Annotated in this window: 62 protein-coding genes and 2 pseudogenes (2 of these 64 running past the window's edge); 28 read left to right on the plus strand and 36 right to left on the minus strand. The window is 61.6% G+C overall.

The genetic code is table 11. The features are described from left to right. The 7 genes from CXB49_RS09585 to CXB49_RS09605 all read right to left on the minus strand — a co-directional run. A protein-coding gene (locus CXB49_RS09585; RefSeq protein ID WP_101708187.1) for a DUF2523 family protein crosses the window boundary here: on the minus strand, window positions 1–22 show its start. The gene continues 281 nt to the left of window position 1, outside the view; only the first 22 of its 303 coding nucleotides appear in the window; its start codon is at window positions 20–22; its stop codon lies beyond the left edge, outside the window. A 10-nt stretch (window positions 23–32) separates the two neighbouring features. Then, window positions 33–1,655, minus strand: a complete 1,623-nt coding sequence (locus CXB49_RS23395) for a hypothetical protein (RefSeq protein WP_158300714.1) — start codon at window positions 1,653–1,655, stop codon at window positions 33–35. 160 nt (window positions 1,656–1,815) lie between these two features. Next, on the minus strand, window positions 1,816–2,043 hold the full coding sequence (locus CXB49_RS09590) for a hypothetical protein (RefSeq protein WP_101708188.1): 228 nt from the start codon (window positions 2,041–2,043) through the stop codon (window positions 1,816–1,818). A 44-nt stretch (window positions 2,044–2,087) separates the two neighbouring features. After that, complete coding sequence (locus tag CXB49_RS23400) at window positions 2,088–2,339, minus strand: hypothetical protein (RefSeq protein WP_158300715.1); 252 nt, start codon at window positions 2,337–2,339, stop codon at window positions 2,088–2,090. Further along, window positions 2,317–3,732, minus strand: coding sequence for a phage/plasmid replication protein, II/X family (locus CXB49_RS09595; protein ID WP_101708189.1), 1,416 nt, complete (start codon window positions 3,730–3,732; stop codon window positions 2,317–2,319). The genes CXB49_RS23400 and CXB49_RS09595 overlap by 23 nt, the downstream gene beginning before the upstream one ends. An 8-nt stretch (window positions 3,733–3,740) precedes the next feature. Then, on the minus strand, window positions 3,741–4,058 hold the full coding sequence (locus CXB49_RS09600; RefSeq protein WP_101708190.1) for a hypothetical protein: 318 nt from the start codon (window positions 4,056–4,058) through the stop codon (window positions 3,741–3,743). A 35-nt stretch (window positions 4,059–4,093) separates the two neighbouring features. Further along, window positions 4,094–4,348 carry a hypothetical protein gene (locus CXB49_RS09605; RefSeq protein ID WP_158300716.1) on the minus strand — a complete coding sequence of 85 codons (255 nt, stop codon included), beginning with the start codon at window positions 4,346–4,348 and terminating at the stop codon, window positions 4,094–4,096. 155 nt (window positions 4,349–4,503) lie between these two features. Between CXB49_RS09605 and CXB49_RS09610 the strand changes: the two genes are divergently transcribed. After that, complete coding sequence (locus CXB49_RS09610) at window positions 4,504–4,905, plus strand: helix-turn-helix transcriptional regulator (protein ID WP_101708192.1); 402 nt, start codon at window positions 4,504–4,506, stop codon at window positions 4,903–4,905. A 123-nt stretch (window positions 4,906–5,028) separates the two neighbouring features. Next, on the plus strand, window positions 5,029–5,589 hold the full coding sequence (locus CXB49_RS09615) for a DUF2726 domain-containing protein (RefSeq protein ID WP_101708193.1): 561 nt from the start codon (window positions 5,029–5,031) through the stop codon (window positions 5,587–5,589). Window positions 5,590–5,662: 73 nt separating this feature from the next. Here CXB49_RS09615 and CXB49_RS09620 read toward each other — a convergent pair whose 3' ends face one another. Further along, window positions 5,663–6,565 (minus strand): serine protease, encoded by a 903-nt coding sequence (locus tag CXB49_RS09620; protein ID WP_233493022.1) that lies wholly within the window; start codon window positions 6,563–6,565, stop codon window positions 5,663–5,665. A 462-nt stretch (window positions 6,566–7,027) separates the two neighbouring features. Here CXB49_RS09620 and CXB49_RS09625 point away from each other — a divergent pair, with 462 nt between their 5' ends. Further along, entirely contained in the window at window positions 7,028–7,540 is a 513-nt protein-coding gene (locus tag CXB49_RS09625; protein ID WP_101708195.1) for a hypothetical protein, read from the plus strand. Between the two features lie 25 nt (window positions 7,541–7,565). Here CXB49_RS09625 and CXB49_RS09630 read toward each other — a convergent pair whose 3' ends face one another. The 3 genes from CXB49_RS09630 to acnB form a co-directional block, all read right to left on the minus strand. Continuing rightward, on the minus strand, window positions 7,566–8,405 hold the full coding sequence (locus tag CXB49_RS09630) for a CHAD domain-containing protein (protein WP_158300718.1): 840 nt from the start codon (window positions 8,403–8,405) through the stop codon (window positions 7,566–7,568). A gap of 74 nt (window positions 8,406–8,479) precedes the next feature. After that, window positions 8,480–8,926 carry an SRPBCC family protein gene (locus CXB49_RS09635; protein WP_101708197.1) on the minus strand — a complete coding sequence of 149 codons (447 nt, stop codon included), beginning with the start codon at window positions 8,924–8,926 and terminating at the stop codon, window positions 8,480–8,482. Between the two features lie 175 nt (window positions 8,927–9,101). Beyond that, on the minus strand, window positions 9,102–11,690 hold the full coding sequence (acnB, locus tag CXB49_RS09640; protein WP_101708198.1) for a bifunctional aconitate hydratase 2/2-methylisocitrate dehydratase: 2,589 nt from the start codon (window positions 11,688–11,690) through the stop codon (window positions 9,102–9,104). A 198-nt stretch (window positions 11,691–11,888) separates the two neighbouring features. Here acnB and gcvA point away from each other — a divergent pair, with 198 nt between their 5' ends. Further along, window positions 11,889–12,788 (plus strand): transcriptional regulator GcvA, encoded by a 900-nt coding sequence (gene gcvA / locus CXB49_RS09645; protein WP_101708199.1) that lies wholly within the window; start codon window positions 11,889–11,891, stop codon window positions 12,786–12,788. Between the two features lie 6 nt (window positions 12,789–12,794). Here gcvA and CXB49_RS09650 read toward each other — a convergent pair whose 3' ends face one another. Then, on the minus strand, window positions 12,795–13,571 hold the full coding sequence (locus CXB49_RS09650) for an ABC transporter substrate-binding protein (RefSeq protein ID WP_158300719.1): 777 nt from the start codon (window positions 13,569–13,571) through the stop codon (window positions 12,795–12,797). A gap of 145 nt (window positions 13,572–13,716) precedes the next feature. Between CXB49_RS09650 and CXB49_RS09655 the strand changes: the two genes are divergently transcribed. Then, window positions 13,717–14,724 carry a class 1 fructose-bisphosphatase gene (locus CXB49_RS09655; protein WP_101708201.1) on the plus strand — a complete coding sequence of 336 codons (1,008 nt, stop codon included), beginning with the start codon at window positions 13,717–13,719 and terminating at the stop codon, window positions 14,722–14,724. Window positions 14,725–14,761: 37 nt separating this feature from the next. Here the strand turns inward: CXB49_RS09655 and CXB49_RS09660 are convergent, their stop codons facing one another. After that, entirely contained in the window at window positions 14,762–15,862 is a 1,101-nt protein-coding gene (locus tag CXB49_RS09660; RefSeq protein ID WP_101708202.1) for a two-component system response regulator, read from the minus strand. 677 nt (window positions 15,863–16,539) lie between these two features. Here CXB49_RS09660 and CXB49_RS09665 point away from each other — a divergent pair. From CXB49_RS09665 to CXB49_RS09675, 4 genes and pseudogenes are all read left to right on the plus strand, one after another. After that, the gene (locus tag CXB49_RS09665; RefSeq protein ID WP_101708203.1) at window positions 16,540–17,709 is read left to right on the plus strand and encodes an integrase arm-type DNA-binding domain-containing protein; all 1,170 of its coding nucleotides are present in this window, start codon (window positions 16,540–16,542) and stop codon (window positions 17,707–17,709) included. Window positions 17,710–17,765: 56 nt separating this feature from the next. Beyond that, entirely contained in the window at window positions 17,766–18,383 is a 618-nt protein-coding gene (locus CXB49_RS09670; RefSeq protein WP_101708204.1) for a ParA family protein, read from the plus strand. Then, on the plus strand, window positions 18,380–18,625 hold the full coding sequence (locus CXB49_RS23925) for a hypothetical protein (protein ID WP_199406923.1): 246 nt from the start codon (window positions 18,380–18,382) through the stop codon (window positions 18,623–18,625). Before CXB49_RS09670 ends, CXB49_RS23925 begins: the two co-directional genes overlap by 4 nt. Window positions 18,626–18,627: 2 nt before the next feature. Continuing rightward, window positions 18,628–18,792: pseudogene (locus CXB49_RS09675) on the plus strand (IS5/IS1182 family transposase); the annotation flags it as partial. Window positions 18,793–18,973: 181 nt separating this feature from the next. On the opposite strand, the gene CXB49_RS09680 reads toward CXB49_RS09675, so the two are convergent. Both CXB49_RS09680 and CXB49_RS09685 read right to left on the minus strand, forming a co-directional pair. After that, complete coding sequence (locus CXB49_RS09680; RefSeq protein WP_101708205.1) at window positions 18,974–20,365, minus strand: hypothetical protein; 1,392 nt, start codon at window positions 20,363–20,365, stop codon at window positions 18,974–18,976. Window positions 20,366–20,466: 101 nt separating this feature from the next. Further along, window positions 20,467–20,640 (minus strand): annotated as a pseudogene (locus CXB49_RS09685) (IS481 family transposase); the annotation flags it as partial. Between the two features lie 59 nt (window positions 20,641–20,699). Between CXB49_RS09685 and CXB49_RS09690 the strand changes: the two are divergent. Together CXB49_RS09690 and CXB49_RS09695 are read left to right on the plus strand one after the other, a co-directional pair. Continuing rightward, complete coding sequence (locus CXB49_RS09690; RefSeq protein WP_046158739.1) at window positions 20,700–20,993, plus strand: transposase; 294 nt, start codon at window positions 20,700–20,702, stop codon at window positions 20,991–20,993. Further along, window positions 20,990–21,625 carry an IS3 family transposase gene (locus CXB49_RS09695; RefSeq protein WP_101708206.1) on the plus strand — a complete coding sequence of 212 codons (636 nt, stop codon included), beginning with the start codon at window positions 20,990–20,992 and terminating at the stop codon, window positions 21,623–21,625. Before CXB49_RS09690 ends, CXB49_RS09695 begins: the two co-directional genes overlap by 4 nt. Before the next feature lie 85 nt (window positions 21,626–21,710). Here CXB49_RS09695 and CXB49_RS09700 read toward each other — a convergent pair whose 3' ends face one another. After that, window positions 21,711–22,748, minus strand: coding sequence for an IS5 family transposase (locus CXB49_RS09700; protein WP_101706533.1), 1,038 nt, complete (start codon window positions 22,746–22,748; stop codon window positions 21,711–21,713). A gap of 228 nt (window positions 22,749–22,976) precedes the next feature. Between CXB49_RS09700 and CXB49_RS09705 the strand changes: the two genes are divergently transcribed. From CXB49_RS09705 to rnk, 13 genes are all read left to right on the plus strand, one after another. Continuing rightward, window positions 22,977–23,363, plus strand: a complete 387-nt coding sequence (locus CXB49_RS09705) for a hypothetical protein (protein ID WP_158300720.1) — start codon at window positions 22,977–22,979, stop codon at window positions 23,361–23,363. Between the two features lie 321 nt (window positions 23,364–23,684). Next, on the plus strand, window positions 23,685–25,073 hold the full coding sequence (locus CXB49_RS23405) for a hypothetical protein (protein WP_158300721.1): 1,389 nt from the start codon (window positions 23,685–23,687) through the stop codon (window positions 25,071–25,073). Window positions 25,074–25,272: 199 nt separating this feature from the next. Then, the gene (locus tag CXB49_RS09710; protein WP_101706528.1) at window positions 25,273–26,319 is read left to right on the plus strand and encodes an IS630 family transposase; all 1,047 of its coding nucleotides are present in this window, start codon (window positions 25,273–25,275) and stop codon (window positions 26,317–26,319) included. Window positions 26,320–26,774: 455 nt separating this feature from the next. Further along, a complete protein-coding gene (locus CXB49_RS23930) occupies window positions 26,775–27,113 on the plus strand; it encodes a hypothetical protein (protein WP_199406817.1) in 339 nt (112 codons plus the stop codon). A 26-nt stretch (window positions 27,114–27,139) separates the two neighbouring features. Continuing rightward, entirely contained in the window at window positions 27,140–27,319 is a 180-nt protein-coding gene (locus tag CXB49_RS23935) for a hypothetical protein (RefSeq protein WP_199406818.1), read from the plus strand. Further along, entirely contained in the window at window positions 27,319–27,495 is a 177-nt protein-coding gene (locus tag CXB49_RS23410; RefSeq protein ID WP_158300722.1) for a hypothetical protein, read from the plus strand. Before CXB49_RS23935 ends, CXB49_RS23410 begins: the two co-directional genes overlap by 1 nt. After that, window positions 27,495–27,830, plus strand: a complete 336-nt coding sequence (locus CXB49_RS09725) for a DUF4031 domain-containing protein (protein WP_101708209.1) — start codon at window positions 27,495–27,497, stop codon at window positions 27,828–27,830. Before CXB49_RS23410 ends, CXB49_RS09725 begins: the two co-directional genes overlap by 1 nt. Then, the gene (locus CXB49_RS09730; protein WP_158300723.1) at window positions 27,811–28,374 is read left to right on the plus strand and encodes a hypothetical protein; all 564 of its coding nucleotides are present in this window, start codon (window positions 27,811–27,813) and stop codon (window positions 28,372–28,374) included. The genes CXB49_RS09725 and CXB49_RS09730 overlap by 20 nt, the downstream gene beginning before the upstream one ends. 64 nt (window positions 28,375–28,438) lie before the next feature. Next, window positions 28,439–29,071, plus strand: a complete 633-nt coding sequence (locus CXB49_RS09735; protein WP_158300724.1) for a hypothetical protein — start codon at window positions 28,439–28,441, stop codon at window positions 29,069–29,071. Window positions 29,072–29,260: 189 nt separating this feature from the next. Continuing rightward, on the plus strand, window positions 29,261–29,455 hold the full coding sequence (locus CXB49_RS24430; protein WP_101708212.1) for an AlpA family transcriptional regulator: 195 nt from the start codon (window positions 29,261–29,263) through the stop codon (window positions 29,453–29,455). A 90-nt stretch (window positions 29,456–29,545) separates the two neighbouring features. Next, window positions 29,546–30,361: a type I methionyl aminopeptidase gene (gene map, locus CXB49_RS09745; RefSeq protein WP_255409611.1), complete on the plus strand. Its 816-nt coding sequence runs from the start codon at window positions 29,546–29,548 to the stop codon at window positions 30,359–30,361. A 185-nt stretch (window positions 30,362–30,546) separates the two neighbouring features. Next, on the plus strand, window positions 30,547–31,404 hold the full coding sequence (locus tag CXB49_RS09750; protein WP_101708214.1) for a flagellin: 858 nt from the start codon (window positions 30,547–30,549) through the stop codon (window positions 31,402–31,404). A 154-nt stretch (window positions 31,405–31,558) separates the two neighbouring features. Then, window positions 31,559–31,960, plus strand: coding sequence for a nucleoside diphosphate kinase regulator (gene rnk / locus CXB49_RS09755; RefSeq protein WP_101708215.1), 402 nt, complete (start codon window positions 31,559–31,561; stop codon window positions 31,958–31,960). Window positions 31,961–31,972: 12 nt separating this feature from the next. Here the strand turns inward: rnk and CXB49_RS24350 are convergent, their stop codons facing one another. The 7 genes from CXB49_RS24350 to CXB49_RS09790 form a co-directional block, all read right to left on the minus strand. After that, on the minus strand, window positions 31,973–33,073 hold the full coding sequence (locus CXB49_RS24350) for an HD-GYP domain-containing protein (RefSeq protein ID WP_101708216.1): 1,101 nt from the start codon (window positions 33,071–33,073) through the stop codon (window positions 31,973–31,975). Further along, entirely contained in the window at window positions 33,070–36,141 is a 3,072-nt protein-coding gene (locus tag CXB49_RS09765) for a response regulator (RefSeq protein ID WP_101708217.1), read from the minus strand. The genes CXB49_RS24350 and CXB49_RS09765 overlap by 4 nt, the downstream gene beginning before the upstream one ends. A gap of 177 nt (window positions 36,142–36,318) precedes the next feature. Further along, entirely contained in the window at window positions 36,319–36,894 is a 576-nt protein-coding gene (locus tag CXB49_RS09770) for an HD family hydrolase (protein WP_101708218.1), read from the minus strand. 58 nt (window positions 36,895–36,952) lie between these two features. Next, a complete protein-coding gene (locus tag CXB49_RS09775; RefSeq protein WP_101708219.1) occupies window positions 36,953–37,561 on the minus strand; it encodes an alpha/beta hydrolase in 609 nt (202 codons plus the stop codon). Next, window positions 37,561–37,869: a ferredoxin gene (locus tag CXB49_RS09780; protein ID WP_101708220.1), complete on the minus strand. Its 309-nt coding sequence runs from the start codon at window positions 37,867–37,869 to the stop codon at window positions 37,561–37,563. Before CXB49_RS09780 ends, CXB49_RS09775 begins: the two co-directional genes overlap by 1 nt. Window positions 37,870–37,889: 20 nt before the next feature. Continuing rightward, window positions 37,890–39,296, minus strand: a complete 1,407-nt coding sequence (gene dnaB, locus CXB49_RS09785) for a replicative DNA helicase (RefSeq protein ID WP_101710668.1) — start codon at window positions 39,294–39,296, stop codon at window positions 37,890–37,892. A gap of 75 nt (window positions 39,297–39,371) precedes the next feature. Continuing rightward, window positions 39,372–40,547, minus strand: coding sequence for an NAD(P)/FAD-dependent oxidoreductase (locus tag CXB49_RS09790; RefSeq protein WP_101708221.1), 1,176 nt, complete (start codon window positions 40,545–40,547; stop codon window positions 39,372–39,374). A 111-nt stretch (window positions 40,548–40,658) separates the two neighbouring features. On the opposite strand from CXB49_RS09790, the gene sodB reads away from it, so the two are divergent. Beyond that, entirely contained in the window at window positions 40,659–41,237 is a 579-nt protein-coding gene (sodB, locus tag CXB49_RS09795; RefSeq protein WP_101708222.1) for a superoxide dismutase [Fe], read from the plus strand. A gap of 164 nt (window positions 41,238–41,401) precedes the next feature. Here the strand turns inward: sodB and CXB49_RS09800 are convergent, their stop codons facing one another. The 9 genes from CXB49_RS09800 to CXB49_RS09840 all read right to left on the minus strand — a co-directional run bounded on the left by CXB49_RS09800 (window position 41,402) and on the right by CXB49_RS09840 (window position 49,027). Beyond that, window positions 41,402–42,505 (minus strand): chemotaxis response regulator protein-glutamate methylesterase, encoded by a 1,104-nt coding sequence (locus tag CXB49_RS09800; RefSeq protein WP_101708223.1) that lies wholly within the window; start codon window positions 42,503–42,505, stop codon window positions 41,402–41,404. A 28-nt stretch (window positions 42,506–42,533) separates the two neighbouring features. Beyond that, window positions 42,534–42,953 carry a protein-glutamate O-methyltransferase CheR gene (locus CXB49_RS09805; RefSeq protein ID WP_233493025.1) on the minus strand — a complete coding sequence of 140 codons (420 nt, stop codon included), beginning with the start codon at window positions 42,951–42,953 and terminating at the stop codon, window positions 42,534–42,536. A gap of 228 nt (window positions 42,954–43,181) precedes the next feature. Continuing rightward, complete coding sequence (locus tag CXB49_RS09810) at window positions 43,182–43,925, minus strand: ABC transporter substrate-binding protein (protein WP_233493026.1); 744 nt, start codon at window positions 43,923–43,925, stop codon at window positions 43,182–43,184. 105 nt (window positions 43,926–44,030) lie between these two features. Next, the gene (gene purF / locus CXB49_RS09815) at window positions 44,031–45,563 is read right to left on the minus strand and encodes an amidophosphoribosyltransferase (protein ID WP_101708225.1); all 1,533 of its coding nucleotides are present in this window, start codon (window positions 45,561–45,563) and stop codon (window positions 44,031–44,033) included. A 96-nt stretch (window positions 45,564–45,659) separates the two neighbouring features. Further along, the gene (locus CXB49_RS09820) at window positions 45,660–46,175 is read right to left on the minus strand and encodes a CvpA family protein (RefSeq protein ID WP_101708226.1); all 516 of its coding nucleotides are present in this window, start codon (window positions 46,173–46,175) and stop codon (window positions 45,660–45,662) included. Window positions 46,176–46,180: 5 nt separating this feature from the next. After that, window positions 46,181–46,930, minus strand: a complete 750-nt coding sequence (locus tag CXB49_RS09825; protein WP_101708227.1) for an SPOR domain-containing protein — start codon at window positions 46,928–46,930, stop codon at window positions 46,181–46,183. 7 nt (window positions 46,931–46,937) lie between these two features. After that, on the minus strand, window positions 46,938–48,206 hold the full coding sequence (folC, locus tag CXB49_RS09830; protein WP_101708228.1) for a bifunctional tetrahydrofolate synthase/dihydrofolate synthase: 1,269 nt from the start codon (window positions 48,204–48,206) through the stop codon (window positions 46,938–46,940). Further along, entirely contained in the window at window positions 48,203–48,664 is a 462-nt protein-coding gene (locus tag CXB49_RS09835; protein ID WP_101708229.1) for a hypothetical protein, read from the minus strand. The genes folC and CXB49_RS09835 overlap by 4 nt, the downstream gene beginning before the upstream one ends. 6 nt (window positions 48,665–48,670) lie before the next feature. Further along, window positions 48,671–49,027 carry a hypothetical protein gene (locus CXB49_RS09840; protein WP_101708230.1) on the minus strand — a complete coding sequence of 119 codons (357 nt, stop codon included), beginning with the start codon at window positions 49,025–49,027 and terminating at the stop codon, window positions 48,671–48,673. A gap of 132 nt (window positions 49,028–49,159) precedes the next feature. On the opposite strand from CXB49_RS09840, the gene CXB49_RS09845 reads away from it, so the two are divergent. Further along, window positions 49,160–51,079, plus strand: a complete 1,920-nt coding sequence (locus CXB49_RS09845; RefSeq protein ID WP_101708231.1) for an ATP-binding cassette domain-containing protein — start codon at window positions 49,160–49,162, stop codon at window positions 51,077–51,079. Window positions 51,080–51,125: 46 nt separating this feature from the next. Then, the gene (locus CXB49_RS09850) at window positions 51,126–51,938 is read left to right on the plus strand and encodes an ABC transporter substrate-binding protein (RefSeq protein WP_158300725.1); all 813 of its coding nucleotides are present in this window, start codon (window positions 51,126–51,128) and stop codon (window positions 51,936–51,938) included. 6 nt (window positions 51,939–51,944) lie between these two features. On the opposite strand, the gene CXB49_RS23940 is transcribed toward CXB49_RS09850, so the two are convergent. Continuing rightward, window positions 51,945–52,586, minus strand: coding sequence for a substrate-binding domain-containing protein (locus CXB49_RS23940; protein WP_199406819.1), 642 nt, complete (start codon window positions 52,584–52,586; stop codon window positions 51,945–51,947). Next, window positions 52,583–52,951: a substrate-binding domain-containing protein gene (locus tag CXB49_RS24275; RefSeq protein ID WP_199406820.1), complete on the minus strand. Its 369-nt coding sequence runs from the start codon at window positions 52,949–52,951 to the stop codon at window positions 52,583–52,585. Before CXB49_RS24275 ends, CXB49_RS23940 begins: the two co-directional genes overlap by 4 nt. A gap of 225 nt (window positions 52,952–53,176) precedes the next feature. Between CXB49_RS24275 and CXB49_RS09860 the strand changes: the two genes are divergently transcribed. Beyond that, window positions 53,177–53,734, plus strand: coding sequence for a C40 family peptidase (locus CXB49_RS09860; RefSeq protein ID WP_101708233.1), 558 nt, complete (start codon window positions 53,177–53,179; stop codon window positions 53,732–53,734). Between the two features lie 129 nt (window positions 53,735–53,863). On the opposite strand, the gene CXB49_RS09865 is transcribed toward CXB49_RS09860, so the two are convergent. Both CXB49_RS09865 and CXB49_RS09870 read right to left on the minus strand, forming a co-directional pair. Then, a complete protein-coding gene (locus CXB49_RS09865; RefSeq protein ID WP_158300726.1) occupies window positions 53,864–54,265 on the minus strand; it encodes a phage tail assembly chaperone in 402 nt (133 codons plus the stop codon). A gap of 11 nt (window positions 54,266–54,276) precedes the next feature. Continuing rightward, on the minus strand, window positions 54,277–54,721 hold the final stretch of the coding sequence (locus CXB49_RS09870) for a hypothetical protein (RefSeq protein ID WP_101708235.1). It continues 656 nt past the right edge of the window; only the last 445 of its 1,101 coding nucleotides appear in the window; its start codon lies beyond the right edge, outside the window — the gene reads right to left on this strand; its stop codon occupies window positions 54,277–54,279.

Consider the following 54,721-nt stretch of genomic DNA (forward strand, 5'->3'; position numbering starts at 1 on the left):
TGGCAAAAAGCGCTGCCGGCATAAACACCTCCTTAGGCTGACAGAATTACCATTAAAGCAGCCAACATCCAAAAGACTGTCATTATCGACTGTAGCGCGGCCCTATTCTGCTCGACAAAATCACAATGTGCAGTAAACGTAAGCGTGGCGCCAAACACCTCAGCAGATGGCCGTGGGCATTCAGAAGAATGTGCCGGCATTTGAAAATGCTGCAGATCAGGAAATATATTTAATATCGGATTTAAAATATCCATAGCAGATGGAGTCTTTTCCAATCCTGGCAAACCGATACCAGGATCAAGGCCTAAGTCCACTTGACCAGAAGGCATAGGGTTTGGCGCAGGGATAGGATTCGGATTAGGGTTGGGATTGGGGTTCGGATTGGGCATTGGATTAACACCCGGATAGACACCAATTCCGACACTCACCGCCTGACCAGGGTAGCTTGCCGGCGATAATGCATCATTCAAACTAGGCTGTGCCGCACCCGGTGTCTGTTGGTATGTCTGCACATCCTGGGCCGTAATAGGATTTGCCACAGAGTACGGCAGCCCCTGGTAATCCGGATCGGCAGCAGCTTGCCGCCATGCTTCATTTGCAATCGTTGCTAATGCCTGCTGAGGAATGGGGAGACGCTTCACATCTAAGTCAAAATCCTGATATGCATCTTCCAGCGTCTTGTATTCCTTCGGCAACAACCTCGGATTGACAACAATACCCGTATCCGCCTCACTTGGATTGCTCCAAGTATACGACCAACCAGACGAACCATTCACCCAGACAGGATATTGTGACGTCTGAAAAACACGCCACTTCAACGAGCTAGAGTCAGGCGCAACCAAACGATAATCGGATGAGACCTTTTTAGGATAGCTGCTGTAATTACCCTTCGTGCCATCAATATAGGCCTGTCGATTATTCTTTTCATCATTTGCCCAATAATCGCTCGTGTACTTGAAGTAGCCCTTCAAAGACTCAACACTCTCCATGACAATGACCGTATCACCCCACGGCATATAAAAAGGATAGCTAGATAAATCCTTCACCAGTGCGGGATATGCCATGCAAAAAGAAGAGCTGCAAGAACTCGCGCGATAAACTGTCACGCCATTGACGGCAACATAGGAGGAGACTGTTCCGTCAGAGCTTGGCGCAACATAGCCTTTATCTTTTTTAACGTCCGGCTCTTTCGTAATCTTGCCCGGCGAAACTGTGACTTTAACCTGGGCAGGAGCAGGCATAGATGGATTCTGCGGAGCAGTCGGAATATCGGGGTTACTAAACACCATCGCCCCACCTGCCGTAATACCCAGACCAACCAAGAGAGTCGCCCACACCGGCGCCCCCATGATTGCCATCGTGGCCCCGACCCCACCCGCAACAACATTAACCGCTGTCAGCTTTCGACTAATTCCGGCCATGGTGGCCTTATAAACTGGACTATTGGCAGCCTTCATCAACCATGCAGAATCATTGGCAGCAACCGTTATCCCCTCTGCCGCCGCCACCCTGGAGGCGACAATGCCACCGATTGCACGATTGATAACGAACGTTTCTACAGGTGCCAAAACAGGATTGGCCATGGCGAAGCGCGAAAATATCGCTATGCTAAGCGCGCCCAGCATAATAAAAACAGCCACTTTCCAATTATTCATCTCACCCCCTAATTTTTCAGACCAAATCCCGTAATAACAGCCCAAGCCGAAACCAGGCCCCACGCAAAACACATTAAATCCCAGCAGTGCTGAAGCATATTTCACCCGAAAAAAAAGGAGGCCGGGGCCTCCTTGAAACAAAAGCAGGGCTATCCGCAAACTACGCCCGGCGCTTCATCAGCCCCAGGACAGTGCCGGTGCCGAACAGCACTTGATAAATCCCGGCCAGCACGATAGAGATTGCCATAATGGCCGCAATTATCTCGCCACTAGAAAAACCATTAGTCAGGGCGGTAAGGTTCATACCAGTCTGGCCAGTCCCGGTATCAGCAAATGCCGAAGCGGAGGAGGCCATGCCGGCAACCAGCAGTGCATAATATTTCGTCATTACAGTTACTCACGGAAAAATGCGGGGAAAGCGCCCCGCGCGCGTTAATAACGGCCCCCGCGCTTAATAAACGCCAAGACCGTACCAATTCCATGTGCTTTAAAATGCAGAAGCAAGACCGAGACAAAAGCCATACTCCAAACTGCAGACAGTTCGGAATAATCCAGCGGTGCCATTGCCGCCTGATACTGCTGATATTCGTTAGCCTGCAAAACCACCAATGCCGTGCACTGATCGATAGGCGTTGCCGAACTATGCAACTGCCCGGCCGCATCAACATTCACGCAGATGGCCATAGCCGCCCTCCTCTACCGCGCTACCACCGCGCAATGCCGCATAGTGATTTCGTGACGGTGACGAAAATTGAGTGGGCTCCTGCGGCGAAGACGACATCCGCGCCGGCACCTGATACGAGTCCAGGGCCTGGGCAAACGCGGCGAGACGATCCGGATCGCCGACGATATCGCCGTTCCCGATCTGGAGAACCGGCTCCAACTCGTTGGCTGCAACCGCAGACCTACGCTCCTCGCGCTCGATCTTGCGCAGGGACTCGACGGTCTCCTTGCGCACCCGGTCGACGTACAACCGCTGCTGATGCGCCCAGTACCAATCTGGGCACTCCAGAGGCTTGGCCTCGATGACCTTGATGACGTGGCTGACTTTCTCAAACTTTGCCAGCGGTTCGGAAATGTCGATGCCGTATTCGCGCAGCTGCTTGGCATGGCGATAAAACGCCGACTTACTCAGTAGCGGACGGACATCCTCACCGCGCAAATAGCAAGCCGCAGTCATGCGAACCTTGGACGGCAGGCCTTCCAGATCGAGACGGGTAATGTCCTCACGAACACGGTTAAGCAGAGGCGTTACCCTGCCCTCGTACAGCTGAACCACCTTCTCCATGGTGACGTCTCCGAGATAGCGCAAACCGGCATCACGAAGGAGGAGTCGCTTGGCTTTCAGCTCAACGCGGACCACGCCGTTTTCGCGCGCAAATTGATAAACAGGGTCAGTTTTGATTTCAGTTTTAGAGCGCCCATGCATATGACCAGGGGCGAGCATTTCGATGTGCTTGATATACGCGGTCAACTTGTAGCGGCCGCCCTCTGAACCCCAGGTGCAGGCCTCGGGACTATGGCGGGAGCGCTTGATATTGCTCATCGACTGCGTGGACAGCCAGCGCACAAACGCTGCAGCGTTGTCCTCAGAGCCGGTGGCCAAGTTCTGCGTGACGTGCAATTCGCTGATCGTGGCACCAGTCCACTGAATCAGATTCACGCCATGCTGCAAATCATAGGTTGAGGGGTTCGAGTTGATGGCCCGTTCCCCAGCCGTAAACGGCGGCAGGCGATAGCGCCCTAGAATTTCGTTGCACTTCTCGATTGTTGCTTCGAGGTCAAGGTTGTAGAGGTTGTCAGCACGATCTAATCGACCCACATTGCCCTCTATCCGGACGGTGAAACCATCGCTTTTCACCATGACCAAACTGTCAAAGCTGCCACGAATGGCCAACTTAGAGGTATTGCCCCACTCCACATCTTCAAGTAGTTCGCCGGTTTCCATATCCCGGCCCCACTTCCCGACTACACCGCTATCGACAATCGGCAGCACCGGCTCAACCTCCCCAGTCTCGGGGTTAAGCCGGCCGGGGTGCCGCTGCGATATGTTGATGTAGTCGATGAAGTAGCGCATGCCGCAGGTCAGTTCTTCATCGGCTGCTCAATCAGAGGAATCGTATGCTCGACGCCAGAAACCACCGCCTGCAGACGACCGGCGAACACCTCATGGGCAATCACCAGCTGAGCATTGCAGGGATAAGTCAGCGTCAGCAGTGCCGACTTAGCCGACTCGGCCACCGGTAGTTCAACCGCTTCATAGCCAACCCCCAGCTTGCTGAAGTTCTCCTTGTTGACATTGCCGGCCGGCGTCAGCGCAACAACCGCCATCATGTCGAAGGGCTTGCCGGACTGCTTGGCAATGCCCTTGGAATGGGTAAAACCTGCGATAAGTGCTTTCATAAAGTCCTCGGGGGTAAAGGGCCGGACAGGCCTGGTTAAAACGCGTATACGCCGTAGCGGGTCTCCAAAACGAACAGGCGGCGCATCCACTCCTCGCGGATTGCACGAGCCTGTTGGTAACGGAAAAGGAAGATGGTTTTACGGGCGCGAGCACCGCTCAAGAGCTGGTCAGCCACGTGATACGCCCAAAGGCTCATTTGGCGCTCCTCGTCGTGGAACGCCACATCCAAGGCGGCGATCAGATCAATGCCGGAAGGGCCAAAGGACCAAGCATCTGTATCTGCAGACATTTCACACCTCGCGGACATTTGGGGATATTTGAAGCGATTCAGAACAGTGGAAGGCACTCCCTGTCCTGCTAGAATTATCGAGTCGGAACTGATAACCCCAGTTAGCAGCCTCACCATGGTAGGCTGGTAACTTGAGTTAACGCAATGGAGAAGAAATGAAACTAAGCGTGGACTACCTGAATGAGGCACTGGCGAAGCTAGGTGATATCAGCCAAAACCAGAAGGCAAAAAAGCTTGGCGTGTCAGGCCCCGGCCTTAGTCAATATCTGACTGGGAAAAAAATCATGGATAATTTCGCCTGCATCATGGTGGCCAAGGTGCTTGACATCGATGGCATGGAGGTGATTGCAGCCGCGCAGATGGAACGCGAGAAAAATCAAACACGTAGAGAGTTTTGGGAGGATTTCAGAAGGCAGCTCGCCGCTAAATTGGGGCTGGTTGGGCTGGCCGTGCTGATGATGTGGGGAGGCCTCACCCCTCGTGCAGAAGCGGGACGCGTCCAAGCTGAAAGGCTTCAGATAGATAGCGAGTGCAGTCTATATATTATGTCAAATTAAGGATGAGCTGGCGATCGGTGAGCCACAGTGACTGTGGCTGCCGTGACTCGCCCCTGGCTGGAGATCGATATGAAAAAATGTCAAATTGATCAATAATGATTCAATTTTTGCACTTAACATATCATGACCTATATTCTTGCGCTTCTTGTACTGGGATTGCTGTCGGCCCTTGTCTTTGTCTCGAAAAACACAGCGCGTCGACCCGCCGTGGCCAAAAACGGCGTCAACAACAGCAAGTTTTCTCTGAAAAGAAAGACACTGCTGACGCCTCGCGAGATCGACTGCTACAAGCTGCTAGTCAAAGAGCTGGGGCCCGATTTTGTCGTGTTTTCCCAAGTCGCGTTTAGCCAGATCCTCAATGTGACGGGAGGAAATCACTCGGAAAACAGGCGGCTCTGGATGACCATGAGCCAGAAAGTGGCGGACTTCGTCATCTGCGACCCCGACCTTGCCATGCTGGCGGTGTTGGAGCTGGATGATCGCTCCCACCAGGACAAGCAAGACAAGGATCGTCAGCGCGACCTGGTCATCCAGGGCATTGGCTTGAAAGTATTTCGAATCACGGGCCCCGCGAGACAGGAAGATGTGGCAAGCGTCGCAATCCGACTGCGGGGCAAGCCTTTGACGCCGGTCGCGCCTCCAAGGCAAGCGCAGCGGCAAACCGCCTCGCAGACATCGGACTAGCCAAGACGCAACGGCACCTGATTGCACAGGCGCCCTGCCCTGCGTCACTCCTACATCTCGCGTCAAATACGAGTCAACGATGGTGCAGCGCCTGCGCCAACAGGTCCCATTGCTCGATCGATACCGGCACGCCTCCGGCGTTCAGCACCTTGTTGCTCTTCGAGCCATCGGTGACGATGCCCAAAACCTTGGCCTGCCAATCGCCGTTTTCCTGCAATAGAATCGGCCCGCCGCTGTTGCCGCCCTTCGGGCCGCAGTTCGACGACACGAACTGGCCATTCACGATGGGCTGCACCGTCCACCTCCCCAGGCATCGCAGCATGCTCTTGCCGTCGTACCCGGAGTTGGGATAGCCGACCAGATACCCGGTGAACGTGTTCTCCAGCGGCCGCTCCTTGAACACCAGGCTCAAGCCACCCGTTTTTTCCTCGATTCCGCCTTGCACTTTGATAGCCGCGACATCCAGGCCCGGCTGCGAGCCGTCGTCCAGCGCGGCGACCTGAATCCCCGGCCAGACCCCAAGCGGGCTTGGCGCAACGGCGCTGCCGTCATAGGCCGGCACAAAGGCGAAGTCCTTATTCCACTGCGACGGCAGGCCGGAGCGCACGCAATGCCCGGCCGTCAACAACAGGTCATGCTGCGGCGCATGGACCACGCTGGCGCTGCAAGAGCCGCGCTCGCCGTTCTGTCGACGGAAAAACAGCCTGCCGATGGATTTGGATGCCGGCACTTGCGAATAAGGCCGCGACACTTCGGCATAGCCGTTTATATCGGCGGCGGGCGTCAGGATGTTGGAATTCCCTGTCGCCATCGCATGCGTCTGAGAATCCCGACTCAGTTTGGCCATTTCCGAGGCCGGCCATACCGTAGACAGCTGCGTCGCGTCCAAGACGCCGGAAACCTGTACCGCGGCCATCGCGGAACATGATGCGCTGAGACATAAAATACCGAATAAAGCTGGAAAGTCAGACCTCATCTCGCCCTCCTCAATCAACATCACGACCAATGGACTGGCAGCTTGTCTGACAATTATGATGAAAATCCATATTGAATTTAATTTAGGAAAGATCCGATACATTCCGGCGAGACGACCTACTTCCGTTTCGCATGCCACCCCGCGACCTACACTCCTGTCACACGAGTGACGCTCCATTGAAGTTACAGCAAAAGCACTAAAAACTGCATATAGCGATTGAAAAAGTAGTTTACCGTCATTTATTTTATAAAATCAGACGCATTTACAACACATTATGCTTCACGTTAAATGTTTACTTGAGCTGCGTACCTTCGGCAACTACACTGCACGCCTTTTACATGGCTGGTTATTAAAATAAGAGAGCCATATAAATTCAATAATTTAATATTAATAGCATTTTATTCCAAAAATTGGAAAATGGTTTTAGGTGACGATGTGAAGCACTTTGCAGTATTTATTTTCATGGCATTTCTTGCCGCCGGCAACGCTTTCTCCCAGGAAACCGGCAACAACATCAACCCGTTCGGCAGCACCACGATGGACGGCAGAATCAAGGATTTTCCAAAGCTGAAAGTCTCCGCCGGCGTCGCCTCCGTCAGCGAGATCCACGAAGCCTGCGGCATGACCAAATGGATATGGGCGATCGGCGCCTTCATGCAGGGCTGCACCAGCTTCGGCCAGGACATGCAGTGGGCCCATATCCGCATCGCCAAGCATGCCGCCACCCGCGACCTGCGACATGAAGTGTCCCATACCTGCGGCGAATACCATGGCGACACCATGCCCCGCTATATCGACAACTGGAAGCAACGCACCGGCTGGCAACCGTCCGCCGACAATGTCTGCACCCCCGAATACGAGACGGAAACCTATCAGCGACTGTATCTGGAGCTGAAGCAGGCCGGCTGGCAGCCCGGCGACGAGGAACAGGCCAGGATCGCCGAGGATCGCGCCCACCGCGGCGTCGGCAAGTAAGGCAGATGGCCGGACGCGATGATGATCACCAGAACGGCCGAGCGCTCGCCGCTCGCGCGATCGCCCCGGCCAATCCGCGCTCGGCTTTCGAGCCGGCTCGCTCAAGGCGGGCGCTGACCCGCCGCGCCGCTTCCGCCGTCCGAGGATCGTCGCTGGCGCACCGCGCCAGCAGCGCGCGGGCCGTTTCCCGGTCGTTGAACACGCCCAGCCTCCACTGCAGATCCTGCAGACCTCTCAGGTAATCGAGGACCGCCTTGTTCCGGTACAGGCCGGAGAAGCACTCCGCCGCGTAACGCAGTTGTTTGGCGCGCCGGCGCAATCGGTGCAAGCGCTCGGCGTCGGCAAACTCGCCATGCGGCCACGCCGCGGCGCGGCCGAGACGGTCAAGCGCCGTCGCGGCCAAGACCGGCAATGGCCGTCTGGCGCCTTTCCAGGCGGATGACGGGCGGTTCAGGCAGGCCAGCAATTGGCACAGCCAGCGATGGAAACGGTCGGAAAGCAGCGCGGCCTCCACCGCGTCTTGCGCCGCGTCCCGGCGCGTCCGCAGGCTTCGCTTCAGCATGCGGATATCGGCGGCCGGCGATCCGGTCGCCAGTCCCGGCAGTGTCTCGGTCAGCAGCACATCCAGATCGCGCGCCTCGCCCAGCAGGCCGGCCAGCCACCGCGCCTCTTCCATCAAGCACGCCCAGCGCCCGCCTCCGGTCAGCGGCGCGAACGCCTTGCAGACCGCGCGCAGGCGGCGCAAGGCGACGCGCGCCTGGTGCAGATATTCGGGGTTGCCGCCCTGCAGCACGCCCGGCACATTGGCAAGCAGGTGGCGCAGGCACGCCAGCACGGCGCGGCGACAGGCCCGCAACGGCGCCATGTCCTTTCGCAGGGTCGGGACGCGCGCCCTGCCCGGCTGCCGGGCGGGCCACTGAACGCGGTTCGCCGCCAACATCATTGCGCCTGGGGAAAAATGGGCTCGCCGGTCTCTAGCAGCGATTTCAGATTCGACAGAATCCGCGGCCAGCCCCAGGCGACGGCCTCGATGAAAGCCGAAGCCTCCCTGTCCATTTCGTGGGAGACCAGCAGCTTGACCACGCCCTCCTCTTCCTCCAGCACGAGATGGCAGACGCTGTCGCCCTCCTCCCGCATCTCCGGCTTCCATTCATTGTGCCAGCGCAGGGTCAGCCGGTATGGCGCGTCGACCGTCAGCACCTGGCCGCTGTCGGCCAGCCGGCCATCGGGAAAAACCAGCCGCCACGGCGCGCCGACCTGCCAGGTGGTTTCAATATGCATGCCGAACCAGTAGCGCCGCGTCAATTCCGGTTCGGTAAGCGCCCGCCACAGGCGTTCAGGCGTAACCTGGATATAGATGCAGTAGGCGAATGTCGACTTGGCCATCGTCCCCTCCTATCCGGCAAGCGGCTATGCTGGCTCGGGCCACTTTCATCGTAGGCGGCCCAGGCGACGCATGACAAGCGCGAGAGGATGGGTCGGGCCACCCGCCGACAACGCAAAAACGCCGCCCAGCTTTCGCTGGACGGCGTCGCGCAGAAACAACCGGCTTTTCAGGCCATCAGCCCTTGCTGGCCGCCAACTCCTGATACTCGGCGATCTGGTCGAAATTCAGGTATTGGTAAACTTCGGCGCTCTTCTCGTTGATGATGCCGATATTGGCCTGATACTCCTCCACGGTCGGGATCTTGCCCAGCTTGGAGCAGATCGCGGCCAGTTCCGCCGAGCCCAGGAACACGTTGGAGTTCTTGCCCAGACGGTTCGGGAAGTTGCGGGTGGAGGTGGACATCACCGTCGCGCCTTCGCGCACCTGCGCCTGGTTGCCCATGCACAGCGAGCAGCCCGGCATTTCCATCCGGGCGCCGGCGCGGCCCAGCACGCCGTAATGGCCTTCCTCGGTCAGCTGCTTGGCGTCCATCTTGGTCGGCGGGGCCACCCACAGCTTGACCGGAATGTCGGCCTTGCCTTCCAGCAGTTTGGACGCGGCGCGGAAGTGGCCGATATTGGTCATGCACGAACCGATGAACACTTCGTCGATCTTGGTGCCGGCCACTTCGGACATGAATTTCACATCGTCCGGGTCGTTCGGGCAGGCGACGATGGGCTCCTTGACGTCGGCCAGATCGATGTCGATCACGGCGGCGTACTCGGCGTCGGCGTCGCCCTTCAGCAGCTGGCCATTGGCGATCCAGTCTTCCATCGACTTGATGCGGCGCTCCAGCGTGCGGGCATCCTGATAGCCGTCGGCGATCATGGCCTTCATCAGCGTGATGTTGGAGCGCATGTACTCGACGATGGGCTCCTTGTTCAGGTGCACGGTGCAGCCGGCGGCGGAGCGCTCGGCCGAGGCATCGGTCAGCTCAAACGCCTGCTCGACCTTCAGATCCGGCAGACCTTCGATTTCCAGGATGCGGCCGGAGAAGACGTTCTTCTTGCCGGCCTTGGCCACGGTCAGCAGGCCTTGCTTGATCGCGTACAGCGGAATGGCGTTGACCAGATCGCGCAGCGTCACGCCCGGCTGCAGCTTGCCCTTGAAGCGCACCAGCACCGATTCGGGCATGTCCAGCGGCATCACGCCGGTGGCGGCGGCGAAGGCCACCAGGCCGGAGCCCGCCGGGAAGGAGATGCCGATCGGGAAGCGGGTGTGGCTGTCGCCGCCGGTGCCGACGGTGTCCGGCAGCAACAGGCGGTTCAGCCAGCTGTGGATCACGCCGTCGCCCGGGCGCAGGCTGACGCCGCCGCGGGTGGAGATGAAGGCCGGCAGCTCCTTGTGCATCTTGACGTCCACCGGCTTCGGATAGGCGGCGGTGTGGCAGAACGATTGCATCACCAGGTCGGCGGAGAAGCCCAGGCAAGCCAGATCCTTCAGCTCGTCGCGGGTCATCGGGCCGGTGGTGTCCTGCGAGCCGACGGTGGTCATCTTCGGTTCGCAGTAGGTGCCCGGACGCACGCCCTTGCCTTCCGGCAGGCCACAGGCGCGGCCGACCATCTTCTGGCCCAGCGAGAAGCCCTTGCCGGAATCGACCGGCGACTTCGGCAGGCGGAATTCGGTGGAAGCCTGCAGGCCCAGCGCTTCGCGCGCCTTCGAGGTCAGGCCGCGGCCGATGATCAGGTTGATGCGGCCGCCGGCGCGCACTTCATCCAGGATCACTTCGGACTTCAGCTTGAACTCGGCGATGACGGCACCGTTCTTCTCGATCTTGCCGGCGTACGGGTAGACGTCGATCACGTCGCCCATTTCCAGCGTGGACACGTCCACTTCGATCGGCAGCGAGCCGGAGTCTTCCTGGGTGTTGAAGAAGATAGGCGCGATCTTGCCGCCCAGCGTGACGCCGCCGAAGCGCTTGTTCGGCACGTAGGGGATGTCCTGGCCGGTGGCCCACACCACCGAGTTGGTGGCGGACTTGCGCGAAGAGCCGGTGCCGACCACGTCGCCGACGTAGGCGACCAGGTGGCCCTTCTTCTTCAGGTCGTCGATGAACTGCATCGGACCGCGCTTGCCGTCTTCTTCCGGCTTGAAGGCCGCGTCGGCGCGGGTGTTCTTCAGCATCGCCAGGTAGTGCAGCGGGATGTCCGGGCGGCTCCAGGCGTCCGGAGCCGGCGACAGGTCGTCGGTATTGGTCTCGCCCGGCACCTTGAACACGGTGACGGTGATCTTCTCGGCCACTTCCGGGCGGCTGGTGAACCACTCGGCCTTGGCCCAGGACTCGACCACTTCCTTGGCGACGGCGTTGCCCTTGTCCATCTTTTCCTTCACGTCGTGGAAGGAATCGAACATCAGCAGCGTCTTCTTCAGGCCGGCGGCGGCGATCTTGGCGACGGCGGCGTCGTCCAACAGGTCGACCAGCGGCTTGATGTTGTAGCCGCCCAGCATGGTGCCGAGCAGTTCGGTGGCCAGTTCGCGCGAAACCAGCGGCGACTTCACGCTGCCCTCGGCGACGGCCGCCAGGAAGGAGGCCTTGACCTTGGCGGCGTCGTCCACGCCCGGCGGCACGCGGTGGGTGATCAGCTCGACCAGCGTGGTCTCCTCGCCCTTGGGCGGGTTCTTCAACAGTTCGACCAGTTCTTCGACCTGCTTCGCCGACAGCGGCAGGGGCGGAATGCCCAGCGCGGCGCGCTCGGCAACGTGCTGACGATAAGCTTCTAGCATGACTCGGGACCTTCTTGGCTTTGGTTGTCGGCAAGCCTGGCGGCGCGGTTGGCGCCGGCAGTCTCCACTCGTTAAGTGTGCATCATTACCGCGTGTTTGGCGCTGGAATATGCTCTTTGTAGTGATTGAAGGTTACGCTGTTAGGCGCTTGCATACAAACGAGTAATAGCAACATCGATTGTGAGTTAAAATCACAGCATGAGCACTTACCCCCCGCTGAACTCGCTGCGAATTTTCGAGGCCGCAGCCCGACTGGAAAGCTTTTCCGCCGCCGCAGGCGAATTATTCGTCACGCATGGCGCTGTGAGCAAACAGATTAAGCAGTTGGAAGACTGGCTGGGCCTGCCGCTGTTCGAGCGCAGCGGCGGCCGGGTGCGGCTGACCGACGCCGGCTGGCGCTATCTGGTGCAGGTGCAGGACGGCCTGGACCTGATCGCCAACGCCACCGCCCAACTGCTGCAACCGAACACCCAGCGCCGCCTCAGCATCAATTCCACCCCCACCTTCGCCAGCTATTGGCTGCTGCCTCGGCTGGCGGGCTTTCGCGCCCGCTTTCCGGAGCTGGAGCTGCACCTGGTCACCTCGGACCGCGACCTGTCGCGGCTGGACGCGCCGTTCGACATCGCCATCCGCCGCGGCCCCGGCGACTGGCCCGGCCATATCGCCAAACCCTTTCTGAAGGAATGGGAGCTGCCGCTGGCCAGCCCGGCGCTGCTGGCCAGACTGCCGCTGGCCAGCCCCGCCGACCTGGTCTCGCACACGCTGCTGCATGCCGATACCCGCCCCACCGCCTGGCCGCGCTGGCTGACGCTGGCCGGCGTGCCCGAGTTGAAACCGGCCAGCAGCATGCATTTCGACAAGTTCTCCCTGGCATTGCAGGCCGCCGTCGACGGCCTCGGCGTGGTGCTGGGGCCGATGCCGATGGCGCAGGCGCTGATAGGCGCCGGCGAACTGGTATCGCCGCTGCCGGCGCCGGTGGTCACCGTGCGCGACTACTGCTGGGTGGTGCCGCGGATCGCCGCCGACGACGCGACGGTGACCGCCTTCTGCCGCTGGCTGGAAAGCCAGGCCGACGAGACCGGCGCGCTCAAGCCGTGAACGGACTCAATGTCCGGGCGTCACGCCGATCAGCCGCAACTCCAGCGGCGGCACGTCGCGCGGCAGCCATTTGTTGTAGATGCGCTTGAAGCTGCCGTCTTTCTTGACGGCGGCGAACGCGTCCTGCCAGCGGCGGATCTCGTCGCCCGACGTGCCGCGCGAGAATGCCAGGTACAGTTCCAGCGACTCCAGCACCCGCACCACCTCCACCGCGTCCGCCGGCTGATGGATGTCCTTCAGCACCGAGCCGACGACGAAACCGCCCTCCACCCACATATCGTAGCGGCCCAGCAGCAGTTTCTGGGCCGTCACCTGCGGCGTCGGCGCCAGGTCCACCTCGATGAAGCCGGCGGCCGAGGCCGCGTCGGCGAAGATGCTGCCGCGATAGGCGCCGACCGGCCGCTGATAAATGCCGGACCCCAGGGCCAGCAGCTTGGCCGCCTCGCCCTTGCGCGCCAGCAATACCGTCTGCGACACCGCGATCGGCCCCAGCAGCGACATCTGCCTCTCTCGCGCCTCGCTGCGGCCGACGGTGAACAGCATCACGCCGGGAGTGGTCAGCAATTCCTTGTAGCCGCGCGCCCACGGCACCACTTCGACCGGACTGTTGTCGTGGATGCGGGCCTGAATCTCGCGCACCACCTCCACCGCCATGCCGTCGGCGACGCCGTTGCGCTGATAGGTGATGGGCGGCCAGTCCTCGGTGTAGAGGGTCAGCGCCACGGCCGGAGCCGACCAGGCGGCGAAGCCGAACAACAGCAGAGAGAAGATCCGGATCAGCATGGCCATTCCCAAGTCACAAAGCTCGTCTTTTTTTGATAGCCGCTTCCCCCCGCCTGCGCCGGCTTATTCGTTATAATGCCGCGTTGTGTCGGCACCCCGCCGGCATTATCATTCGCGCACCCACACCCCCATCCCGAGGAAAGTCATGAGCCGCATCACCCTCTCCCGCTTTTTGATCGAACAGCAACGCAAGGCCGGCACGCTGCCGCCGGAACTGCGCCTGCTGATCGAGACCGTAGGCCGCGCCTGCAAGGCCATCAGCTACTCGGTGAACAAGGGCGCACTGGCCGGCGTGCTCGGCGAGGCCGGCACCGGCAACGTGCAGGGCGAGGCACAGAAGAAGCTGGACGTGATCGCCAACGATTTCCTGCTGGACGCCAACGAATGGGGCGGCAGCCTGGCGGCGATGGCGTCGGAGGAAATGGAGCTGCCCTACCACATCCCCGGCGAATACCCGAAGGGCGAATACCTGCTGATGTTCGACCCGCTGGACGGTTCGTCCAATATCGACGTCAACATCTCGGTGGGCACCATCTTCTCCATCCTGCGCAGCCCGCAGGGCGTGACGCAGCCGTCGGAGCAGGACTTCCTGCAGCCGGGCACTCAGCAGGTCGCCGCCGGCTACACCGTATACGGCCCGCAGACGATGCTGGTGCTGACCTTCGGCAGCGGCGTGCACGGCTTCACGCTGGACCGCGAACACGGCTCCTTCGTCTTGACCCACCCGGACATGCAGGTGCCCGAGCAGACGGGCGAGTTCGCCATCAATATGTCGAATATGCGCCACTGGGAAGCCCCGGTGCGCCGCTACGTGGAAGAGCTGCTGGCCGGCCAGTCCGGCCCGCGCGGCCGCGACTTCAACATGCGTTGGGTGGCGTCGATGGTGGCCGAGGTGCATCGCATCATCACCCGCGGCGGCATCTTCATGTACCCGAAGGACGCGCGCGACCCGTCCAAGGCCGGCAAGCTGCGGCTGATGTACGAAGGCAATCCGATGGCCTTCATCATCGAGCAGGCCGGCGGCGCCGCCACCAACGGCCATCAGCGCATCATGGACATCGTGCCCGCCAAGCTGCATGAGCGCGTGGCGGTATTCCTCGGTTCGAAAGAGGAAGTGGAACGGGTCACCGGCTACCACGCCGAACAGCAGTAATCCCCGAGGCCCGCGAACGCGGGTCCGTCCCGGCGGCTCAGGCCGCCGGGCTGCCCAGCCGCTCGCCCAGCGCGCGCAGATGCTCGTCCAGCGCCAGATCGCCATCGTACAGCGCGTCGACCGCCCGATGGGTCCGGCCGACGATCTCGAGCAACGCCTCCTGCTGGGTTTCGCTCAGTCCCAGACGCGCCAGCGCCTGCTCGAACTCCTCGCGCATCGCGCCGCACAGCGCGCGAGCGTCGCGCTGCTGACGCTGATAACGCTGATTGATGGCGTCCAGGCTGTCGCGGGCGAAGTCCAGCATGCCGGCCAGCCCCTCCTGCGCCAATGAATGCAGCCGCTCCGCCGCCCCCTCCGTCATCAGCGCCAGATAATCCTTCAGCTTGCCGTAACGGTCCAGGTCGTCGGTGGGCATGTTCTTGATCAGGATCGATACCTGGCCGTAGTGGAAGGCGGTGCGGGTGCCGCAGGACACGATGCGCTGTCTGTCTGCCGACAAATCCTGCAGCAACAGCGACTCCATCGGATTGCTGCGCCGCTCCGAGTTCAGCGTGCGGGTCTCGCCGCCGATGCGCAGCTGAACCGCGCCGTTCAGGCCGAATTCGCCTATCGCGTCCAGCGACGCCTCCATCAGCTGCTCGGGGCCGGACACATTGAACAGCCGGCGAAAGTACTGCAGGCAGATCCCCAGCGCGCTGCTGTCGGTCATCGCCGACATCGCCACCGACATCGCCCCCTGGGTCTGGCTGCGCAAGGCGTTGATCTCGTTGCGGATGCGCAAAGCCTGCTCCACCTTGCGCATCAGCTCCTCCGGCTGCAGCGGCTTGCCGACGAAATCCTCGCCGCCGGCATTGTAGGCCGCCAGCCGCCGCACCGGATCGCCATGGGCGGAAACGAAGATCACATAGGGCTGACTCTCCAGTTCCAGCAACCGCATGCGTCGACAGGTCTCGTAGCCGTCCATGCCCTCCATCTGTATGTCCAGCAACACGATGTCCGGACGCTCCTCGGCCACCGCGCGCAGCCCCTCGTCGCCACTGCCGGCGCACGTGACGCAGAGCTTGTCGTCGAACAGCATCTTCATGACCTGGACCACGATGGGATCGTCGTCTATCAGCAGTATCCGGTGCCTTCCCATTTCATCAGCCCTCGCGCCCACCTAAGCTTTCAGCATACTTTCGGCTATTAGAGCCTGTTTGCGATCTTTTTGCGGCATCGACGGTATTCTGCCGGATGCAGGGCACGAAAAACGGCCCGCGGCAGTGTCGTTCACTGCAAGGGACGTTTGACAAAGCCATGCGCCGGCAGAAAACCGTCCCGAAGGGCAGCCCAGCCAGCAGGCCATCTGCGGCGTTGTCGGGCTAGGCTTTGGAATCACCAAGGCCTACGCCCTCCGCCTTGCATCTGACCTGCTGGCTGGGCTGCGATGCTCGTAAAAAGATCGTAAACAGGCTCTTACAGCTATAGCTCGTCGTCCATCCCGCGGCAGGAGATTCGCCGGCTTGGACGGTCTGTCTGAGCGCGTGTGCCGCTGGCCGGAAGCGCGGCCGGACGAAAGGTCCGCCATGCGGGATGCCCGCCAGCGCGGGTTTTGCTAGAATTACGTCTCATTAGCCGATAGACACCCAAGCCACTCCATGAGCATCCAACTGAAAAATGACCATGTGGCGGCATTGCACGCATAGGGCGGCACTCAGCCACCCACACCCCTTACCTGGCTTGCCTTTCCAGCACACTGAGCGCACAAAGCATCATTGAAAGCTCACGAAATTGGTGGAAGAATGTTGGAAGGTTTCCACATTGCAGCCTTCCAACATGCCTCTTACTGACGTCAAAATCAGGACAGCCAAACCGTCCGAAAAACCCTACCGCCTTTCAGATGGGCGCGGCCTTTTTCTTGAGGTTCGTCCGACCGGTTCGAAGTTCTGGCGCTACAGTTACCGGCACGGTGGCAAGCAGTCCATGCTCACCATGGGTGAATACCCCTTTGTCTCCCTGTCTGACGCTCGCCGGTTGTTGGAAGATGCGCGAGAGAGCGTGGCGAAGGGCATTGATCCCAATGCAAAGAAGGCTGCTGAGAAGCTAACCAACATCCAGGCCCATCAGAACACGTTTTCAGTGGTGGCCGCGGAGTGGTATTCCTCGCATGCACCGCACTGGAAAGGAAGTACTGCCTCCACGGCAAGTCGGAATCTGGAAAAGGACATATTGCCATTTTTTGGCGAGTTGCCCATTTCGATGATCAGCCCTGCAATGGTTTTGGGAAGACTGAGAGAGATCGAGAAGCGTGGATCGCCAGAAACTGCCAAGCAAGTCCGGCAGCGAATCTCCGCGATCATGGAGTACGCCATCGTCACCTTGCGTATCGAGATGAATCCGGCGGCGTCGCTGAAGGGGGCAATCAAGTCAGCCCCGACTCAACATACCTCGACGCTTCCTATTAATCGACTTGGGGATTTTCGACGCGCCCTAGCCGAGTACAAAGGCCTTGGCCTCTCAAAGCAAGCGGTGTACTTGCTAATTTACACCATGGCCAGAACTATTGAAGTCAGGTTCATGGAGTGGTCCGAACTTGACCTTGAGCGGGCAGAGTGGCGCATTCCTGGCTCAAAGATGAAGAATGGCGAAAACCATATCGTTCCGCTGCCGAAGCAGGCAGTTTCCATTCTGCAGTCATTGCACGATCTGTCCGGCAGAGAACGCTATGTTCTCCCGAATACACGGGACTATGACCGCCCCATGAGCGCCTCCACGGTGAATAGTGTCATCCATAATATCGGCTTTAAAGGGTGCGTATCCGGTCATGGTTTCCGCGGTACCGCTTCAACCATTCTACATGAGCAAGGCTACCGCTCCGAAGTAATTGAGCGTGCGCTGGCCCACACGGATGGCAACACAGTACGAGCCGCCTATAACCACGCGCTCTATCTTGAAGAGCGGCGCAGGCTCCTACAAGACTGGGCTGATTTTTTCGATGCCCAATAGATTTCCTCACACCAACCAAACCCGCTTCGGCGGGTTTTTTCATGCCTGGAGAAAACGTGAAGACCATCGCCACATTCTCGCAAAAAGGCGGCTCGGGTAAGTCTACCTTGGCCGTTCACCTGGGCGTCGCCGCGGAAGAAGACGGCTGCAAAGTCATCATCCTGGACCGCGACGATGCGCAGGCCTCCAGCTCGCGCTGGGCCGCTTGTCGTGCAGCTGCAGTCCCCATCGTCCTCAAGACACCTCCGTCTAAACTCCAGGGCGCACTCGATGCCGCCAAGGCCAAGGACTTCGGCCTTGCCATCATTGATGGGCCGCCGCACTCCTCGCCGGACGCCGCCGCAATCGCGCGGATAGCCGACTTCATCCTGATCCCCGTCCGGCCGACGGCATTCGACCTGGCTGCGGTCGGCAACGCGGTGAAAATCGTCACGGCCGCCGGCAAGCAGCCGCTGTTTGTGCTGTCCGCCTGCCCTTCACGCGTTCCTGAAGTGGCTGACGCGCGCCAGGCGCTGGGCGATTTCGGCGAAGTGGCACCGGTGGAGATCGGCGAGCGCATCGCCTTCTCACGCGCCATTGCCACCGGCCGGTCGGTAACGGAGTTCGACCCGCGCGGCAAGGCGGCGGCCGAGATCCGCGCGCTATGGCGGTGGATCAAGGAGAAGACGCGATGAGCAAGACCAGTCTGAAGGATTTCTTGGGCGGCGGCGAGGCGGAAGCACCGACCAAGGAAGAAAAGCCGCTGCCGGACTATGTGTGCATCAAGGTAAAAGTCCACCCCGACGATCACCGCCGGCTTTCCGACCTCGCCAAGGCGGAACGGCCGTCCAGCCTGCAAGACCTTGGCACGGAGGGGTTCAACCGCGTGCTTGCAGAGCGCGGCCTGCCGCCGCTGCGGCCTTACAAGGAGGGGTAAGTCATCGCCGCAGCTTGGTGGAAACCAAGATGCATTGCTTCAAACGGCTGGGGGAAAGGGTGACGGCCCGGCGTTTCGATGGTCAAGTGGCAGAGCTGCAAGTGCGTGCCGCCATCTTGAACCGCTTCAGCATGCTGGGCCGTCCGTGCACGGTGGCTGTGGCGTAAATCCGTTTGGGGAAAGGGGAAACTCGCCCTATCTAGGATTTATGCAACAGCGCCGTTTCCAATCAAAATGAGTGTGTCTAAAATATTCGAAAAAACACAAGGCTACTACTCAGATTAGGCTTGATGAAAAGCTTGGGTTATTCGAGATTCACCCTTGGTGATACATGGTTGTATCTCCTAATCAGCGATAAAAGGATTGCAGTCGCTGGCGCATGATGGGGCGTACATTTTCAGCTAGATAAGACGCGTGTCCACTTTCCACGCGTAATATCTGCACCGTCTCGCGCTTGCCGAGCTTGGCTAGTTCCTTTTCCACTGAAGTAAAGGGAACGATAAGATCATAGATCCCAACAATCGCTAGAACTTTCAAAGAGGGACGACTATCGAGTGCTTTAAATAAACTTGGAATCGCCCCAGCAGAATTTTCAGAAAAAGGTATCTTATGGCTAAAAATGTAAGGTCCATTGTTATGATAATGTAACATATTGAAAAGATAGGCGGGAACTGCCCCGTTAATGCTATGATAGCTATTCGAAAGGGAGCTTGTTTTTCCATGATGTCTGCCATCATAGCCATCCAACTCTTCTCCCGGGATAAAATAACTTTCCAATGCACCAACAAGAAATGGAAAGGATTTAATGACAATTTCAACAGATAATCCGGTCATGGCAGACAATTTCCCTACAAATTCAGGAGAAAGGACTGGAAGTGTTTGTTGATTTTTTTCAGCCTCTTCATATTGAAGTGCCATAGTTGTAAAAGGTCCAGATGTAAACTCCTGAACTAATTTCAAATAATCATCCAAGTTCATGGATTTTGGTTTGTCTGACCGACCAAAATAAGTAGCAATTGCTGCAATAGATGGTAAGGCTTCGAATGATCTTTCATTAGTCATAGATAGTTCCCATATAGCGGGGGCCTGGAGAACAACGCCCGCTAATGAAATACCATCCGCCACCAGCTGTTGAGCGATCAAACAAGCGCGATACCCGCCGTAAGATTCACCGTATAGGTAAACAGGAGAGTGAGTACGTTGGTTAACGGACAAATAGCGGCGAATAAAATTGCTAAATACCATCGCGTCGCGCGGTGCGTTCATAAATGTCTGATTAGCATTGGGAGCAATAGCCTCAGAATAACCAGTTGCCGGCGCATCGATAAAGACCAAGTCCGAGTCGGTTAATAGTGTATCCTCCACCTCAATCAACGGGGAAGCTGTCACGGTCGAATCAGGCATTCCAGTTTGGACGCGATACGGCCCCCATGATCCCAAATGTAACCAAGCGGTGGATTGGCCCGGGCCACCATTGAAGAAAAACGTGACGGGACGATGCGGCTGAGTGGATTCGTGTGCGGTGTAAGCAACGTAGAATATCGAAGCTTCCGCATGACCATCAAATGTATAGGCAGTCAAATGTCCTGCGGTTGCCGTGTAGGCAAACGCCTGCATATGATTGGTTTTGGACAGCAGCGTATGATGAGTAACTGCCGCCGCCTCGATAACTGAACTTAGGGGCAGCGATGCAGCCGCATCGCTGGAGTAGTGTACTGAATCGGAAAAGCCAGTATCCATATTGGACTCCTTATTCGCGTCAGATAAAAGATCAAGTCTGAACTTCTACAGTTCAGACTTGATCTGACAGTCTCCCGTTTTGACGGTGCCCGATTGTCAGATCAATTCAGCTTGTCGACCTTTTCCCTCCATTCCGATTTGCCATCGATAAAGGTCTGCAGCGGCGTGCGGCCGCAGCACATCTTGCCCTGATGGGTTCGCTCTTGATTGTAGTAGATAAGCCAGGCATCCAGGTCCGCCTGCAGCTCGTCGAGTGACAGGTACAGCTTTGGTCTGTCCCATTCCCCGTGGACACTAACTTAAGGTGGATAATCCCCACCAAGGAGCAGTGTTCATGACCAAGACCAGACGTACTTTCCCGGAGGCCCTCAAGCGCGAAGCGGTTGAGCAGGTACTTGCCGGCACCCCGTTACGGCATGTTGCCCAAGCCTTCGACATTACCGAGTCGCTGCTGGGCAAGTGGAAGCGTCAGCTCCAAGACGCCGGACCAGATGCCTTCCCTGGCCGAGGCAAACAGACCGGTGAAGCCGCCGAGCTCAAGCGACTGCGGGATGAGCTGGCCCGCGTTACCATGGAGCGCGATGTCCTAAAAAAGGCGCTTGCCATCTTCTCGCAACCCACGAAGTGAAATTCCGCGCGATTCACGCTCTGTCGGGCCGCTACCCGGTAGCCCCGATGTGCCAACTGTTTCGTGTGTCCCGCAGTGGCTACTATGCGTGGCTACACCGCCCACCTTCGGCGCGAGAGATGGCGAACCGACAACTACTGCGCGAAATCCGGCTGGTGCATGCCGAGGTCAACGGTATTTATGGCCATCGGCGTATCCATGCCGAACTTCTTGCACAGGGCTTCGTCTGCGGGCGACATCGCATCGCGGACTTGATGCGGCGAAACGGTATCAGGGTTAGAGCGCGTAAACGTTGGAGACCCGCGAGCGGTGGTCAACACCTTCTACCCGTGGCGCCCAATTTGCTGCAGCGACACTTTGCTGCTGGCGGCGACATCAATCAGCGCTGGGTGTCGGACATGACCTATATCCGAACCGGTGAAGGGTGGCTGTACTTGGCGGTGGTACTCGACCTGTACTCCCGGGCGATAGTGGGCTGGGCCATGCATCATCGAATGCAGCAAGAACTGGTGCATGCTGCCCTGACGATGGCAGTGGCGCGTCGCCAGCCTTCAGGAGAGGTAATTCTGCATTCGGACCGCGGGAGTCAGTACTGGGCATCTCGAATAACCCAAGCTTTTCAGCAAGCCTAACAACAGCATGACGCTTGCGGCCATATTCGGATCGTTTTCTGCAACGGATCACCGCTCAACGCAGCGATTCAGCCCATTTCGGGCGTCAGAAGGCCACGATTCCGGCTTTCCGGAGGAACACCAAGCGCTTTAGGTTGTAACAGGTCGCCATCATCGTCAGCGCAAAGTTCGCGCGCGGTTGGCCAATTGTGCGGACCAACTTGCCTCCCATCTGATCAATCATGGCGAACACGTGTTCGACACGGGCACGAACCTTGGCGATGCGGTGGTTGCGCTGCTGCTGGCACTCGGACAGCGGCTTGTTGGCGTGCCCCTTTCGCTGAATCCGATTCCGAAATCTGTCTTGGGCAAGCTGCGCTCCACGGGCCTCGGACGGATAGCCTCGGTCGGCGTAAACATCCCGGCTTGTATTGCTGGTATCGAAGACGTTGTCGAAATGCTGGCTGTCATGCGTACTGGCCGTATCAGTTTTGAACTTGCGGATCAGCTTGTATTTGTTGTCGACGTTCACCGACAGTTTGTAGCCAAAGTAGGATTTGCCGTGCTTTTTGGTCCAGCTGGCATCCTGGTCCTTCTGGCGCCGCTTCGCGGGTTTCCAATCGGCCGGCGTTGCGCCCTGATCGAGCAGCATCTTCTCGTCGCTGCTGTTGTGCTGCTTCGGCGCTGGCACCAACGTCGCGTCGATGATTTGGCCGCCGCGCGCGATATAGCCTTGCTTGAGCAATTGTGCTGACACGCCATCGAACAGTGCACGGGCCCCGGTTTCGCCGATCCGATTCTCGAAGGTCCAAATCGTGGTGCGGTCAGGGATGTTGACCGCCTGGCCCAGCCCACAGAAACGCTGATAACTCATCCGGTCGAGCAGTTGATACTCCATTTGTTCATCGGACAGGTTGTACAGCCGCTTGAGGACCAGAATCCGCACCATCGTTTCGGTCGGAAACGGCGGGCGGCCGCCCTGCTGGCTGACTGGCCGAGGCGCGACCCGATCGACCTCGGCCGCCAAGGCGGCAAAGTTGATGTGCTTCTCGATCTCGACCAGAGGGTCGCCCAGGTGGTCGATCTTCTGCCGGTGGTGGTCGGCGGCGAACAGGTCTTTCTTGATGGCGTTGCGTGGTTTCATCGGGCTCAAGCTCGGCAAGAGTCTGGACGGTATAATTTTACCAGCTGAGGGCACCCCGGGGTTTTTCGAGGTGCCCAAAAATTCGGACAGGCCCGGCGGGTTCGCCTATTCTGGTAGAAGCTGCATCAGATACTTAAGATTAATCCTATAGATCTCATTTCTTTATTCTATAAATTACTCGAAATGCCGTCACTCTGAATGCTCATTACTCTCTGGAGAAACCAGTAGATGAAACCCTTGCCACTATTGATCGCAATCGCTATCAGCGTTCCGACCCTGACCTCCTGCGCCAGTCCAGAAGAGATTCGCGCAATGGATCAGGGTGCCTGTACTGGTTACGGTTTCCAGCCCGGCACCGACAACTACGCTAATTGCATGATGAAGCAAGCCGACAAACGCCAGCAGGACATGCGTGACCGGATGGAGGAGGCAGAGAAGCGCATGCACCCTCCAGTCCAACCGGCCGCTCAGCCCCCCGCTGTACCAGCCGCCACAATTATCGTGATTCCCACCGACAGCAAGCCTAAACTGCCAGATTGTCGGATGGAAGATCCCGGAGTTACGATGAACATGGATGGCAAGTGGCAAGGACCAAACTGCACGACGGCGAACTAAGACCGCTAACAAAACCTATATTCTGCGCAACGACGCACATGGCAGATCAGCGATTTACAAGCGACAGCCTGAGGCTTTATTAGCGACTCTTAACGCCTGCCGAGCAGTTCTATGGGTTGGCGACTTGAGTCGGCGGCCTTCACCGCTCTGGACACGGTCATCTCCGACTACTGCGACAGAACCGAGAAATTGCATTTTTGTCCATGGCGAAGGTTGTTCAGACCTTCCCTAAAGGTTAAATTTTTCCCGCATGTTTTATCATATTTGCAATAGTGAGGTACGAAAATGTCTTTCAAGAATATGTCACATCACGAACCGTATATGAACCATCTGTTGGCATTTCTTTTTGTTGGCTGGTCAGCTTTCAGTATGGCAGCGGATCGTCCCCCTGAATGTGTTCCAGGTGGGGCAGATAAAACCCCACCGTGGTTGGCTGAGATGAATCAGACAGCACGCGACACTTTAACAGGTATGTCATGGTATAAGAACTGGTTTGCGGTCACCGCAGATTTATGCACCAACATTAGCCATACCGATCGCGATAATCCAAAAGTGAAGAAAATCATCTGGCGCGGCGATGACAAAAAGCTGCTGTTCTATGGCGCTGGTAATCACCATTATGAACCTGATTCTGTTTTTAAGCTGGATGGCTTGCAAGTGATCAAAGCGGATGGTAGTTTAAAAATCAGACCAGGTGCTGGTGCAACAACGCAAAGTGCTCTTAAGAGCTCATCCTTTTCATATGGTGTGGCGGAAGGCTTTGCTGCTCACAGTACTAATGAGCGGCATTATGTTTATGTGATCAATGCACCCGGTGGTATTGCGGTCGACAAGTCGCTTGATTATGACCTATCGCCATTGCCGGGCGAACAGGAAATTGCTTTTCCTGGTGGAATTAGATCTTCTTTTATCAAGGGCATGTTTGAAATTCGTGAGCTACCCTCTGTACCGGGTAAAGTTCCCGATGTTGAAACGCTGGCGTACACACCCAATCCTCACTATACGCAAGGACCTAAAACGGCAGGGGAGGGGGAGGTGGATGTCATGGTCGCCTCGGATCAGGATGTCGATGTGACCGGTGGAAAATCGGTGGATGTCTCCACTTGGCGATTTCCCGCCCAAGATGCGAGCGGAGTGGCAACCCAGGTACAGCTGGAGACTAATGGAGAGTCTGCTGTAGTTTGGTCTGTAACTGGACAGAAGCAGCAGCCATTCACGGCCAAAAGGGCAAAGTATACATGTGCCATGATTGATACAGCTGTTGAGCGTAACCGTACCTTGGTGGTGACGAGTTCTCCTGGTAATATTTCAGAGCTCCCTAAACGGAACTCTGGTATCTGTACTTATTTGACAGACCGAGATTTGTCTGTGCGCAATGTTATTGCGGAAGCAACACGAGGAAAAGATCACATTTGGACAAATTTATCAGTGCATTGGGAAAAGCCGAAAGATATTTCAGGAGTGATTGGATATCGAATTTATATGGTAGATAAAGAGAATTACTTTCCTAGCCAGGCACTGAATGATGTCATTGGTTCGGATAACACTAATTATGTCGTCTCTGATGAAGTGAGCCATAAGCTTGGACTTATGGATAATATAGAGCATCCAGAGTATCCACATTGGCTTTATATTTATACCATTGTTAATATAGATGGAATTCGAGGAGTGGAGGCAGCACCTATTAGGGTAGAATTTTTCGTTAAATGAACTATTTGCCTAGTCTCGGAGAGGGTGTAAATAATTTTGTGTAATCGGTCATTTGGCAGGACACTACCACCATCAGGAGAAACGATGACCGTTGTAAAACGTAACAAGCGGGCCAAGCCCGATCCAGAACTGCTCAAAATGGCCGACAGTCTGCTATTAATCCGGCAGTAATAATCCGTACAGATTGTATACTTCCGGCATGGAAAAAATCGATGTGCGCAAGCTTGAACTGGCCGCCCGTGAGCAGCTGAGGCGTACCGCTATCCGGATGTACAAGCGAGGCCGGTCTCAAGCCAGTATTGCCGAAGAACTCGGGCTGCGCCGCCCCACCATTTCCGCCTGGGTGGTGCGTGAGGCAGCACTAGGTGCGCAGGGATTCAAAGAACAGAAGCGCGGTCGCGCCGAAGGCACCGGCCGTCGGCTGACCGAGGCGCAGGAAGCCCGGATCAAGCAGGACATCGTGGATCGCACGCCAGACCAGATGAAGCTGAGGTTTGCCCTGTGGAGTGCTCAGGCGGTCAAGGCTGTAATCAAGCAGATGTTTCTGATCGATCTGCCGATCCGTACTGTCCGTCTGTACTTGGCCCGCTGGGGCTTTACGCCGCAGCGCCCGCTCAAACGCGCTTATGAGCAGCGACCGGCAGCAGTCGAGAAATGGCTCAAGGAGGAATACCCGGCTATCGTCGCGCGTGCCAAAGCGGAAATGGCTGAAATCAGCTGGGGCGACGAATCGGCGGTGTCGAGTGTTGAGCACTTTCCGCGTGGCTACGCCCCAAAAGGCCAAACCCCAGTTCTGGTGTTATCCCAATCGAAAAGAGCGCGCATCAACTTGATTTCGGCCATTACCAACCAAGGCAAGATGCGCTTCATGCTGTACCGGGAGACCTTGACGGCCCGGGTGCTGATCAAGTTTCTGATGCGGCTGATCCGTGATGCTGGCGGCAAGAAGGTGTTCTTGATCCTCGACAACTTGCGCGTGCATCACAGCAAGCTGGTGCAAGCATGGTTGGAGGAGGAAGAGAACAAGAAGGCGATTGAGTTGTTCTTCCTGCCCAGCTACTCACCGGAACTGAACCCGGATGAATACTTGAACGGCGACCTGAAGGCCAGAATGAGCGCAGGTGAGCCGGTTCGATCAGACGGTCAACTTCAAGGGAAAGTGCTGTCCCATTTACGCTCATTGCAGAAGCAGCCGGCCAGAATCCGGTCGTACTTCCGGCATGAAAAAATCCGCTACGCGGCATGAGCTTTCTGTACGGTATTTGACTGCCGGATTAATATCAGAGATCACGAGCACATCACCTGGTGGAGGCCAGACAGCAGAGGCTACACGATTTGCACCCACAAGGCCGGCGTTTACACCGAACTGGAAGCGCGGAGCATTTGCACGCCGGCCGGCGGAACGTGCATTGCCGTCCCGAAAGATGAGGCGACTAAACTGGCGTGCACCACGCCCTACTATCGCCGGCTGAATGGTTATCTTGCCAAGCTGTACGACGGCGACCAGCACGCCCCCGTGCCGAACAGCAGCGCTGCCTGGCGTGCGCTGGATGCCGCTAGGCTCGACACTGGCCGCATGGACAAGCCAACACCGATGGCTGCAAGCAGATCACGGGCAATTTACCTGCCGGCCAGCCTGCAGCCGAATGAAGGGAGTGCCGCATGACTCAACTCAAGGCCTCCATAGCCGCGGGCGCGGAGTTGACGCCGGACACATTCGCGGACTTCATCGTCAGGCTGCGCCACGATGTAGAGGGTGATGGTGTCGATGAGCACTGCACCGCTAACGCGCTGTTTGTCGTCCAGACGCGACGCATCATCACTGGCATAGACACCGACTACACCGATCAGTGGGTCGTGTGCTGCGAAGACTCGATGTGGTTCAGCCCGAAGGAATATTGGGACGGCTGCGACGAGGAAGAGCGCGAGGAGCTGAACCGCCTGGCCAGCGATGGCGAGGAGGCCGACATCCTGTTTCTTGAGCTGGACGAGGACGACCAGTGGGAAATCCTGGGTGAGCGCGAGGACCACACACCGTAACCGGCTGGGATGACCGGTGGGATTACGTGAACTCTCATCTCACCACGGCGGCAGCCGAGGCATTCATCAAGCGTAAGCAGCACGACTACAAGCACGGCTTGCGCGTGTACGTCGAATCGCAAAACTACTGCTGGGAGTTCAACGCCATCGTGAAGGCGCTACTCCGCGGTGAGCTGACGTTCAGGCCGAATGAAGGGGGCGAGTGATGCCCGGCGACATCTACAAGCGCCGCAAGGTCGATGTAGACGGCTACCAGTGCGGCTGCCGCTGGGTGCGCACGGTGGATGGTGACATGCTGGCCCAGTGCCCCATCCACCACGAAGCCACGGTCGCCAGCGTGAAGCGGTTCGACCGCGAGAGAGCCAAGAAAGGCGGTAGGTGATGGCGGTCTACGTTGATGACATGCGCGCCAGCTACGGCCGCATGGTGATGTGCCACATGCTGGCCGACACCGACGACGAGCTGCACGCCATGGCGGATCGTATCGGCGTGGCGCGCCGCTGGCACCAGGCTCCCCCGAAGCACGAGAGCCACTACGATATCTCGCTGGGCAAGCGCGCGCTGGCGATCCAGCATGGCGCGGTATCGATCACCACCAGGATGTGCGCTGCGATGAACTGCCGCCGGCGCGTCACCGGCGAGCTTGGAAACCATGCGGAGGCTGAGCTATGGCACCGCGAGTACATCAAGAGGAGGAATGGCCGTGCTGACACCTGACCAACTCGCCATGCTGCGAGCGGCCGCAAATGGCGTTGGAGCATCGCCTGAAGCACTGCGGGGCATGATGATGTCCATGCTAGACCACATCGTCGCCCAGTCCGCTGAGCTTGCACACGCCAATAAAGCGCGGCGAGAAGCACAGCTCGCCGCCCAATCCGCACGGAACTCTCGCGATAGTGCAATAACGCAGGCCCGCAAAGAGCTAGGTGCGCTCGCCTTCGAGCTTGAGCACCAGTTGGCCGAGTGGCATAAGCTCAGAGACCCGAACGCGCTGCACATCAATCTGCTGCGTGAACAGCCTGCCAGGCTTTCACATGATCAGCTGCTCCACATCATCGGTGACAAGGCGAGCGAGTGGAAGCGGGACGCGGCGCGCTGGCGCCACGCAGTGGAATACGGGTTCCCACGCAGCTTCCGGCAGATCCACCCCGCGCAGGGCCCCCGCGAGTGGCACGTCGGCGAGCACACGCTCGGCGCGCCGACCTACGAAACCCCGGAAGCTGCCATCGACGCCGCAATGGCGCAGCGGGATCCGCCATGAACGCGCAATCCACGCCAATCCACACAGGCCGCCAATGAGCGGCCTTCATATTTTGGAGAACCACATGCAACTAATCGGCCTCGCCGGCCCGAAGAAATCCGGCAAAGACACCATTGCCGACCATCTGGTCGCCAATCACGGCTTCGTGAAGATCGGCTTCGCGGACAAAATACGGGAGGAGCTGCGCGCGGCCTACCCTGGCTTGGAAGCGGGTTCATTCGAAAATCAAGCATTCAAAGACGTCAATGACATTTCTCTTGCTCTTGAGCATTGCGAGAACTTGGGCTTCATAGACTGGTTGAGGCATAGACGCGTAGTAGAGATATACGCCGAGCTGAGCGAGTCCCGCTCGCCTCGCTGGCTCCAGCAGCAATGGGGCGACTACCGGCGCGCGACCGCCGGCTGGGATTATTTCATCTGCGATGTTCGCGAACGGATTGAGGCGTCAACGACGCCGGTTGTCGTGTCTGGCCTGCGCTATGCTGCCAGCGCGCCGATCCCGACCGCCGAGGCCGGCCTGATCCGGCAGCTGGGTGGCTGGGTTTGGCACATCGACAGACCGGCCTATCAGGCATCGGCCGAGCACACGACCGAAATCGCCCTGCCGCGCCACTCGCGCGACCTCACCATCGATAATGACGGCGACGTCAAGACCCTGCTCGACGTGGTCGACCTGACAGTCGGGGCGCTTGCATGAAGCAGAACTCCCCTTCCACGAAACGGCCGCCCTCGCTGGCGGCCTTGTTGTTTCCGCAAACTGTGCCGAAGAGCATGCGTGCCCTCCCCTCTACGCTCCACCCGGAGAGGCACAACGCCGGCCAGTCGTTCAGTCCCACGCACTGGCCCCGCCGGCACTCCACACACGAAATGATCTGAAAGGTGAAAAATGGCTGAGTTAATTTCCATTAAGACTATCGCCGAACGCACCCAACTGTCGGCATCCTACATAAGAAAGCTTGTAAAGAAAGGCAACTTTCCAAAACCCATATACATAGGTAATTCGACAAGATGGCCTGTCAAAGAGGTAGACCGCTGGATTGAGTGTGTGACAAGTGGTGTAGAATGGACAAATGCTGCTTAACAGCGATCAGTGCAGGCTAGTGGATTGTTGGAAGATTGTTGGAACATTCGAAAGAACCACCAGCCTGAACGATGCAAACGATTGAAAATAATAGGTTATTTGAATCACATGGCAATCCAACTGAAAGACGCGCAAGACATCGAAAAAATGCGCATCGCCGGCCGGCTGGCCTCCGAAGTCCTGGACTTCATCACGCCCCACATCAAGCCGGGCGTCACCACCGAGGCCATCGACAAGCTGTGCCACGACTATATGGTCAATGTGCAGGGCACGATACCGGCGCCGCTGAACTACGCGCCGGACGGCCATGTGCCCTATCCGAAGTCGGTCTGCACCTCGGTCAACCATGTGATCTGCCATGGCATTCCCAACGACAAGCCGCTGAAGAACGGCGACATCGTCAATCTAGACATCACCGTGATCAAGGACGGCTACCACGGCGATACCAGCCGCATGTTCTACGTCGGCGATGTCAATCCGCACGCGCGGCGCCTGTGCAAGATCACCTATGAAGCGATGTGGAAGGGCATAGAGAAAGTGAAGCCCGGCGCCACGCTCGGCGACATCGGCTACGCGGTCCAGAGCTTCGCCGAGGCTGCCGGCTACAGCGTGGTGCAGGAATTCTGCGGCCACGGCATCGGCAAGAAATTCCACGAGGAACCGCAGATCCTGCATTACGGTCGTCCCGGCACCGGGCTGGAAATCCAGGCCGGCATGATCTTCACCATCGAACCGATGATCAATCAGGGCAAGCGCCATCTGCGCATGCTGGCCGACGGCTGGACCGTGGTCACCAAGGACCGCAGCCTGTCCGCGCAGTGGGAACATACCGTGCTGGTCACCGAGACCGGCTACGAGATCCTGACCCAGTCGGCCGGCACGCCGGAGAAGCCCAGCTTCAAGTAAACCGGCCATAGCCATACCATGCCCCGCCCGGCCCGCCGCGCGGGGCTTTTCACATTTGGCGGCGCAATGAATTGTTGCCAAATGTTGCATTCTTTAAATAGCTCTTGTGCGTGCAAGCGGTTGTTTCTAAACTGAAACCGAGTTATTGCCCCGCCAGGGGCGAAGAATCCAGCGGGAGAAACATCATGGCGCTGACCGTCAATAGCAATCTGGCTTCGCTGTCCGGCCAATATCAGCTGAACAAGACCCAGCAAGCCACCAAGCAGGTCCTGGCCCAACTGGCCTCCGGTTCCAAGCTGAACAGCGCGGCCGACAACGCCGCCAATCTGGCCATCGCCCAGCAGCTGCAAGCGCAGATCAACGGCAACAACCAGGCGATCAACAACGCCAGCGACGGCATCTCGATGGTGCAAACCGCCGATTCCGCGCTCGGCCAGCTGCAAAGCAACACCCAGCAGATCCAGACGCTGGCGATCCAGGCCGGCGACGGCGCGCTCAGCGGCAGCAACCGCCAGGCGCTGCAGCAACAGGTGGACCAGCTGACCCAGGCCAACTCGCAAATCGTGCAGAGCACCCAATTCAACGGCACGCAGCTGCTGAACAACGGCAACGCCTCCACCTTCCAGGTCGGCCCCAACGGCACCGCGTCCAATCAGGTGACGGTGCCCGGCATCGATCTGACCGGCGCGCCGGCATCCGGCGGGCTGAACGGCTACAACGCCAACCTGGCGGCCACCAACACCATAGACGTCACCACCCAGGCCAATGCGCTGGCGGCGCAGCAAAGCACGCAGAGCGACCTCAGCACCATAGGCTCGCAGCGCACGACGCTGGGCGCGGTCAGCAACAGCTTCGATTCGGTGATAAACAATCTGCAGTCGAGCAATATCAGCACCCAGGCGGCCAACAGCCGCATCAGCGACACCGACTTCGCCGCCGCCAGCGCCCAGCTGGCGTCGCAGCAGATCCAGGGACGAGCCGCCGCGCTGACCCAGGCGCAGGCCAATATCGCGCCTCAGGCCGCCTTGTCGCTGCTGGGTTGAGCAATTTTATTTGAAAGTTCCAACAAGAATTAAAAAATAATTTCAATTACAGGCTTGTTTCAAGCGCAAGCCATCCCTTATGATCGGCATATGAATCCATTTGATCAACGGGCACCCGTCGTGGTGCCCTTTGTCCATCTGTAAGGAGTTCCCTATGCCCGCCACGCCGGCCATCACCCTATCCTCGCTCGACTACGAACGCCTGACGGCCCTGCTGGAGACCTGCGCCCACGACCACCCGGTGGCGGGCCGGCTGGAGGCGGAGCTGGACCGGGCCGAAGTCGTCGAGCCACAAACGATGCCGGCAGGCGTGGTGACGATGAACAGCGCCGCGCGCATCCTGCTGGACGGCGACGAGAAACTGCTGACCCTGGTCTATCCGCGCGACGCGGACAGCGAACAGGGGCGGATTTCGGTGCTGGCGCCGATAGGCGCCGCGCTGCTGGGCCTGTCCGCCGGCCAGAGCATTCAATGGCCGACGCCGTCCGGCAGCGCCGAGCTGACGGTGCTGGAAATCGTCTATCAGCCGGAAGCCGCCGGCGAATTCCACCGCTAGCCCTTCGCCCCGCTACTCGTCGGCGTAGCGCAGCGCGATGGCGTGGAAGTCGTCGGCGAGCCGCAAGAAGACCGTGACGATTTCCGGATCGAAATGGCTGCCGCTGCCGACCCGGATCATTTCCACCGCCGCCTCGTGCGGCAGCGGCGGCTTGTAGACGCGGCGCGAAATCAGCGCGTCGTAGACGTCGGCCACCGCCATCAGCCGGGCCGACAGCGGAATCGCCTCGCCGGCCAGGCCCGCCGGGTAGCCGCTGCCGTCCCACTTCTCCTGGTGGCAATGCGCGATTTCGCGCGCCAGCCGCAGGAAGTTGCTGGGCGCGTCCAGCATCCTCTCCGCCGCCGCGATGGTGTCCCGGCCCAGCAGCGTGTGCGTCTTCATGATATCGAACTCCTGCGGCGTCAGCGGGCCGGGCTTCAGCAGGATGTGGTCCGGGATGCCGACCTTGCCGATGTCGTGCAGCGGCGCCGACTTGTACAGCAGCGCGATGGTCTCGTCGTCCAGCTGCTCCCGATAGGCCGGATGCTGGCGCAACTCGACGGCCAGCGCGCGCACATAGTTCTGCGTGCGGCGCAGATGATTGCCGGTCTCGTGGTCCCGGGTCTCGGCCAGCGAAGCCAGCATCATGATGGTGACATCCTGTATCACTTGCACTTCGCGGGTGCGGCGCTCCACCTCGCGCTGCAGGAAAAGCGCCTTGTCCTCCAGAAAATCGGCCGCCGCCTTCAGGCGAAGATGGGTTCTGACCCGCGCCTGCAGTATCGGCGGAGAGATCGGCTTGATGATGTAGTCGACGGCGCCGGCGTCGAAGCCGGCCTGCTCGTCCTCGTGCTCGCCCATCGCGGTCAGGAAGATCACCGGGATGCCGGCGGTTCGCGGATCGTCCCGCAAGCGGCGGCAGACCTCCAGCCCGCCGATGCCCGGCATCATCACGTCCAGCAACACCAGATCGGGCAGCGCCTCGCCGGCGGCGATCTGCAGCGCCCGCTCTCCTCCGTTGGCGATCAAGGTGCGGTAGCGGTCCTTCAGCAACGCGTACAGCTGGGTCAGACTCTCCGGCGTATCGTCGACGATCAGGATGACTTGCTTGCTCGAATCGGACACATCGCTCATGGCTCTCGCTCCGGAAAACTCAGGCCGCCGGCGGTCATCGCCGCGCGCAGCTCGGCCAGCGCCGCGGCGAAGTCGAAGCGCGCCAGCGCCTGCTCGAACGCCTCGCCGCCGCCGGGAAAGGCGGCCCGCACCTCGGTCGCGTGCGCGAGAAAATAGCCCAGCGCCTCGCCATCGCTGGCGGCCAGCAAGGAGGCCAGCCGCGACAGTAAGGCGGCGCCTTGCGGCTCGCCGCTGTCGGCGGCCGGCGCCGTCCGCTCCAGCGCCGACTGCAGACGCTCCACCATCGCCGACAGATCGCGTCGCAGCGACTGCAGCAGCGGATCGCAGTCGGCGCGGCGCTTGATCGCCTGCTCCAGCCGCAGCGCGGCCTCCTGCAACTCGGCCAGCCCCAGTCCGCCGGCGGCGCCTTTCAGCGTATGGGCGATACGCGCCGCGGTTTCGCGGTCGTCGGCCGCCAACGCCGCCTCTGCCCGTTCCACCGCGTTCGACTCGCTATCGATGAACTGCCGCAACAGATACAGATACAGCTCGCGGTTGCCGGCCACCCGCCGCAAGCCGGCGGTCTGATCCAAGCCCTGGACCGCCGGCAGCACCAGCGACTCCCAGCCCTGCCGCTCCGCGGTGGCGCCGGCGATGCGCACCCAGCGCGCCAGCGTGTCGTACAGCACGTGCGGATCGACCGGTTTGGCGACATGGTCGACCATGCCCGCCGCCAGGCAGCTCTCGCGCTCCTCGGCCAGCGCGTCGGCCGTCATCGCGATGACCGGCAGTTCGGCGAAGCGCGGATCGGCCTTCAATTGCCGCGTCGCCTCCAGACCGTCCAGCACCGGCATCTGCACATCCATCAGCACCGCGTCGAAACCCTTGGGCCCGTGGGCGCGCAACTTGTCCAACGCGGCCTGGCCATTGCCGACCACGGTGACGGTGGCGCCGGCGCTCTCCAGCAGTTCGACCGCGATCTGCTGGTTGATCAGATTGTCTTCGACCAACAGCAGATGGACGCCGTCCAGGTCCACGCCGGGCTCCGCCGCGTCCGCCAGCGCTTCGCTGGCCGAAACCGGGCCGAACACCTCCAGCACCACGTTCAGCAGGGCGCTCTGGCTGACCGGCTTGACCAGAAAGGCGTCGCAACCGGCGGCCCTGGCCTCGGCCCGGACGTCTTCGCGGCCGAAAGCCGTCACCAGCACGATGCGCGCGCTGCGGCTGATCTCCCGGATCCGGCGCACGGTCTCGATGCCGTTCATGCCCGGCATCATCCAGTCGACGAAGGCCGCGTCGAACGGCTGGACCAGATTGGCTTGCCGCATCAACGGAACCGCCTCGCTGCCCTGGCCGCAGGCGGTCACCGCGAAGTCCAGCGTCCGCAGCTGCTCCGACAGCACGTCGCGCGCGGCGTCGTTGTCGTCGACCACCAGGATGCGCAGGCCCTTGGCCTCCTTTGGCAGCGATTTGCGGCGCGGATCGACGGCGTCTGTGACGCCCAGCCAGCAGTTGAAGATGAAGGAGCTGCCCCAGCCCGGCGCCGACTCCACCTGCACCGTCCCGCCCATCAGCTCCACCAGCCGGCGGGCGATGCTGAGACCCAGCCCGGTGCCGCCGAAGCGGCGCGTGGTGGAGCCGTCGGCCTGGCTGAAGGCCTGGAACAGCTTGGCGACCTGCTCCTCGCTCATGCCTATGCCGGTATCGTGCACGCAGAAGCGCAGCTGGGCCTTGTCGCCGATGCGGTCATCGACGCCGATGATGATGGCGACCTGCCCCTTATCGGTGAACTTGATCGCGTTGCTGACCAGATTGGTCAGCACCTGGCCCAGTCTCAAGGCGTCGCCGACCAGGCCCTGCGGCACATCCCGCTCCATCTCGAACAGCAGCTCCAGCCCCTTGTCGGCGGCGCCCTGCGCCACCAGCGCCGACACGCCGTCCAGCACGTCGTCCAGCCAGAACGGCCTCGCCTCCAGCTCCAGCCTGCCGGCCTCCACCTTGGAAAAATCCAGGATGTCGTTGATGATGCCCAGCAGCGAGGTGCCGGCGTTGTGGATCTTGCCGATGTAGTTGCGTTGCTGATCGCTCAGATCGGTCTTCAGCGCCAGATAGGACATGCCGATGATGGCGTTCATCGGCGTGCGGATCTCATGGCTCATATTGGCCAAAAACATCGACTTGGCCTGAGTGGCGCCCTCCGCCGCCACCTTGGCGGCGTGCAGTTCGACGGAGGCGGCCGCCAGCTGCGCGTACAGCTTGCCGTTCTCCAACAACAGTACCGCCAGCACCAGGCTGGCCGACAGCAGGCCGTAGACGCGGCCGGCGTAGAAACCCAGGTCGAAACGGCCGGCGTTGAAAACGACGGACAGCGCGATATCGAATACCCAGCTACTCATCACCACCATCAGCCACAAATCCAGCAGGCTGCGCGGCTGGCGCAGTCCCACCGCCGCCAGCGCCAGCAGGCACAAGCCCCAGACGCAGGTGACCACGCCCCACATCAGCGGCGAGTAGCGGCTGCCCTGCATGATGACCGGCAACAGATCGTGGCCGCGGGTGGCCAGCACGCCCAGCCCGACGACCAGCAGCGCCGACAGCAGCACCGACAAGGCGATGGCGCGGCCGGTGCGGCCGCCGGAGGCGTCGCCGTTCAGCTGGCTGTAGACGATCACCAGCAGCGGAAAGCCGCTGTGCCACAGCATGTACAGCCAGGCGGTGGTCTGGGAGCCGGAGCCGAACAGGCCGTGCTCGGCGAACAGGCCGGGGAAGCTCAAGGCGTGCAGCATCGCCATCAAGGCGGTGAACAGATAGGCCGTCGCCAGCACTTGCAACGCGCGCAGCCGCAGTATCGCGAACTGGCCGAACAGCAATACGGCGGTGACCAGATCGTTGACCGCCAGCGCCGACTGGTACAAGGGGATGAAGGCCCATATCTTGGCCAGCTGGATCTTGGCGAACGGCAGCACCGCCAGGAAGACCAGCGCCGAGACGACGACGACGCCCAGCGCGAGACGACTTTGCCCCCGGGTGGGCGGCAAGGTCGACAGGAAGGCGGAGCCCGGACTGGTCTCGGAACCGGATGGCTGCATCGGCGTCGCTCTTTGCTGGGGTGGGAAGTTCGCGCTGCTGCTGGGAAGCGGCCCACTATCGTGAACACGTTCCTATACAGCATAGCCATCAGGCCACCCGGCCGCAGCACTGATCGGCGCGCCCCGGAACGGAAACGGGCGCCAATCGGCGCCCGCGTCGAATGCGAAAACGTCCGGCTAGGCCAGCCAGCCCCGCGATTTGGCATCCAGCAGCCGGCCTTCCAGATACGCCCACAGCGCCGGACAGCCGCTGCGGATCGGCGGGCCGATGCGGTCCAGCACCTGCTGGTGGCGTATGCAGTTCTCGCGCCAGCTCTGGCCGCTATTGGCCAGATTCAGCAATACCGGCATCGCGCGGTCCGCCGCATGGGCGAAACGCGCTTCCGCCGTGTCGCCGGATTCGAACTCGTTCCACAAGGCCAGCAAGCGCTGCCCCTGCTCCGCCGGCAGCATGCCGAAAATGCGAGTGACGCAGGCCAGCTCCTGCGCCTTGCGCTCCTCCCAGCCGCCTTCGGCGTAGACGATGGTATCGCCGGTCTCGATCTCGCCGATATCGTGCACCAGCAGCATCGCCACCACGCGGTTCATGTCCACCGCTTCCACCGCGTACGGCGCCAGCGAGGACGCCAGCAGCGCGATCTGCCAACTGTGTTCGGCCGAATTCTCGTAACGGTCGCTGTTCAATACCCGGGTCTTGCGCGTCACCTGTTTGAGCTTGTCGATTTCCAGCACGAAATCCACGATGTTCTGCATATTGTTCTCTTTACCGTCGATGTAAAAAAAGCAGACCGAAGTCTGCTTGTGCCGGCGCTCACCAGCACCGTTGAATCATCTGCGCCAGCTGCACCAGCCGGCCGTGGAAGAAGTGGCCGGCGCCGGGCAGCACCAGCACCGGCAGGCTCTGCGGCCGCGCCCAGTCCATCACCGCGGCCAGCGGGATCACCTCGTCCTCCTCGCCGTGTATCACCAGCGCGTCGGCCGGCACGTCCGGCGTCGGGATAGGATATTTGCCGACGGCCACGCCCATCAGCAGCAGCTTGTCGGCCTCGATGCGGGCGCGGGCGCGGGCGGCGACGAAGCCGCCGAAGGAGAAGCCGGCCAGCGCCAGCGGCAGGCCGGGATGCTGCGATCTGGCGTACTCGGCCACGGCGACCGCGTCGTCGACCTCGCCGTTGCCGTAGTCGTGCTCGCCGTCGCTGTCGCCGACGCCGCGCAGATTGGGGCAATAACAGGCATAGCCCAGCTGCGACAAGGCCTTGGCCGCGGTCTGCACCACCTTGTTGGTGTGGGTGCCGCCCTGCAGCGGATTCGGATGGCAGATCACGGCGACGCCGCTGGCCTCGCCCTGGGCCGGCACGTAGATGGTGTCCAGCATGCCGACCGGACCGGCGACGGCGACCTTGTTCATGGCCTTCAGCATCAGATCTTCAGCCTTTCCACGACGCGGCCGTGCGTCATGTGCTCGGAGACGATCTCGTCGATGTCTTCCTTGTCGACGAAGGTGTACCAGGTCTCCTGCGGATAGACCACCATCACCGGACCGTCGTCGCAACGGCCCAGGCAGCCGGCCTTGTTGACGCGGATCTTGCCCTCGCCGGCCAGACCCAGCGCCTTGACCTTGTCCTTCATATAGCCAAGCAGCTCGCTGGCGCCGTGGTTGTTGCAGCAGCTCTCGCCGGCGGCGCGCTGGTTGCAGCAGATGAATACGTGCTTGTCGAAAAAGCTCATGGCTGTGTCCCGTTGTCCGCTTAACCGTCGTTGTCCGCCCAGCCGGCGGCGCCGACGGAGGCGGCGTTGTCGAACTTGGCGTAATGGCCGATGAAGGCCAGCCGCACCGCGCCGGTCGGACCGTTACGGTGCTTGCCTATGATGGCCTCGGCCAGGCCCTTGTCCGGCGAATCCGGATTGTAGTAATCGTCGCGGTACATGAAGATGATCAAGTCGGCATCCTGCTCGATGGCGCCCGATTCCCGCAGGTCGGACATCATCGGCCGCTTGTTCGGCCGCTGCTCCACCGCCCGCGACAACTGGGACAGCGCGATCACCGGCACTTGCAGCTCCTTGGCCAGGCCCTTCAGGCCCCGCGAGATTTCGCCGAGCTCGGCGGTCCGGTTGTCGCCGCGACCGGAGCCCGACATCAGCTGCAGGTAGTCGATGACGATCAGGCCCAGCTTGCCGCCGTGCTGGCGCGCCAGCCGGCGCGCGCGGGCGCGCACTTCCAGCGCGGTCAGCGCCGCCGTCTCGTCGATATACATCGGCGCGTCGGACAGTTTGCCGATCGCGTAGGTCAGCTTCTGCCAGTCGTCGTCGCCCAGCTTGCCGGTGCGCAACACGTGCTGATCCAGCCGGCCCACCGAGCCCAACATACGCATCACCAGCTGCGAGCCGCCCATTTCCATCGAGAACACCGCCACCGGCAAATGGGTTTCCACCGCCACGTGCTCGGCGATATTCATCGAGAAGGCGGTCTTGCCCATCGACGGACGGCCGGCGACGATGATCAGGTCGCCCGGCTGCAGACCGGAGGTCTTGGCGTCCAGATCGATGAAGCCGGTCGGCACGCCGGTCACCTCGTCCGGGTTGTCGCGGCTGTACAGCATGTCGATCCGCTCGACCACCTCTTTCAACAGGCCCGGCATTTCCAGGAAGCCCTGCTTGGACTTGGCGGTGGATTCGGCGATGTGGAAGACCTTGCCCTCGGCCTCGTCCAGCAACTGGGCGGCGTCGCGGCCCATGGGCGCGTAGGCGGCCTCGGCGATCTCGGTGCCGACCTGGGCCAGTTGGCGCATCACCGAGCGTTCGCGGACGATTTCGGCGTAGCGGCGGATGTTGGCCGCCGACGGCGTGTTCTGCGCCAGCGTCGCCAGATAGGCCAGGCCGCCGATCTCAGCCAGCTGGGCGTTCTTGTCCAGCGCTTCCGATACCGTCACCACGTCAGCCGGCCGGCCGAGCTCGACCAGTTTGGCGATATGCTTGTACACCAGCCGGTGGTCGTGGCGGTAGAAGTCGGCCTCGGACACCACGTCGGCTATCTTGTCCCAGGCGCTGTTGTCCAGCAGCAGGCCGCCCAGCACCGATTGCTCGGCCTCAACCGAATGCGGCGGCGTGCGGATGGCCGCCATCTCGCCGTCAAAATTCTCGTACTGTTCTGTCATGTAGACCCGGAATGCGCGCGCGGAATGGCGCGCGTAAGGCAAAACGCAATTCTAACCCGAAACAAACCGGGCCGCTCAGCAGTTCATCCCCGCCACATAGCCCGAAGACCACGCCCACTGGAAGTTATAGCCTCCCAGCCAGCCGGTGACGTCGACCACTTCGCCGATGAAGAACAGGCCGGGCACATCGGCCGCCATCAGGGTCTTGGACGACAGCGCCTTGGTGGAGACGCCGCCCAGCGTCACCTCGGCCTTCTTGTAGCCCTGGGTGCCGTTCGGCTTCACGCACCAGCGATGCAGCTGTTCGGCCAGCTGGCGGCGCTGCTTGGCCCCCAGTTCCTTCACCCGCTTGTTCAGGCCGATGCGGTCGAGCCAGGCGTCGGCGAAGCGGCGCGACCAGCCGAGCTCGGTCAAGGCGTTGGCGATCAGCTGCTCGCTGTCGCCCTTCTCTTCCAGCCAGGCCTCGGCATCGCCGCCCGGCATCAGGTCCAACAGCAGCTCCATCCCCGGCTGCCAATACGAGGACACTTGCAGGATGGCCGGGCCGGACACGCCCTTGTGGGTGAACAAGACATTCTCGCGGAAGCGTCCTTTGCCCGCCGTCGCCTCCACGTCCACCGACACGCCGGCCAACGGCGCGAACGCCTCGGCGTCGTCGACGTGGAAGGTCAGCGGTACCAGCGCCGGGCTCAACTCGGTCACCGACAGGCCGAATTGCTCGGCCAGCCGGTAGCCGAACGGCGTGGCGCCGATCTGCGGTATCGACAGGCCGCCGCTGGCGACGACCAGCGACTGCGCCAGAAAACGGCCGCCGGCGGTCTCCACCGCAAAGCCGCCATCATCAACGCGCGACACCGACAGGATGGTCGTCTCCATCCGGCGGTCGACGCCGCCGTCGCGGCATTCCCGGTCCAGCATCGCGATGATGCGCTCGCTGCCGTCGTCGCAGAACAGCTGGCCCAGCTTCTTCTCGTGGTAGCCGATGCCGTGGCGTTCCACCATGGCGATGAAGTCCTGCGGCGTGTATTGCGCCAGCGCCGAACGGCAGAAATGCGGATTGGTCGACAGATAGCAGTCGAAACGGGCATTGACGTTGGTGAAGTTGCAGCGCCCGCCGCCGGAGATGCGGATCTTCTCCGCCAACTTGGCCGCATGGTCCAGCAACAGCACGCTGCGGCCGCGCTGACCGGCCGTCGCCGCGCACATCAGGCCGGCCGCGCCAGCTCCGATGACAATTACATCGAATTGCAAAAACTTATCCTTATCATTTTAGTCAACTATTGGCCACGCAGAACATATTCCAGTAAACTGCGGTTAAAGCCGCCGCTTATGCGGATTACTCTACTCAACAAGGAGAGCATAATGGAACACAAACTGCCCGAACTGCCGTACGCGCTGGACGCCCTGGCCCCGCACATCTCCAAGGAAACCCTGGAATTCCATTACGGCAAGCACCATCAGACCTATATCACCAACCTGAATAACCTGATCAAGGGCACCGAGTTCGAAAACGCCTCCCTGGAAGAGATCGTCAAGAAATCGTCCGGCGGCATCTTCAACAACGCCGCCCAAGTCTGGAACCACACTTTCTACTGGTTCGGCCTGGCGCCGAACGCCGGCGGCGAACCGACCGGCGCGCTGGCCGACGCGATCAAAGCCAAGTGGGGTTCGTTCGACGAGTTCAAGAAGGCCTTCACCCAGACCGCCATCGGCACCTTCGGCTCCGGCTGGGCCTGGCTGGTGAAGAACAGCGACGGCAGCCTGGACCTGGTGTCCACCAGCAATGCCGCCACCCCGCTGACCACCGACAAGAAGCCGCTCTTGACCTGTGATGTGTGGGAACACGCGTATTATATCGACTACCGCAACAGCCGCCCGAACTATCTGGAACACTTCTGGGCGCTGGTGAACTGGAACTTCGTGGCGAAGAACTTCGCCTGATTTCCGCTTCACGCGACATCAAGGGGCCTTATGGCCCCTTTTTTCATGCCCGCCGCAGAATCAAGCCGCCGCCGACCGCGCTCCGGCGGCCAGAATCCTGTGGCTGGCGGAATCGTCCACCACCATCACCGACCGTCCCCGCCACTTGTCCAGATACATCGCGGCTACCCCCTAATCCCGGCCAGCGTGCCGGTGATCTTCTCCAGCGACATGACCTCGTCGACGCCGCCGTGGTTGATCGCCTCGGCCGGCATGCCGAAGACCACGCAGGACTCCTCGTCCTGAGCGATCGTACGCGCGCCGGCGTCGTGCATCTCGCGCATGCCGCGCGCGCCGTCGTCGCCCATGCCGGTCATGATCACCCCCAGCGCGTTGCCGCCGGCGCACACCGCCACCGAGCGGAACAGCACATCGACCGACGGCCGGTGACGCGACACCAGCGGGCCGTCCTTGACCTCCGCCACATATTGGGCGCCGCTGCGCTTGACCAGCAGGTGCTTGCCGCCGGGGGCGATCAGCGCGACGCCGGCAATCAGCCGGTCGCCGTTCTTCGCCTCCTTCACCTCCACCCGGCACAGGCCGTTCAGCCGCTCGGCGAACGAGGCGGTGAACTTCTCCGGCATGTGCTGCACCACGGCGATGCCGGGACAGGTGGCCGGCAGCCTGGGCAGCAGGTATTCCAGCGCCTGGGTGCCGCCGGTGGAGGTGCCGATGGCGATGATGCGCTCGGTGGTGCGATACTTTTCCAGGCCGGACGGCGCCTCCAGCACCACGTCGGCGCTCAGCTTGGGCGCCGGCACCAGCCTATCCCGGCCGGCGGCGCTCGGACTGGCCGCGCCGCCGCCGGCGATGCGCTTCACCACGCCCATCCGGGCGCCGGCGGCATCGCGCACCTCCTGGATCAGGCCCTTGGCCGCCTCCTGCAAGAAGGCCTTCAGGTTCACCGTCGGTTTGGTGATCACCGCCACCGCGCCGGCCGACATCGCGTCCAGCGTGATGCGCGCGCCCTTCTCGGTCAACGACGAGCAGATGATCACCGGCGTCGGCCGCTCCTCCATGATCTTGCGCAAAAAGGTCAGGCCATCCATCCGCGGCATTTCGATATCCAGCACGATCACGTCCGGCCAGCGCAGCTTCATCCGGTTCATCGCGAAAATCGGGTCCGGCGAGGCGCCGATCACCTCGATGTCAGGCGCGGTCGCCAGCATCTGGGTCAAAATCTCGCGCACCACGGCGGAATCGTCGACGATCAGCACGGCGATGCTCATCTTCTGCCTCCCTTCCGGCTTGCGCCATTCAACCGGTGTCGAGCTTGGCGGACTCGTTGAAGTAAATCAGCACATTACGCAGGAAGACGATGTCGAATTCGGCCTGCTGGAACTTGTCGCAACTCAGCAGGTTCAGATTGGCGAATTCCATCCGCCGCGCCAGCTCCGGCATCACCCGCACCATGCCCTCGTACTCGTCATACCCGCGCAGGAAATACTTCTGCCAGTAATGCGGCGGCGTGCGGCGGGCTCTGTCCGTCGTATAGATGCCGCGCCTGGCCATCGCCAGCACCCGGGTATTGATGTCGGTGGCGTACAGCTTCCAGTTGCCGGCCAATCCCAGCGTATCGGCGAGCACCATCGCGATGGTGTACGGCTCCTCCCCGGTCGAACAGGCCGCCGACCACACCCGTATCGGCCCCGGACGGTGCTGCCGCAGCTCCTGCACATACTGCTCCAGCCACTGGAAATGCTGCGGCTCGCGAAAAAATAGGTTTCGTTGGTGGACAGCAGATTCACCGCGCGCTGGCGCTCGGCCTGCCCGCCCGGCGCGCGCAGCAGCTTCCAGTACGCTGAATAGCTGTCCAGACCCAGCAGCCTCAGCCGCTTGGACAGTGGTCAGCATATGGCTTCACTAAAGTTGTCGTCTCCTGGACTGTCAAGAAGGCGATGGAATTCAGGGAGGAACCGCCGCGAGCAGACGGGCGTAGCTGCCGTCCAGCCTCATCGCTTCCAGCGCGGCGTCGAAGCGATCGCGCAGCCCGGCCAGCTCGGGCTTGCGCGCGAAGGCGAGATAGCTGGGAATCCGCTCGATGGGCGGCTGCAACTCGCGCACCCGCCCCTCCGCGCGCTGTCGCCGGATGATGTCCCAGGCGCCGAGGCGATTGCTGACCAGGATGTCGAAGCGGCGGGCCAGAAGCTTGTCCATATTCTGCTCGCCGCTGGCGGCCGTCTCGGCGATGCGCACATCGCCCCGCTTCACCGCCTCATCGAAAACCGCGCCGTAGCTGACGGCCCTGACCACGCCGAAACGGTAGCCGGCCAGCTGGTTCAAGCGGCCGTCGAAACCGATCGCGGCGTCCTTGAGCACGAACAGCGACACCGCCTGCGATATCAGCACCTGGCGGGAATAGTCCAGCCTGACCTCGCGTTCCGGCGTTTTATACAGCGTGAAAATAGCGTCCGCCTGCCCCGTCTCCGCCATCGTCAGCGAACGCCCCCACGGGTAGACGGCGACGTGGACTGGCCGCCCCATCCTGCGGAAAGCCTCGCGCACGATGCCGACAGCGACGCCATCGACCTCGTCGCCATTCTGGTACTGGTAGGGCGGATACTGCAGCGTGACCAGCAGCAACGGCTTCTCGCCGGCGCTGGCGAGCGCCGGCAACAGCAGCGACAGCAGAACGAGCAGCCAGGGCAAGATTCGCGCGCTCCAAAGGCAACGGGGGCGTTCCGCTGCCGGAACGCCCCCGTTGGCGCCTAGGCTGCCTGAACTTCTTAAAGATAGTTCAGGCGGCCAGGCGGATCAGATCAGATTCTGCTCGGCCACGTTCAGATTCAGATCGATCATGTGCTCGCTGCCGCTGGCGTCGCCGCTCTTCAAGTCCAGCCGCGCGCATTCGATGGCGTCCAGATAGGCCGCCGTGATGTCGCCGGTGATGTATTCACCATCGAAGCAAGAGCTTTCAAAGGCGCGCAATTCGCGGTTGACGCTGCGCACCGCGTCCTGCAAGGCGCCCAGGTCCTGGTAGATCACCGCGTCGGCGCCGATCTCGCGCGCGATCTCGGCCTCGTCGCGGCCGGTGGCCAGCAACTCCGCGCGGGTCGGCATGTCGATGCCGTAGACGTTGGGGAAACGCACCGCCGGCGCGGCCGAGGCGAAATAGACGTTCTTGGCGCCGGAGTCGCGGGCCATCTGCACGATCTCCTTCGATGTGGTGCCGCGGACGATGGAGTCGTCCACCAGCAGCACATTGCGGCCGGCGAACTCCAGCGGCACCGGATTCAGCTTCTGGCGCACCGACTTCTTGCGCACCGCCTGGCCCGGCATGATGAAGGTGCGGCCGATATAGCGGTTCTTGATGAAGCCCTCGCGGTACGGCAGGCCCAGCGCGTTGGCCAGCTGCAGCGCGCTCTGGCGGCTGGAGTCGGGAATCGGGATCACCACGTCGATGTCCAGTCCCGGCAGGTCGCGGCGGATCTTGTCGGCCAGCGCCTCGCCCATGTTCAGCCGCGACTGGTAAACCGACACGCCGTCTATCACCGAATCCGGGCGGGCGAAGTAGACGTATTCGAACAGGCAGGGCGTCAGCCGGGTGTTCTCGGCGCAGATCTGGCTGTGCATGTCGCCGTCGAAGGTGACGTAGACGCACTCGCCGGGCTGCACGTCGCGCAGCAGCGTGAAGCCCGAGCAGTCCAGCGCCACCGACTCGGACGCGAACATGTACTCGGTCTTGCCGCTGGAGTCGGTGCAGCCCATCACCAGCGGACGGATGCCGTTCGGGTCGCGGAAGGCCACCAGACCGAAGCCGGCTATCATCGCCACCACGGCGTAGGCGCCCTTGACCCGGCGGTGCACCGCCTCCACCGCGCCGAACACCGCGTCCACCGTCAGTTCGCGGCCGGTCACCCGCAGCGCCAGTTCGTGGGCAAACACGTTCAGCAGCACTTCGGAGTCGGAATTGGTGTTGATGTGCCGCAGATCGTTGCGGAACATGTCGGCCTTCAGCTCATCGGTATTGGTCAGGTTGCCGTTGTGCGCCAGCACGATGCCGAACGGCGAATTGACGTAGAACGGCTGCGCCTCGGCCAGGCAGGAGGCGGAACCGGCGGTCGGATAACGCACATGGGCGATGCCGGCGTTGCCCAGCAGCGAACGCATGTTGCGGGTGCGGAACACGTCGCGCACCATGCCGCTGCCCTTGTGCATGTGAAAGGTCTTGCCATTGGCGGTAACGATGCCGGCCGCGTCCTGCCCGCGGTGCTGCAGCACCTGCAAGCCGTCGTACAGCAGCTGATTGACCGGCGACTGGCCGACCACGCCTAGAATTCCACACATCTTGAAAGCCCTCTATCCAACTACCTGAAAACGGAATGACAAAAGAAAAAGGCGGAATCTCGAAGTGAAGATATCAAGAGATTCCGCCTTTCTCACCTAACTGTCCGGCGCCTGGCCGGGAGAGTCGTAGTGCAAATTGTTCGCCAGTGTCGGCGGCAACCATGGCCGCAATGACAAGGCCAGCGATTCGAATGGCGCCGCCAGCACGGCGTTCCTCCACATCGGTTTCTGCGGCAGGCTGCTCAGCCCGCCCAACAGCACCAGCACGGTGACCAGCACCACGCCGCGCACCAGGCCGAACGCCGCGCCGAACAAGCGGTTGATCGCGCCCAGGCCTATGCTGTCCACCAGGCCGGTCAGCGTCACTCGCAACAGCGCGGTGGCCAGCCAGACCAGGAAAAACACCAGCACGAAGCCGGCGACGGTGCGCACGCCCTCGCCCGGCAGGCTGGCCGGCAGAAATTCCGTGACCAGCGGCGAAAACTGCTTGGCGCACCAGAAGGCGATCAGCCACGAGCCCAGCGACAGCACTTCGGCGATCAGGCCGCGCATCAGCGCCATCAGCACCGAACCGGCGACGACGGCAATTGCGATATAGTCGAATGCGGTCATGGCGGCTACTTGTTGATGATGATGCCGCTGACGCCGGCGCGGGAAAGCTTCTGCAGCGCGTGCTGCGCCTCGGCCTGGCTGGCGAACGGACCGACGCGGACGCGGGTCACCTCGCCCTTGCTGGTCTCGACCTTGGAAAAGTGCGCGGTCACCCCGATGCCGGCCAGCTTGGCGCGCAGGGCCTCCACCTTGGCCGGATCGGACAGCGCCGCCAACTGGATGACGGACTTGCCGTGGGCGGGCTCGCCGCCGGACGCGTGGCTGTCCGGGTCGGCTCGGCCCTCCAGGATGGCCGCCGGGTCGGCCTTGCGCGGCTTGACCGCGGGCTTGGCCTCCTCGGTCTTGCGCCGCGGCTCGGGCTTGGCTTCCGGTTTCGGTTCCGGTTTGGCTTCCGGCTTGGGCCGCGCTTCGGCGACGGCCGCGGCGGGCTTCTCGACCGGCTTGACGGTTTCGCGCTCGGCCGGCGGCGGCGCGGTGATCGTCGACAGATTGGCCGGCAGATCGGTGGCGGACGCTTGCGGCGCCTCGGCCACCGCCTGCGAGGCGGCGCGTCTGGCCGCCGGAGCCGAGGCGGCCGGCGCCGAGGCCTCGCCCATGATCTCGATGGATTCCGGCTTCATCTGCTGCTCCGGCAGATGCCCGACCACGTTCCACAGGACCACGGTGGCAATCGAAACCAGCACAATCGCGCCGACCAAACGGCGGCGGGCGCGCTTTCTCAGCAATATCAGTTCATCGTGGCTGGACAGTGCCATGCATTCCTCAAACCGGGTGACGCCGGGCTTCCAGTACTTCGGCTACGGTGTGGAAAGACCCGAAAACGACGATTCTATCATTGTCGCCGGCTTGCGATAAGGCGGTCGACCATGCGCCGGCGACGCGATCGAAAGCCTGGACGTCGGCGATGCCCGCCGCGGCCAGCTCCGCGGCGATGGCCTCGCCGCTCTGGCCGCGCGGCATGTCGAGGCCGGCGACCAGCCAGCGGTCGAATTCGCCGCGCGCCAATTCGACCACCGCCGCCATGTCCTTGTCGGCCAACATCGAAAACACCGCGTAGCGGGTTTCGGCATACGGCAGCTGTTTCAGCGCCGCCGTCATCGCCTTCACCGCGTGCGGATTATGGCCGACGTCCAGCACCACCGTCGGCCGGCCCGGCAACACCTGGAAGCGGCCGGGCCACTCCACCTGGACCAGGCCCTGCTTGACGGCGCCGATGCCGACCGGCAGCTTGTCCTTGATCGCCTCCAGCGCCGCCAGCGCGCCGCAGGCGTTCATCAGCTGATAGCCGCCGCGCAGCGCCGGGATCGGCAGCGCGTGGCGCTGATGGTCGCCGCAGCGGAACGACCATTGATTGTCCATCCGGGAAAAACCGAAGTCGCGGCCGTACAGTCTCAGATCGGCGCCGATGGCGACGGCGTGGTCCAGCAGCCGCCGCGGCGGCTCCGGATCGACGCAGATCGCCGGCTTGCCGGCGCGATAGATGCCGGCCTTCTCGAAACCGATGTCCTCGCGATCGTTGCCGAGTATTGCCTGGTGGTCCAGATCGACGCTGACCACCACCGACACGTCGGGCTCGAAGATGTTGACCGCGTCCAGCCGGCCGCCCAGCCCCACTTCCAGCACGATGACGTCCACCTTCTCGGCGACGAAGCTGTGCACCGCCGCCAGCGTGCCGAATTCGAAATAAGTCAGCGAGACGTCGCCGCGGGCCGCGTCTATCGCCTCGAAACTGGCGATGATGCGCTCGTCGCTGGCCGGCTTCAGATCAATGGCGATGCGCTCGTTGTAGTGCAGGATGTGCGGCGAGGTGTAGGCGCCGACCTTGAAGCCGGCGGCGTGCAGCATGCTGGACAGCATCGCGCAGGTGGAACCCTTGCCATTGGTGCCGGCCACCATGATGATCGGACAATGCGGCCTCAGGCCCATCGCGTCGCGCACCCGGGACACCCGCTCCAGGCCCATGTCTATCGCGCTGACATGCAGCCCTTCCTGCCAGCGCAGCCAATCGTCCAGTGTCTTTCTCATGGTCATCGTGGGGTTTCCATGTCATCGGTGGGCTGCGGCGGATGAAACCACAGCAAATAAGCCCGCAGCAGTCGGCGCGGCTCGGCGCCGGACGAGTCCGGCCACAGCATCACGCTGAGCCGCCGACCGTCGGCGCTCGCGTTCAACACGATCAGCAGCGGTGTGACGAAACAATCGTCCAACGGTTCCGCCGCCTGCCTCGCGTCGCCGCGGCACAGGAACAAGCGCCCCTGCGGATCGACCTCCAGCCGGTCCGGCGCGTCGCCCCGCCACCAGCCATCGGCCCGCAGCGCGCGCAGGCCGAACCAGGCGGCCGCCGGCAGGCTGATCGCATATGCCGGCGGCAGACAGGCCAGCAGCGCCGTCGCATAGCCGGCGTAGGAGGCCAGAACCAGCGCCAGCCACGCGCGCGACGGCCTGAGCGGCACGGCGAACGGTTGCAGCAAAGCCCGGTCCCGGCGCATGTTCGCTTACAGTTCGGCGGCCGGCAGGTTGGAGATGTCGGCGTCGACGCTGTCGATCACGGTCGAATGGATTTCCACGTCGAACCACTCCCAGAACGCCTTCAGCGACAAATCCGACGGCCACAGGCCTTCGTCCTCGTCCCAGGAGGCAAGTTCCATCTTGAACAGCTGTTCGCTGATTTCATCGATGTGGGCGACGCCCTCTTCCGGCTCGACGAACTCGGGCAGCAGGATGGCGGTGCAGTCGCTGCGCAGGCTGTCCAGCGTCAGGTCCACCATATCGGTGTCCGGCAACTGGTTCAGCCAATCGAGGAACGGTTGTTTCGGCTTGATGACGGCAACGGCGCGGTCGACGAAATACATGGCGGGGCCTTTCGCAAAGGAAGATTCGGCGCGCATTGTAGCAGTCCGCCCGCGGCTAGGCGACCCGTCCGCCGACAGGGCCTCCGTGGTAAACTGGCGGCCGTTTTCCTCATTTAGCAAGACACACAGAACATGGCCCTGATTACCGTCGAGAAAGCCTGCCTCGCCTTCGGACACCACGCCCTGATGGACAACGTCGATTTCGCCCTGGAACCGGGCGAGGCGGTCGGACTGATAGGCCGCAACGGCGCCGGCAAATCGTCGCTGCTGAAGAGCATAGCCGGCGCGGTGCAGCTGGACGACGGCCGCATCAACGTCAAGGGCGACGTCAAGGTGGCCTATGTGCCGCAAGAGCCGGAATTCGACCCCGGCCACAGCGTGTTCGAGGCGGTGGCCGTAGGCCTGGGCGACTTGAAGGCGCTGCTGACCGACTACCACAAGGTCACCCAGCAACTGACCCAGCCGGACGCCGACCACGAGCAGGCGCTGGCGCGGATGGAAGACATCCAGCACCAGCTGGAAGCGCGCGGAGGCTGGCAGTTCGACGCGCTGATCTCGTCGACGCTGAGCCATCTGGACCTGGACGCCAAAGTCCTGGTCGGCGAATTGTCCGGCGGCTGGAAAAAACGGGTGGCGCTGGCGCGCGCGCTGGCGTCCAAGCCCGACGTGCTGCTGCTGGACGAGCCGACCAACCACCTGGACGTCGCCGCCATAGAATGGCTGGAAGGCCTGATCCGCAACTTCTCCGGCAGCGTGCTCTTGATCACCCACGACCGCCGTTTCCTCGACAACGTCGCCAGCCGCATCGTCGAACTGGACCGCGGCATGCTGCGCAGCTATCCGGGCAGCTTCTCCTCCTACCAGACCCGCAAGGCCGAGGAGCTGGCGATAGAAGAGGAGCAGAACCGCGTGTTCGACAAGTTCCACGCCCAGGAAGAGGTGTGGATACGCAAGGGCATCGAGGCGCGCCGCACCCGCAACGAGGGCCGGGTGCGCCGGCTGGAGGCGATACGCCGCGAACGCGCCTCCCGCCGCGAGCGCGTCGGCCAGGTCAATTTCCAGCTGGACGCCGGCGAGCGCTCCGGCAAGCTGGTCGCGGAACTGGAGCATGTCGACAAGGGCTTCGACGGCAAGACGCTGATCCGCGACTTCACCACCCGCATCCTGCGCGGCGACAAGATAGGCCTGATCGGGCCCAATGGCGCCGGCAAGACCACGCTGCTGAAGCTGATCCTCGGCGAACTGCAGCCTGACGCCGGCGTCGTCAAGCAGGGCACCAAGCTGGAAATCGCCTACTTCGACCAGTTCCGCGAGCAACTGGACGAGGAAACCAGCGTCGCCGACATCATCAGCCAGGGCAACGACTTCGTCGAGATCGGCGGCGTCAAGAAACACGTGATGAGCTATCTGGAGGACTTCCTGTTCTCGCCGCAGCGCGCCCGCAGCCCGGTGCGCTCCTTGTCCGGCGGCGAACGCAATCGCCTGCTGCTGGCCCGGCTGTTCACCCGCCCCGCCAATGTGCTGGTGCTGGACGAGCCGACCAACGACCTCGACATCGACACGCTGGAGCTGCTGGAGGATGTGATCGCCCAATACGCCGGCACCGTGTTCCTGGTCAGCCACGACCGGGCCTTCCTCGACAATGTGGTGACCCAGGTCATCGCCTTCGAGGGCGACGGCAGGCTGGAGGAGTATCCGGGCGGTTACCAGGACTGGCAGGACACCAGGAAGCGGATGGCCGCGCTGGGCGGCGCCGACAAGCCCAGGGAGGCCGCCCCGGCCCAGCCTTCGGCGGCGGCGCGGCAGGACAAGCCGAAGGCGTCCCGCAACAAGCTGTCCTACAATGAGGGGCGCGAACTGACGGCGCTGCCGGACCAGATCTCCGCCCTGGAGGCGGAACAAGCCGAGTTGAACCAGCGCCTGCTCGATCCCAACTGCTACCGCGACACGCCCAAAGAGGCCATCGCCTGGCAGCAGCGCATCGACGAGATCGACGAACTGCTGCTGGAGAAGCTGGCGCGCTGGGAAGAGCTGGAACAGCGTTCCCGCTGAGCGTCCTTGGCGGCCGGCCAAGCCAAGATCCAATCAGGAGGAGCGCGTGGCGCCATTCGAGGGCCGAAAATACCGCAGCCGGGCGCGACATGCCCCTGGCTGGCGGCTCGCGGCGGCGCTCGCGATGGCCGTCGGCGCGGTCCAAGCCACGCCGCTGCGCGCCTGCGCGTCCGATGTGGACTTCCCGCCCTATGTCTTCACCTCCTCATCCGGCTTTGCCGGCGGGGCCCAGGACACCGGCCTCGCCGTCAATGTGCTGCAGCGCGCGCTGAGGCGGGCCGGACGCGAGCCGGCCATCGTCGAAAGGCTGCCATGGCGGCGTTGCCGCGAAATGGTCGCCCATGGCCAGATCGACATCGCCATCGACGTGCCGTCGCGCGAGCTGGACCCGCAGCGCTTCCTCGCCACCGAGGCCTACGCCGAGGTGCATCACCTGTACTTCTACTCCTCGCGGAAACATCCGGCCGGCGCGCCGCTGCGCGCGCTGGCCGATCTCAAGCGCTACACCGTGTGCGGCCTGTTCGGCAATCGTCTGGACGCCTTCGGCATCGCCCCGTCGCGTCAGGACATCAGCTCGAAAAACGAACGCAGCGCGATAGCGAAGATCATGGAAGGCCGCTGCGATGTCTTCATCGAAATCCGCGAGGTGATAGACAGCCTGTCGGAACGAGACGCGGCGCTGCGCGATCTGTTCGACGGGCCGGCCCTGGGCCGGGCCGACCTGCCCGGCGACACCGCCACCGGCCTGCATTTCGAGTTCAAGCGCGCGGCCAAGGGCGGCGACGAGCTGCAGCAATCGTTCAACGCCACCATCCGCGACCTGATCCGCAACAACGAAATGGCGCGGATGATGCCGTAAGGCCGGTCACTTGAGCGGCTTGCCGAATACCGTCTTCGCGGCGACCGGCATCAACTGGTCGACATTGCGGCTGGTCGCCACCAGGACCGGCACCAGGATTTCCTTCGCCGGCGGCCGCCCATGCAGTTGCGCGACCAGGGCGCCGGCCGCCGAACTGCCCATCAGATAAGGCTGCTGCATGCCGACGGCGACCAGGGCATCGCTCTTCAGCAGGCGGACGACATCCGGCATCGCGTCGAAGGAAACCAGCAGCACCTGCTTCTGCTTGCCTGCCTCCCGTATCGCCCGCATCGCCCCGTCCACCGGCTGGTCGGTCTCGATGAAGAAGCCGCGCAGCCCAGGATGCGCGGCCAGCGCCTCCCGCACATAGCGGTAGGTCTCCTCGGCGGAATAGTCTTTCATCTGCCTGAGCACGCTCTCTCGCGCGAAACCGGCGTCCCGCATCGCGTCGCGGAAGCCGTTGCTGCGATCCTGGCCGTTCTTTCTCGTCAATTCGATGGTGACCATGCCGTAAGCGCCATTGCCCCAGTTCCGCGCCCGCATCGCCTTCGCCAGCTCGGCCCCGACATCGTAGGCGCCGCGGTAATTGTCCGACTTGACGAAGCTGGCATAGTCGCCGCCGCTGGTGCCGATATCGGCTATCGTCACCGGAATGCCCGCCCGGCGGGCCAGAGAGCCAGGGCCTCCTCCGCCGACTTGCTATTGGTCGGGGAGATCACGATGCCGGCCGCATGGCGGTCTATCAGCTGGCGAACGTGAGCCAGCTGCGCCTCCTCGCTGAGCTTGCTGTCCAACTGCGTGAACGCGTAGCCATTCGCCTCCGCCACCGCCTTCACGCCCTTGCCCACCGTGTCCCAAAACGGCAAATCCGCCTTGGCGGTGATGTACGCGATCTCGGCGGACGCCGCGTGCAGCGGCGTCAAGCCGATGGCCGCCGCCAATGCCGGCGCCAACGCGCGACGCGCGAACGACGCCATCGCCGCGACGGCGGTGGAGGCCAGTGCGATCTTCATTCCATATCTCCGCAGGGAAATCTCCGGATCGATTTTCCATTCTAGTCGCGCCGACGCCTTGTCCATGGCAAATCGCCGCCCGTCGGCGGCCGGATGTTTCCCCGCGTTTACACTGGCGCGACAGCCGAACGCCCGGCCCGCGCTATACTGCCGTCGAAGCGTCCCGCCGCCGCTAGGAGCCTGGCGGGAAAGAACGCGCGCAAGACAACAGGAGCCCACGCGATAATGGAAAACACCCAGCCGATAGACGACAGCGGCCGCCGCCGCCTGCTGCAGGGCGCGGCGCTGGCCGGCCTCGCCGCCTTGCTGGCCGCCTGCGGCACCACCGCGGTGAAGACCAGCCAGCGCCCCCGGCCGAGCCGGCCGTCCGGCGACACCTCGCTGTCCAATATCAGCGCCGACGGCAACGGCCGCGAAATCCTGCTGTACACGATAGGCCTGCTGGACGGCGGCTATCAGTTCGGCGGCAGCAATCCGGAGGCCGGACTCGATTGCAGCGGCATGGTCAGCTACATCTACCAGAACGCGGTCGGCATCCGGCTGCCGCACAACGCCGCCCGCATCGCCGCGCTGGCCCGGCCCATTCCGGACACGCAGATGCAAGTCGGCGACCTGGTGTTCTTCAACACGATGAACCGGCCGTTCTCGCATATGGGCCTGTTCATCGGCGACGGCAAGTTCGTCCACGCGCCGCGCACCAACAGCACGATACGCGTGGCGCGGCTGGACAACGTTTACTTCGCGCCGCGCTACGAGGGCGCGCGCACCGTGCTGCGCGCCTGAATGAAGCGCGGCGCGAAAACTGAACGCCATTGCGCGCGATAAATGGTGACCCACCAATTTTCCACTATCTGCAAAAGAATTTCACTTCTGTCAGAAAGGGGCCTGTTGGCCCCTTTGCATTTTGACGGATCATTGCGGTTTGGATGGCCAGGTCGTCTTCAACGGGAATTCAGGCTGCTGTGGCACATCGCGCAGCACCTGTGCGTATGCTGCCCACTGCCGGGCTTGATCCTCCGTCAATGTTGTCGGCAGTTCATAACTTTTCTGATACGCATGTCGATCCAGCACGTTGAGCGCATCTTTCAGCAGCAGGTCTCGATGTGCGCGCGCATCGCTGGCCATCTCTTCAGGGGTGGCCGGTGGCTTCGCACGCGCTATTGGTGCCCCAGTATCATCGACGCTGATGATCGCCCCGGACGCCTGCGCATCAAGCATGGCGTTGTAGAGGTCCATCGGGATTTCGTATGCATCCGCTGGGCGGATGGTGCTGGCAGAGTCAAAGAAGCCGCACAAGGAAGGTGAAAAGTCCATTATCGTGCTCCTCATAGTTTCCCAATCGCTCTGATAAAAATGGTGCCTTCATCAGGCGGACCACCGTAGATGCCGCGCGTCCGAATCGTGCCGCCGGTCGATGTCGGCGCCGACGCCAACAAAGCAATAACCTCGCCCTCGACATCCATTACGGACGGCCAGACCCCGTAGACCTCGGCCATTGCGAGAGGAAACACAAACGAGATCAGCTCGTCCCGGCGACTAAATTGAACCGAGAACCACTGCTCCACTTGCCCATCAGGGTATTTCCGGTGGCCCCGTGGAGAGACCTGACCGGCGAACAGCGTTCGCATGCCGGTGACTACAGCAGACAAATCACTCTTGGTTGCACCGTCCGCGATACCGTAGCCAGCAAGCGTTGTTGCCTGAGCCGCAAACCACTCATGCAGCAAGCCGTATTTCGCTGATCGGAGCGCCCCGTCGGCGTCGACCGCC

It is taken from the genome of Chromobacterium sp. ATCC 53434 (assembly GCF_002848345.1).
Classification (GTDB): Bacteria; Pseudomonadota; Gammaproteobacteria; order Burkholderiales; family Chromobacteriaceae; genus Chromobacterium.

Coding starts and splice junctions, on each gene's coding strand:
- purF (WP_101708225.1), bottom strand. CDS start 45,563: ATGTGTGGAATTCTAGGCGTGGTCGGCCAGTCGCCGGTCAATCAGCTG.
- CXB49_RS09600 (WP_101708190.1), bottom strand. CDS start 4,058: ATGAAAGCACTTATCGCAGGTTTTACCCATTCCAAGGGCATTGCCAAG.
- CXB49_RS09765 (WP_101708217.1), bottom strand. CDS start 36,141: ATGCAGCCATCCGGTTCCGAGACCAGTCCGGGCTCCGCCTTCCTGTCG.
- CXB49_RS24430 (WP_101708212.1), top strand. CDS start 29,261: ATGGCTGAGTTAATTTCCATTAAGACTATCGCCGAACGCACCCAACTG.
- acnB (WP_101708198.1), bottom strand. CDS start 11,690: ATGCTAGAAGCTTATCGTCAGCACGTTGCCGAGCGCGCCGCGCTGGGC.
- CXB49_RS09800 (WP_101708223.1), bottom strand. CDS start 42,505: ATGAGCATCGCCGTGCTGATCGTCGACGATTCCGCCGTGGTGCGCGAG.
- CXB49_RS24350 (WP_101708216.1), bottom strand. CDS start 33,073: ATGAGCGATGTGTCCGATTCGAGCAAGCAAGTCATCCTGATCGTCGAC.
- CXB49_RS09650 (WP_158300719.1), bottom strand. CDS start 13,571: ATGCTGATCCGGATCTTCTCTCTGCTGTTGTTCGGCTTCGCCGCCTGG.
- CXB49_RS09700 (WP_101706533.1), bottom strand. CDS start 22,748: ATGAAACCACGCAACGCCATCAAGAAAGACCTGTTCGCCGCCGACCAC.
- CXB49_RS09780 (WP_101708220.1), bottom strand. CDS start 37,869: ATGAGCTTTTTCGACAAGCACGTATTCATCTGCTGCAACCAGCGCGCC.
- CXB49_RS23925 (WP_199406923.1), top strand. CDS start 18,380: ATGAGCAAGACCAGTCTGAAGGATTTCTTGGGCGGCGGCGAGGCGGAA.
- CXB49_RS09725 (WP_101708209.1), top strand. CDS start 27,495: ATGGCGGTCTACGTTGATGACATGCGCGCCAGCTACGGCCGCATGGTG.
- CXB49_RS09835 (WP_101708229.1), bottom strand. CDS start 48,664: ATGCGCCGGGACCGGGCTTTGCTGCAACCGTTCGCCGTGCCGCTCAGG.
- CXB49_RS24275 (WP_199406820.1), bottom strand. CDS start 52,951: ATGAAGATCGCACTGGCCTCCACCGCCGTCGCGGCGATGGCGTCGTTC.
- CXB49_RS23400 (WP_158300715.1), bottom strand. CDS start 2,339: ATGGCCATCTGCGTGAATGTTGATGCGGCCGGGCAGTTGCATAGTTCG.
- CXB49_RS09825 (WP_101708227.1), bottom strand. CDS start 46,930: ATGGCACTGTCCAGCCACGATGAACTGATATTGCTGAGAAAGCGCGCC.
- CXB49_RS09730 (WP_158300723.1), top strand. CDS start 27,811: ATGGCCGTGCTGACACCTGACCAACTCGCCATGCTGCGAGCGGCCGCA.
- CXB49_RS23410 (WP_158300722.1), top strand. CDS start 27,319: ATGCCCGGCGACATCTACAAGCGCCGCAAGGTCGATGTAGACGGCTAC.
- CXB49_RS23395 (WP_158300714.1), bottom strand. CDS start 1,655: ATGAATAATTGGAAAGTGGCTGTTTTTATTATGCTGGGCGCGCTTAGC.
- CXB49_RS09610 (WP_101708192.1), top strand. CDS start 4,504: ATGAAACTAAGCGTGGACTACCTGAATGAGGCACTGGCGAAGCTAGGT.
- CXB49_RS09705 (WP_158300720.1), top strand. CDS start 22,977: ATGAAACCCTTGCCACTATTGATCGCAATCGCTATCAGCGTTCCGACC.
- CXB49_RS09770 (WP_101708218.1), bottom strand. CDS start 36,894: ATGCAGAACATCGTGGATTTCGTGCTGGAAATCGACAAGCTCAAACAG.
- CXB49_RS09615 (WP_101708193.1), top strand. CDS start 5,029: ATGACCTATATTCTTGCGCTTCTTGTACTGGGATTGCTGTCGGCCCTT.
- sodB (WP_101708222.1), top strand. CDS start 40,659: ATGGAACACAAACTGCCCGAACTGCCGTACGCGCTGGACGCCCTGGCC.
- CXB49_RS09775 (WP_101708219.1), bottom strand. CDS start 37,561: ATGCTGAAGGCCATGAACAAGGTCGCCGTCGCCGGTCCGGTCGGCATG.
- CXB49_RS09840 (WP_101708230.1), bottom strand. CDS start 49,027: ATGTATTTCGTCGACCGCGCCGTTGCCGTCATCAAGCCGAAACAACCG.
- dnaB (WP_101710668.1), bottom strand. CDS start 39,296: ATGACAGAACAGTACGAGAATTTTGACGGCGAGATGGCGGCCATCCGC.
- CXB49_RS09680 (WP_101708205.1), bottom strand. CDS start 20,365: ATGGATACTGGCTTTTCCGATTCAGTACACTACTCCAGCGATGCGGCT.
- rnk (WP_101708215.1), top strand. CDS start 31,559: ATGCCCGCCACGCCGGCCATCACCCTATCCTCGCTCGACTACGAACGC.
- CXB49_RS09665 (WP_101708203.1), top strand. CDS start 16,540: ATGCCTCTTACTGACGTCAAAATCAGGACAGCCAAACCGTCCGAAAAA.
- CXB49_RS09865 (WP_158300726.1), bottom strand. CDS start 54,265: ATGGACTTTTCACCTTCCTTGTGCGGCTTCTTTGACTCTGCCAGCACC.
- CXB49_RS09710 (WP_101706528.1), top strand. CDS start 25,273: ATGGAAAAAATCGATGTGCGCAAGCTTGAACTGGCCGCCCGTGAGCAG.
- CXB49_RS09820 (WP_101708226.1), bottom strand. CDS start 46,175: ATGACCGCATTCGACTATATCGCAATTGCCGTCGTCGCCGGTTCGGTG.
- CXB49_RS09605 (WP_158300716.1), bottom strand. CDS start 4,348: ATGTCTGCAGATACAGATGCTTGGTCCTTTGGCCCTTCCGGCATTGAT.
- CXB49_RS09750 (WP_101708214.1), top strand. CDS start 30,547: ATGGCGCTGACCGTCAATAGCAATCTGGCTTCGCTGTCCGGCCAATAT.
- CXB49_RS09660 (WP_101708202.1), bottom strand. CDS start 15,862: ATGGGAAGGCACCGGATACTGCTGATAGACGACGATCCCATCGTGGTC.
- CXB49_RS09655 (WP_101708201.1), top strand. CDS start 13,717: ATGAGCCGCATCACCCTCTCCCGCTTTTTGATCGAACAGCAACGCAAG.
- CXB49_RS09590 (WP_101708188.1), bottom strand. CDS start 2,043: ATGACGAAATATTATGCACTGCTGGTTGCCGGCATGGCCTCCTCCGCT.
- CXB49_RS09630 (WP_158300718.1), bottom strand. CDS start 8,405: ATGGCGCCGTTGCGGGCCTGTCGCCGCGCCGTGCTGGCGTGCCTGCGC.
- CXB49_RS09620 (WP_233493022.1), bottom strand. CDS start 6,565: ATGAGGTCTGACTTTCCAGCTTTATTCGGTATTTTATGTCTCAGCGCA.
- CXB49_RS09690 (WP_046158739.1), top strand. CDS start 20,700: ATGACCAAGACCAGACGTACTTTCCCGGAGGCCCTCAAGCGCGAAGCG.
- CXB49_RS09595 (WP_101708189.1), bottom strand. CDS start 3,732: ATGCGCTACTTCATCGACTACATCAACATATCGCAGCGGCACCCCGGC.
- CXB49_RS23405 (WP_158300721.1), top strand. CDS start 23,685: ATGAACCATCTGTTGGCATTTCTTTTTGTTGGCTGGTCAGCTTTCAGT.
- CXB49_RS09735 (WP_158300724.1), top strand. CDS start 28,439: ATGCAACTAATCGGCCTCGCCGGCCCGAAGAAATCCGGCAAAGACACC.
- CXB49_RS09860 (WP_101708233.1), top strand. CDS start 53,177: ATGGAAAACACCCAGCCGATAGACGACAGCGGCCGCCGCCGCCTGCTG.
- CXB49_RS09845 (WP_101708231.1), top strand. CDS start 49,160: ATGGCCCTGATTACCGTCGAGAAAGCCTGCCTCGCCTTCGGACACCAC.
- gcvA (WP_101708199.1), top strand. CDS start 11,889: ATGAGCACTTACCCCCCGCTGAACTCGCTGCGAATTTTCGAGGCCGCA.
- CXB49_RS09625 (WP_101708195.1), top strand. CDS start 7,028: ATGGCATTTCTTGCCGCCGGCAACGCTTTCTCCCAGGAAACCGGCAAC.
- CXB49_RS09635 (WP_101708197.1), bottom strand. CDS start 8,926: ATGGCCAAGTCGACATTCGCCTACTGCATCTATATCCAGGTTACGCCT.
- folC (WP_101708228.1), bottom strand. CDS start 48,206: ATGACCATGAGAAAGACACTGGACGATTGGCTGCGCTGGCAGGAAGGG.